Raw genomic sequence first — 41684 nt, 5'->3', positions numbered from 1 at the left:
GGGGATGTCCAACTTTTGGGGTGCAGTTCAAACCTGATTCGGTTTCAGACGACCTTTTTTCAGACGAGCTTAAGCGTAATGCCGCTCTTCGCCTTTGCCGTCCACATTCTCGGCGCAGCGTTTGCAGATGGTTTCATGACCTGCAACTGTGCCGATGTCGTGGGTGTAGTGCCAACAGCGTTCGCATTTTTCGCCGTCGCTGGCTTTGGCGGTGACGGCAAGTTCGCTGCCGGTTTTGACTTCGACTTTGGACACCAAGAGGGCAAAGCGCAATTCTTCACCCAAGGCATTCAGGTAGTCGGCGGTGGCTTCCGGCGCGGTGATTTCGGCTTCTGCCTGCAATGACGAACCGACGGTTTTGTCGGTGCGCAAAGGCTCGATGGCGGCGGTTACGGCTTCGCGGGCTTCGCGGACTGCCGTCCATTTTTTCACCAGTTCGGCTTCGGCTTTTTCGTTAATGGGCGGGAACTCGTGCCAAGTGTGGAAGAGGACGCTGTCTTCTTCGCCGCCGCCGATGATGTCCCACGCTTCTTCGCCGGTGAAGCACAAAATCGGTGCAATCAAGAGAACCAGGCTGCGCGTGATGTGATACAGGGCGGTTTGCGCGCTGCGGCGGGCGTGGCTGTCGGCTTTGGTGGTGTAGAGGCGGTCTTTCAGGATGTCGAGGTAGAACGCGCCCAAGTCTTCCGAACAGAAGGCGACGATGTCTTTCACGGCGAAGTGGAAGGCGTAGCGCGGATAGTAGTCGCCCGCCAGACGCTCTTGCAGTTGGCGCGCCAATACTAAGGCGTAGCGGTCGATTTCGACCATATCTGCCTGCGGTACGGTGTGTTCGAACGGGTCGAAATCGCTGAGGTTGGCAAACAGGAAGCTCAAGGTGTTGCGGATGCGGCGGTAGCTTTCGGTGACGCGTTTGAGGATTTCTTTGGAAATCGCCAATTCGCCGCTGTAATCGGTGGATGCCGCCCACAGGCGCAGGATGTCCGCGCCGAACTCGTTATAGACTTCTTGCGGCGCGACGACGTTGCCGATGGATTTCGACATTTTGCGGCCGTTTTGGTCCACCACGAAACCGTGGGTCAGAAGCTGTTTGTACGGGGCGCGTCCCATGGATGAGGCGCAGCCGGTCAGCATGGAGGATTGGAACCAGCCGCGGTGTTGGTCGCTGCCTTCGAGGTAGAGGTCGGCGGGCCAATCCAATTCTTCGCGCTGTTTCAAGACGGAATAATGGGTCGAACCAGAGTCGAACCATACGTCCATCGTGTCGGAAAGTTTGTCGTAGTTTTCGCAATCTTCCGCGCCCAACAATTCGCTTTTATCGAGGGAGAACCATGCCTCGATGCCTTTTTCTTCGATTTTCAGGGCGATTTTTTCCAAAAGCTCGGCGGAGTTCGGATGCAGCTCGCCCGTTTCTTTGTGGACGAAGAAGGTCATCGGCGTGCCCCAGTAGCGTTGGCGCGAAACGACCCAGTCGGGGCGGCCTTCGATCATGGCTTCGAGGCGCGCGCGACCCCATGACGGGAAGAATTCGGTGTCGTCCACGGCTTTGATGGCTTTGTCGCGCAGGGTTTTGCCGTCGCTGCCGGCTTTGTCCATGCCGACAAACCATTGACCTGTCGCACGGTAAATCAGCGGGGTTTTGTGGCGCCAGCAGTGGGCGTAGCTGTGTTCGATTTTGCTGCTTGCCAAGAGGTTGCCGGTTTCTTCCAGCCATTGCAGGATGACGGGATTCGCCTCCCAAACGCTCATGCCTGCGACGCGCGGCGTTTCGCTGATGTATTTGCCTTCGGCGTTGACGGGGTTGTAAAGCTCGATGCCGTATTTGTTGCAGACGGCGTAGTCTTCCAAACCGTGCGCGGGGGCGGTGTGTACCAAGCCCGTACCGGCGTCGGTGGTAACGTGTTCGCCGTTGAGCATGGGAATATCGCGTTCGAGGAACGGATGGTTCATGTGCAGGTTTTCCAGCTTGTCGCCGGTGGTTTCCGCGAGGACGTTGAGGTCGTCTGAAGCAAAACCGTAGCGTTTGAGCGCGTCTTCCGCCAAATCTTTCGCCAGCACCAATTTGCCTTTGGGCGTATCGATTAATTGATACACCACGTCCGCACCCGCAGACACGGCTTGGCTCGCGGGCAGCGTCCAAGGCGTGGTCGTCCAGATGACGGCAAACGCCTTGTCTTCGATACCTGCCAAACCGAATGCGGCGGCAAGCGCGGCGGTGTCTTTAAACGGATAGGCAACGTCAATCGCAGGCGATACTTTGTCTTTATATTCCACTTCCGCTTCCGCCAGCGAAGAGCCGCAGTCCAAGCAGAACTGAACCGGTTTCGCGCCACGGTAGAGATAGCCCGATTTGTAGATTTCGCCGAGCATACGCACGGTATCGGCTTCAGTTTTGAAATCCATGGTCAAGTAAGGATTGTCCCAGTCGCCCAACACGCCCAGACGGATGAAGTCTTTTTTCTGACGGGCAACCTGCTCGGCGGCGTATTCGCGGCACAATTCGCGGAAGCGCGCTTTGGGCATATCTTTACCGTGCAGCTTTTCCACCATCACTTCGATGGGCAGACCGTGGCAGTCCCAGCCCGGCACATAAGGCGCGTCGAAGCCGGCTTGGGTTTTGCTGCGGATAATGATGTCTTTGAGGATTTTGTTGACGGCATGACCGATGTGGATGTCGCCGTTGGCATACGGCGGGCCGTCGTGCAGGATGAATTTCGGACGGCCTTTGGCGATTTCGCGCAGTTTTTGATAGCGTTTGTGCTCGTACCAGCTTTTCAGCCACGCAGGCTCGCGCTTGGCGAGGTTGCCGCGCATTGGAAACGGGCTTTCGAGCAGGTTTACGGTTTTGCTGTAATCGGTCATGTTGTGATTCTCTATGGTTTCGGTATTTCGGTTTCAGACGACGTTTCGCTAAGGTCGTCTGAAAAAATGCAAAGGGCTATTGTAGCCGAATTGTATTGTTTTTATAAGGGGTTTGGACGAAAGGCTGATGCTTGGCGCAAGGGTAGGGGAGTCGGTTTTGCCGTAAATTTTGCGGTTTGACGGATTCACATTAAACCGAGGCGGCATTGTCTCGATTTGCTTTGATTTTTCGTTACTTTTTTAATGAAGATTGACCCGATGTCAAAATTAAATGATAATTTATATCGTTATTATTATAAATAGATGAATTTAGTTTTATTACTTTGCAAAACACTCAGCTCTTCACTTGCGTTTTGCGTCTGCTCGTCCCTTAAACCTCAAAATAGGCGACATATTCAAGCAATGCTTTTCAAATCAAAATTTACCCTTCTTTTTCTAGCCGTTTCCGCTATTCCCGCTTCTGCCTTTGCCGAATCTTCCAATAATCAAATTTCCGCCGACGAATACCGTGCCGCTGCCGTAGGCGTACTGCCGACGGTTGAAGTGCGTGGAAAGCGTGCGGACAAGCCGTTTCGAACGCCTTCTGCGGTCAGCCACCGCGACGCGGACGAATTGGGGCAGGACGCGAATACGCTGATCCGCACCATGCCCGGCACGTTTACGCAGCACGATTTGGGGCAGGGCGGTTTTGCCGTCAATATCCGCGGACTGGAAGGCTTCGGGCGTGTGAATACGACGGTGGACGGCGTGACGCAGACCTTTTTCCAAGCCAATCCGGCGCACGGTTGGAACGGCAATACCACTTACGTCGATGAAAACTTTATTGCGGGTATCGATGTATCGCGCGGTTCGGTTGCCGGCGCGGGCGGTGTGAACGCCTTGGCGGGCAATGCCGAATTGCGGACGCTGGATGTGGATGATTTGGTCGCCAAAGACCGCAAATTCGGTTTTCAGACGACCTATCGTCAAGGTACGAACGGCTACGGCAAAAACGGCATGATGGGCGCGGCGGTCCGCCACGAATTTGAAAACGGCGGCAGCATCGGCTTTCTTAGCGCGATCAGCGGCAAGCGCAAGAGCGGCTATAAAAACGGTGCGGGCGAAGTGATTACCGGCGATGAATTTGACGCGGATACGGCGGCGGAAAGCGGCATCCGTTCGTGGGGTACGCTCAATAAGCTGCACATCCGCCCCAGCCGTTACCACAGCATCATCCTCGGCCATATGATGAACCGCGCGCGTTTCACCAACAACCACAGTCCTTTGCAGGTCAATACGCAGACGGGGTTGCTGAAATACCGCTACAACCCTTTGTCCGACTGGGTGGACCTCCAGCTTGACGCATCTTTCAGCAATGCGCGACAGAAGTTTTTACAGGGCGAAAGCGCGCGCGAGGATTACGTCGGACGTACCACACGCAGCCCGACCACTTCGCTGACTTTGCAAAACCGCTCGAACACCGACATTGGCAACAGCGAATTGTCGTTGAACTACGGCGCGAAATTCATGCGTACGCGCTACAACAGCAATTACGAAAACAACACCATGCTGCTTGCCGAAGGCAAACAAAACCTCGACAGCGCATTTTTCGATGCCGAGTGGAAACCCGGAAAATGGACAGTTCATGCCGGTTTGGGCTATGAACGCTACGGCTTGCGCGGCTATCTGCCGCCGACCGACGACGACGGCGCGATTATCCTGCCGCGCGGCGGCGACATCCGTTTCAACCGCAAAGAAGACCATCTGAATCCGCGTTTCGGCGTTGCGTACAAACCGTGGGACTGGTTGCAGGTTTACGCCAATATCGGCAAAAGCAGCCGCAGTCCGACCGTGCAGGAATTCATGTACGTCAACAACGTCCAAGGTAGCCCGTATTCGGTCAATCCGTATTTGAAGGGCGAATCATCGTTCAACCGCGACATCGGCTTCAACATCCACAAACAAGGCATCTGGAAAGCGGACGACACTCTCAACCTGAAAGTCGGTTATTTCAACAACCGCGTGAAGAACTATATCGTCCAAGACCAGTTTTATATCTGTCGGGACAACGGCGTACAGCGTTGCACCATCGACGAGGCGGTCGGTAGCGACAGCAATGCGATAGGCGTGTTCCGCAATATACCCGACACCACCAAGATGCGCGGTTGGGAAATCGAAGGCGGTTACGACTTCGGACGCGGCTACATCAATCTCGCGTGGAGCAAAACGCGCACCACCTTCCCGCATGATTTCCTTGCCGATTTGGGCTTCTCCCATATCCGTGCCATGCCTTCCAGCGTTTGGATGGTGGATGCGGGAACGCGCTGGCTGGACAACCGCCTGACAGTCGGCACGCGCATCAGCTATACGGGCAAAGACACCGTGGCTGAAGGCGTGGATGTCGATACTCAGGTTCAGACGACCCGCCAAGTCGCCGGCAATCCCAAAATCATCGACCTTTACGCCACTTGGCAGGCGCGTAAAAACCTGCGTTTCTTCTTCAATATCGACAACCTGACCAACCGCGTTTACAACTATCCGCTCAGCGGCGGCACGCTCGCCACGGGTAATTTGGGCGAAGGCAACAACGTCAACCAAGGCACGGGACGCGGACGGACGATATACGGCGGATTGACCTTGAAATTCTAAAAGGTCGTCTGAAAAGCGCAAACGCCGTTTCAGACGACCCCAAACCGACAGGACAAACATGATGTTCAAACCGATTTTATACAGGCTCGCCGCTGCCGCTTGGCTGTTTGCGGCAGCCGCCGTCCACGCCGCCGCGCCGCAAGGGCGGATTTACGATACGCAGGCGGGGCGGGAAATTGCGCCCGAAGCTTTGGTGCAGCAGTTGAAGCAGGCGGATGTCGTCTTAATCGGCGAGAAACACGACGAGGCGGCGCACCACAACGCGGAAGCATGGCTGTTGGCTCAGACTGCCGACGCAAGGCAGTCAGGCTCGGTGCTTTTGGAAATGCTGGACGCTTCGCAGCAGCGGCAGGTCGGCGAAGTGCAGGCATGGATGCAGTCGGGCGGCAAAACCACGCCGCACCGCCTGAATGAAAAAATGGGCTGGAACAACGCATGGCAATGGCAGGATTACAGCACCCTCGTCCATTTTCTGATGGGACAAAAAGCCAAAGTTTTGGCAGCAAACCCCGAACGCGCCGCCGTACGCCAAGCGGCTTCGTTTGTGCCGCAGGGGAAAGCGGGCGGCGATGCGCGCGTACGCGAGGCGCTGGGCGAAATCATGGGCGGCAACCACGGCAGCACCGACGGGCTGGTGTCCATGCAGCAGTTTAAAGACCACACGATGGCGCAAAACCTGATTGCCGCGCCCAAACCCGCATGGATGCTGGCGGGTGCGATACATACGTCCAAGCAGCTCGGCGTGCCGCTGTTTCTGCGCGATGCGGGGTATGGCGGCAAGGTGAAGGTCGTGATACTCGCCGACCCTGCCAACAGCCCCGAAAACGAACATGGCGACTATATCTGGTATGTGAAATAGACGTGCAGTCAAGATACAGGTCGTCTGAAAACGTAGGTCGGATACTTGTATCCGACATTCATGCTTCTAAAACATAAGAAACAGGCTGTCGGATTCGAGAATCCGACCTACGTTTTTCAGACGACCTCCCAACCCACCACAAGGAAAGATGGAAAAATGCCCGAACCAACCCTTTACGAACGTTATCTCGAACTCAAAAAACAAGGCGTGCACCAGCGCGATGCCGTTGCCCGTCTGGGCGTCAGTGAAGGCGAACTCGTTGCCGCCTTCCCTGAGACACAATATCTGGGCGGCAACTGCGCCGACTTCCTGCCCGAACTCGAAGCCTTGGGCGAAGTGAAAAGCGCGGTACGCAATGTTGCCGCGTTATCCGAAAAAACAGGTATTTACCGCAACCTCGAACTCTCGCCCATGATGGGGACAGCCATTAATTTGGGCGGACTGGATTTGCGCCTTTTTATGCGCCATTGGAAACACATCTTCGCCGTCCGCAACGGCGAGGCGCGCGCGTTTCATTTTTACGACACGGCGGGTAAAGCCATTCAAAAAGTCCATCTGACCGAAGCTGCCGCCATACCCGTATGGGAACGCCTGTGCGCCGCCTACCGCACGGATGCCGCGCCCGTTTTTGAAACGCCGCCCGAAGCTGCGCCCTACGAAAACGTCGAGCTGACGGACGACGCGCTTGCCGCCTACCGCGAAGAGTGGAAAGGGCTGAAAAACGTCCACCATTTCCGCATCGTCCTCTCCCAATTCGGCATAGACCGCCTGCAAGGTTTGGAATACGCGCCTGAAGGCGACGCGCAAAAACTGAAGCGCGAAGCCGTCGAGTTCATTTTCCGTCAATGCGCCGCAAGAGGCATGACCCTGCTCGTGTTCGTCAACAACAGCGGCATCGTCCAAATCCAAACCGGACAGGTTCACCATGTCGATCGTGCCGACGGCTGGCTGACCGTCAGCGATTTTGCCGAAGAAAAATTCAATTTCTTCCTCGACGACGCCAAGCTCGCCGAACTTTGGTTCGTTCGCCGTCCGGGCAGTAACGGCATTGTCCACAGCATCGAAGCCTATGACGATCGCCGCAATTTGGTGCTGCAACTGTTCGGCAGACCTGCCGATGCGGAAGCGGAATCCGAAGCGTGGCGCGCGCTGATTGCCGAAGTGCGCCAACAATACGGGCTGTAATCTTTTTTGAACCCATACCTCGTCTGAAACCCCGTTTTGGGTTTTCAGACGACCTCCAAACCCCGCAAACCATACGGAAACATCATGAAAAAACACATCTTCGCCGCCGTCCTGACCCTGCTTGCCGCTCATGCCGCCGCGCAGCGCGTCGTGATCCTGACGCCCGACGTTGCCGACATCGCCGCCAAACTCGGTGCGGACAAAGAAGTTGTCGGCATCCACGAGTTCAATCGCAACCCCGCCTATAAAAACACGCCGTCCATCGGCTTTTACCGCAATTTCTCCGCCGAACCCATCATCGCTAAAAAGCCCGATTTGGTGATCGGAAGCTGGATGGCGAAACCCGACGGCATTTACGCCCAACTCAGCCGCGCCGGTGTCAAAGCGGAAAACGTCAATTCAAACGAAACGCTGGAGCAATACCAGCAAAGTTTCGCCCGCATCGGCAAATTGTTGGGCAAGGAAAAGCAGGCGCAGGCTTTGGCGCAGCAGTTTAAAAACAGCATCAAGGCGCAGCCTGCCAACGGCAAACGCTACATCCTCAGCTACGACGGCCGTTATGTTGCGGGTAAAAACACTGTCGGCGACGTGCTGATCCGTCTGGCGGGCGGGACGAACGCGGCGGCTTCGGTGGACGGACTCAAACCGTTCTCACGCGAAGGCTGGCTAAACGCGAAACCTGACGTCATCATCATCGCCAAACACAATGAAAAAGCCCTCGGCGGCCTCGATAAAATCATGACGCGCCCCGAAATCGCCTCCAGCCCCGCCGGGAAAAACAAACGCATCCTGTTCTGGCAGGCGGACGACTATATGCGCTACGGCCTCTACACGCCCGACATCGTCCGCAAGCTGCACGATTTAGGGAAATAAGGGGAGGTCGTCTGAAAGTTGCGTGATGGCATGAAGTCGGATAGGACAATCCGGCTTCTTGTCGGTTTCAGACGACCTTCTTTTGCCGTCGTTGTTTCGGAACAGGTGAACATGACGGCAACGGCGTTTCATGTGCGTTTATCGTGAACAGGTCGTCTGAAAACGGGCAGCGGCTAATCCGTCGGCGTTTCGCAGCCGCTGCCGAAATAATCTTCAAAGAATCACAACATGAAAAAATGGCTTCCGGCGTTGCCGGTTTTATCTTTGTTTCTGATCTGGTTTTGCGCCGGAGTGGGCGAGGGCGGGTGGAGCAATCCGCTTGCCGCCGATCCCGTGTTGATGGAAATCCGCCTGCCGCGTATTTTTGTCGCTTTGCTGGTCGGCGCGGCACTTTCCGCCAGCGGCGCGGCGTTGCAGGCATTGTTTGAAAACCCGCTTGCCGACCCGAGCCTGATTGGTACGTCGGGCGGCGCGGCGATGGGCGTGGTGCTGGCGATTGCGATGGGCTGGAACATCGCCGTACCGCTGGCGGCATTTGCGGGCGCGTTTGCCGTCTGCATCCTGATTCTGTTCGGACACCGTCTGGTCGGCGGCGGCAAGCTGGGGCTGTTGGTCATGGGTTTTGTGGTCAGCGCTTTGTGCGGCGCGTTGGTCAGCCTGATTCTCTTCCTTTCAGACGACATGGCATTGCGCAGCGCCATGACTTGGCTCTCGGGCAGCTTCTCCGAAGCAGGTTTTGTTTCGCCCGCTTACGCAGGCGGCGTGATGCTGGCGGGTTTGGTCGTGTTGACCGCCGTCGGCCGCCGTCTCGACTATCTGCTCTTGGGCGACGAAACCGCGCACACTATGGGCATCAGCGTCGCCGCCACCCGCGTGGCAACTATCATCGGCGCGGCTTTGATGACAGGAGCAGCCGTCTCGCTCGGCGGCATCATCGGTTTCGTCGGCATGATGATACCCAACGTATTGGCGCAGGCAGTCGGCGGCTCGCGTACCCGCCTGATTATCCTGTCCGCCGTCGTCGGCTCGATTTTCATGTTGCTCGCCGATACGTTTGCCCGCTGGGTGGTGTACCCCATCGACCTGCCCGTCGGCATCGTCATCGCCATTTTGGGCGGGCCGTTTTTCCTGTGGCTGATTGTCAAAGACCAAAGGAGCTGACATGGCATTGCTGATCGAAAACTGCACCGTCAAAGCCGGAAAACGCACCATCCTGTCTTTGGAACGCGCCGAATTCCCCAAATGCGCCGTCAGCGCGGTCATCGGCCCCAACGGCGCGGGCAAGTCCACCCTGCTCAAACAGTTCCTCTACCATCCGCAAGCAAGCTGGTGTGGCACGCCCATGAAGGACGCGCTCAAACAACATAAAATCGCCTGGGTCGGTCAACACGAACATTTCAACCTCCCCATGACACTGTCCGAATACGTCCTCATCGGGCGATACCCCAAACTCGCCTGGTATCGGCGACCCAAACAGGCAGACACCCGACGCGCCCAAGCCCTGCTCGAGCATTTCGACCTCGCCGACCTGCAACACAAACGCATCCAAACCCTCTCCGGCGGCGAACAGCAACGCGCCGCCGTCATCCGCGCGCTGTTGCAGGATGCCGAAGTCCTCTTTCTCGACGAACCGACCAACCATCTTGATGTCCGCTATCAACACAGCCTGATGCAGCACCTCACCACCTTGCCCGAACAAGGCATGACCGTCGTCATGGTGTTGCACGACCTCAACCTCGCCGCCCACTACGCCAGCCATATCACCTTGATGAAAAACGGCAATATCACCGCCGCAGGCACGACCGCCGACATCATGGACGCCGAACGCCTCAGCCAAACCTACGACTGGCGCATCCTCGAATGCACCGCCAACGGCAAAACGTGGTTTCAAGCGGAGACTTTGTGAGGGGTCGTCTGAAAAGCGCATGCATTGCGGGTATTTTGTAAAATGAATCTCCGCAAAAAGGTCGTCTGAAAAAGAAATATTCAGACGACCTTTATCGTCAATATAAATAAAAGATACCCATGACGTCATTTCCTGACCTGCGTAGGTCGGATTCTCAAATCCGACAGCTTTAGACGTTTGAAATCTTCGTAAAAAAGGTCGTCTGAAACTTTCAGGCGACCTTCCTTATACCTATTTACACACTTTCTTCACAACAAATCTTCCGCTTTAACCCAAGCCAGAATATCGGCTTCTACGGCTTCGGGTGAACCGGGGTTGTCGATTTTGACGCCGTATTCGTCCGCGCCGAGTTCTTCCAGAATTTCCAGTTGCGAATCCAGCATGCCCGCTTTCATGTAATGCCCTTGGCGCGCCATCATGCGTTCGAGGTTGATGGCTTGCGGCGGTGTCAGGTGGATGAAGGCGGTTTTGCCTTGCGCGCCGCGCAGGATGTCGCGGTATTGGCGTTTCAACGCGGAGCAGGTAACGATGGTATACGCCGCGCCGCTTTGCGCCTGTTCCGTCATCCAGTCGCGCAGGTTTCGCAGCCACGGATAGCGGTCTTCGTCGGTCAGCGGGATGCCCGCGCCCATTTTGTCGCGGTTGGCTTGGGTGTGGAAATCGTCGCCTTCGGCGTAGGGGCATTGGTCGAGGTGTTTTTGCAGGGACAGGGCGGCGGTGGTTTTGCCGCAGCCGCAAACACCCATCATCACAAAATGCGTCGTCATGTTCTCTTCCTTTGTTTGGGTTGAAAGATATAGTGGATTAACTTTAAACCGGTACGGCGTTGCCTCGCCTTAAGCTCAAAGAGAACGATTCTCTAAGGTGCTGAAGCACCCAAGTGAATGGTTCCGTACTATCTGGATTTTGGGGAATTTTGCAAAGGTCTCTATCTGTACTATCTGCGGCTTCGTCGGCCTTGTCCTGATTTTTGTTAATCCACTATATAAGTTCGGGTGGACGGTTTAGAGCGTCTCAAAACCGTTTTCAGACGACCTCAAACTACGGCAAACAGCAGCGCCGACACTGAAAAGCCGATGGCGGCAATCAGCGTTTGGTTGACCGTCCATGTTTTCAGCGTGGTCGGTACGTCCATATCCAAAAGGCGGCCGACCAGCCAGAAGCCTGAGTCGTTGAAGTGGCTGCAACCGACCGAGCCTGCCGCGGTTGCCAAAACGACGCAGGCGAGTTGCCAGTCGTTGAACCCTGCGGCGGCAACGGCGGGTGCCATCAATGCGGCGGCGGTTGTCAATGCGACGGTTGCCGAACCTTGTGCGATACGCAACGCCAAAGCCACTAAGAAACAGCCCAGCAATACGGGTATGCCCAAATTCGCCATGCTGTCCGCCAACGCCTGACCGATGCCCGACGCGCGCAGCACGCCGCCGAACATCCCGCCCGCGCCGGTAATCAAGATGACCGAACAAACGGGGGCGAGTGCGCCGTCCACCGTTTTCTCCAGCGCGCTTGCCTTTTCGCCGCGTTTGCTGCCCAAAACATAAAGTGCCACCAAAACCGAAATCAGCAGCGCAACCGGAGTCGAGCCGATCATGCGCGCCACCTGCACCCAATGTTCGTCTGCACTGACGACTTTTTCACTGATTAAGGTGGACAGCCCCGTGTTCATAAAAATCAACAGCATAGGAATCAGCATAATGCCGACCACGGTCGAAGCCTTAGCAGGCGTTTGCGGCCGATCGTTGTCCACCGCGCCGCCGCTGAGCAAATCGGGAACGGGAACGCGGATGGTGCGTCCCAAAACCTGCCCCAGCAGATAACCGCTGACATACCAAGTGAACATGGCAACGGGCAATCCCAAAATCAGCACCTGACCGATGTTCGCCGAATAAAATTCCGAAGCCGCAATCGGGCCGGGGTGGGGCGGCAGGAAAACGTGCATCACCGAAAACGCGCCGATGGATGCCAGAGCATAAGGCAGTACGTCCTGCTTCATGCGCCGCGCCGTTGCGAAGACAATCGGCAGCATGACCACCAGCCCCGCGTCAAAGAAAATCGGGAAGCCGAAAATCAGCGACGCCACGCCCAAAGCAAACGGCGCACGTTTTTCGCCGAACATCCGAATCAGCGCATCCGCCAGCGACTGCGCCCCGCCCGAAGTTTCCACCAGCCGCCCGAGCATTGCGCCCAAGCCGACCAGCAAAGCCACGCTGCCGAGCGTGCCGCCGAAGTTTTTCAGCAGAACGTCGTTCACAATCTTATCCATCGGCAACCCCGTCGCCACCGCCGTCAGCAGGCTCACCGACACCAAGGTCAACAGCGCATGGACACGCAGTTTCACAATCAACAGCAAAATCAGCACAATCGCCATCGCCGCAATACCCAGCAGCCCGCCCGCGCTCAAAGTCTGCGTCCAACCGTCCATTTTGAAGCCTTTCTTTGTAATCAGAATACAAGGTAGTTAAGGTTTTTCAAACGTATCAAATAAACCATAGCACGATTTGCAACGGGGCGGTATGGCAGTTTTTTGATGCTATAAGCGATTAATTTTTAGATGAATTTTAATGATGAATGGGAGACAAAATAGAGAGCAGGAAAGATCAGGTCGGATGAGGTATTAAATAAGGCGGAGAGGTCGTCTGAAAGTTTCTTTATCGGGTGTCGGACATGAAATATCATGCAAAAAGGTCGTCTGAAAACTTTTCAGACGACCTTTTTTCATTACATCAACCTTACCATCAAGCCGCGTTGTCGAAGCCGCTGTGGCGCAGCAGTGCGTCTATGCTCGGTTCGCGTCCGCGGAAGGCTTTGAAGGACTCCGCCGCGCTGCGGGAGCCGCCGACGGCGAGGATTTCCTGCCAGAAGCGTTTGCCTGTGGCGGCGACGTCGTCGCTTTCTTCAAAGGCGGCGTAGGCGTCGGCGCTGAGGACTTCGGCCCATGCGTAGCTGTAATAGCCTGCGGAATAGCCGCCGGCGAAGATGTGGCCGAAGCTGTTGGCGAAGCGGTTGTATTCGGGCGGTTGGATGACGGCGACTTCTTTGCGCACGCTGTCTAAAACCTGCGGCCAGTTTTTCAGACGACCTTCGTCGTCTTCGCTGTAAATGGTCATGTCGAAGAGGGCGAACTCCATCTGGCGGACGAGGAACATGCCGCGTTGGAAGTTTTTGGCGGCGAGCATTTTGTCGAAGAGTTCTTTCGGCAGGGGTTCGCCGGTTTCTTCGTGGGCGGACATTTGTGCCAAGACGTCGTATTCCCAGACGAAGTTTTCCATAAACTGGCTGGGCAGCTCGACGGCGTCCCATTCGACGCCGTTGATGCCGGATACGCCCAGTTCGTCCACTTGGGTGAGCAGGTGGTGCAGACCGTGGCCGGTTTCGTGGAAGAGGGTGAGGATTTCGTCATGGCTCAAGTGGGCTTCTTTGCCGCCGACGGGCGGGGTGAAGTTGCAGACGAGGTAGGCGGTGGGTAGTTGCAGCGTGCCGTCGGCAAAGCGGCGGCGGCCTTTGTAGTCGTTCATCCACGCGCCGCCGCGTTTGCCTTCGCGGGCGTAGAGGTCCATATAGACGCCGCCTATGGTTTTGCCGTTTTGCTCCAGCTCGAAGTAGCGCACGTCTTTGTGCCAGACGGGAACGGTTTTTTCGGCGAATCCGATGCCGTAGAGTTTTTTGATTTGGGCGAACAGGCCTGCCAGAACTTTGCTGACGGGGAAGTATTTTTTGACTTCGGTTTCGCTGAATGCGTATTTGGCTTCGCGCAGTTTTTCGCTGGCGTAGCTCAAGTCCCACGGCTGCGGGTCGGCGAGGTTCAGGCGTTCGCGGGCGAAGGCTTTGACTTCGGTGAGGTCTTTTTCGGCGTAGGGTTTGGCGCGGCGGGCGAGGTCGTGCAGGAAGGTGAGGACTTGTTCGGGGCTGTCGGCCATTTTGGTGAAGAGCGACAGTTCGGCGTAGTTTTTGAAGCCGAGCAGTTTGGCGGTTTGCAGGGCGTTTTCGAGGGTGCGGTCGATGTTGGCGGTGTTGTCGAATTTGCCGTCGTTTGAAAGTTCGCTGGCACGGGTAACGTAGGCGCGGTAGATTTGTTCGCGCAGTTCGCGGTTGTCGGCGTATTGGATGACGGCGAGGTAGTGCGGAATCTGCAAGCCGATTTTGTAGCCTGTTTTGCCTTCGCTTTGTGCGGCGGCGGCAAACATGGCGAGCGAGTCTTCGGGGATGCCGGCAAGCGGTGCGGCGTTGTCGAAATAGAGGGCAAAGGCGTCGGTTGCGTCTAAGACGTTTTGCGAGAATTTGGCGGAGAGTTGCGCGCCTTCGGTTTGTAGTTTTGCCAGCTCTGCCTGCTGTTCAGGCGGCAGTTCCGCGCCGCTGAGGACGAAATCGCGCAGGTCGTGGTTGAGCTTGGTTTTTTGTGCGGGGGAGAGGGTCTCGAATTCGGGGGAATTTTTGATGGTTTTGAAGCGGTTGTACAGCTCGATGTCTTGTCCGATTTCGGTGAAGAAGACGGTGATTTCGGGCATCAGTTCGTTATAGACGGCGCGCAGTTCGGGCGTATCGACGACGGAGTTGAGGTGCGACACGACGCCCCAAATCCTGCCGACGCGTTCGGTGATGTCGGTCAGACGCTCGACGGTGTTTGCCCAGTCGGTGTGCGTTTGGGCTTTGACTTCGGCAATCTGCGCGCGCGCTTCGGCGATGGCGGTTTGCAGGGCGGGTTTGATGTCGGCAGTTTGGATGGCGTCGAAACGGGGTTCTTCGCCCAAATGGAGCAGTACGTTGTCGGTCATAGATGGGATTCCTTTGTGTGGGTGGCGGGGTCGGACGGAGGTCGTCTGAAAAATGGCTGCCGCCTGAGTCAATGGGAAAATGGGGATAATGTGTGTCTGGGTTTTAGGTTTGCCGTTCGGGCGAACCGATTGTGTTTTCAGACGACCTGTTTGGATTCGGGGTCGTCTGAAAACGATGGGGCAAACGATAGGGGAGATATAGTGCCATCGCGTCAGGCTTAAAGCGTCTTTCCCTGTTTTTACGCTATTCTGCGCCGCGCGGGTTGGATTGGAGCGGGGCGGCGAGGTCGAGGCTCATCGGTGTGCCGGCGGGGGCGAATACGGCTTGTGCGATATTGGTTTGCAACGAATCGGCAAACGCGCCGCGGTAGATTTTCGCGCCTTGGTGGGTCAGGTTGGATTGGACATCGACATAAACTTCGCCGCCGATTTGCTGCCACAGGCGGCAGAACGTGTAGTCTTCGGAAAGGTAGCGTTTGCTTTCGGGATCGACCATGCAGTCGAAGAAGCGGTAGTGTAGCCCTTTGTCTTCGCGCTTGTAGTCGCTGTCGGAGATGTAGTTCAGCTCGGGGTAGGCGGCCATCATTTTTTCGAACACGCTGCGTTTGATGACCATGAATCCGGTCGGCGCGTCATCGACTTTCATAAAGCCTTCTTCATCGACGCGCAACACGATTTCGCCGTTTTCGTTTTTATCGCCGGTGTTGACGGTGTAGGCGGTGTACATCCGCTCGAAATCCGCTTGGGTCGTACCGGCGGGAACGCCCTCGTCAGGCCAGTTTTCGCGTTTCAGCGGATAAATGCCAGCAACGACGTCTTTATCTGCCAAAAGCAGGCGGTAGAACGCTTCGGCGGAAAAACCGATGTCGGAGTCGATCCAGAAGAGGTGCGTCCATTCTTTGTTTTCCAAAAAGGTCGCCACGCAATTATTGCGCGCGCGGGTAATCAGGCTCTCGCCGCGCTGCATCATCACTTGCAGCGGCCAGCCGTTTTGTGCGCTGGTGTTGACGATGTTGAGCAGCGAAAGGACGTAATTGTGGAAATATTTCCCGTCGTGGCTGGGGGTCATGATGACGGGGTACATTTGCGTAAGGGCGGATTCGGGCAACATAGTATTTTCCTGATTATTAATAGATTATGGGCTTAAGCTTGAGGGTTTAGCAGGCGGTATTGTACGCGCAAAAATTCGTCTATAACTGCCTGCTGGATTTCTAAACGCTTCGCCACGGGCGAGGCATAGCGCACGATGATAAGGTACACCTTGTCGTCATGCGGCACGCGGGTTACGCGCGGCTGGGCGGCGGGTGTGATAAATAATTTCTCCGCCTGAACATTATCCAAATGCTGTTGGATGGCAGGCACATAAGGTCGGCACAAAGGCTCGAGTACGGCTTTCAGACGACCTACAATCTCATCTGAATCCAAATGAATCGGTACGGGAATTTCCACAGTATGAATCACATAGTCGCCCAAAATATTGTCGCGGCGGACGGAATGGTTCAAAAGCAGGCTGTTGGGGAACGACAGCGTTTTGCCCGAAAGCTGACCGACCAGCGGGTTCGGACCGATCTGCATCATCAGCGTGTTCAAAAGATTAATATCGACCACCCGCCCGCGCAGGCCGTCAACTTCGATGTAGTCGCCGACCGAATATTGTTTCGTTACCGAGCGCAGGATGCTGCCCGACAAACACATAATCAGCTCTTTAGTCGCCACCACAATCGCCGCTGCCACCGCAAACATCGACAGCGCCAGCGTCTGAATTTGTGTCGCCCAAATCACTGCCAGCCCGAAAATGGTCAAAATCAGCGTCAGATTGCGGCTGAGTACCAAAGAGCGGCGTTTTTCCTCGATGCTGTAATGCGGATGGCGGCGCAGATACAGGTTCAACAAAACACCCCGCAAAACCAGCAGCGCCATGACCATCAGCACCGATTCCACCACCTCCTCGCGTACCGGCAGAGTATGCAGCCATTGCCGTACTGTGTCCCACATAGTGAAAAATCCTATATTTATCTTGATATTGTTTTCAGACGACCTGCAAACTATCGGCACAAGCTGCCAAGCCGTCTAGGAAATGACATTATAAATGATAACGAATGGAGAGGTCGTCTGAAACAGTCGCAACAGTCATATCATCGAAATTACGCGTTCAGACGACCTTTAAAAGCTATAATGATATACTGTAACACTATGTTAATAAAGAAGAAATTGTTTACTGAGCTGCCAAAAAAGGATATTATAGGGAAGTAACCTAAAGGGTTTGAATTAACCACCGATAACGAGGAATCAAAATGACTTGCAAAATCCACGATCATCACGATCATACCCACGGCGCCGGTTGCGGCCATACCGCCATCAAACACGACGACCATACCGACTATCTGCACGACGGTCATCTGCATCACGAACACAACGGTCATTACGACGAGCACAGCTTAAGCGTCAATGAAACCAATCCCGACGGCTGCCACCCTGTCGATACCTGCAAAGGTCACGTTCACGGCGAAGGCTGCGGCCATGAAGCCGTACCGCACGGCGATCACACCGACTACATCGTCAACGGCCGCCTGCACCACCAACACGGCGACCACTGCGACGATCACGGTCCGGTTGAGATTGTGAAGTAAGCGCAATAGAAGCAGTTTCTTCTGAATAAGCGTTAAAAACAAAAGGTCGTCTGAAAATGCTGCTTCCGTAAAAAAACGGAATGGCGTTTTCAGACGACCTTTTTGTGTTTTCCATCTCATTGAGAAGGAGAGGGGAGGGGTAAATGGCTTTAGCTTTTGTTTGTTAATTCAGTTCTATTAGATAGTTATGCTCTATCGTTTATGATTTTAATAAGTCCGATAAGCTGTCATCTTCTTCCGTTGCGACCGTATATTTCTCTTGCGCCCATTCGCCTAAGTCAATCAATCGGCAACGCTGACTGCAAAACGGTCGGTATTTACTCCCATCATTCCATATCACCGGCTTTTGACAGGTCGGACATTTCACAGTCGTTACTTCAGTCATTATTTATCCTTTTAAATTATTCATGCTTAGTCTGTTGATTGGGCTATTTTAGGCAAGGATGTACGGCATTTCGGGCTGCCTGCATATCCCAGATAAAACCTATGCAGCCCCTGAACTTTCTTGGTCAATTCAGATAAAGTCCCTTCATTTTCTAAGACATCATCTGCATAGAGCAGCCGCCTTGTGCGGTTGGCCTGAGTATTCATAATGCGCTTGATCTCTTCTGTGTCCAAACCGCTTCTTTGCTGAACGCGAAGAATTTGGGTTGCTTCAGAAACGTCGATAACCAATACTCTATCAACAACCGCTAAAAATTCCGGATTTTCAATCAGCAAAGGCACATCGATAATGCCGTATGCTGCATCGGGATAACAGGTCTTTGTTGATTTGATTTCATTTAAAATCAAAGGCAGTAATACCTCTTCCAATTCTTTTTTGGCTTGAGGTCGTCTGAAAACAATATCTCTCAAAGCGGCGCGGTTCAGACTGTTTTGAGTATGAAAAACCTTGTCGCCAAAAAGACGGCGGATAGCCGGTAATGCTATACCGTTATCCGCCGTCAGGTTTCGACTCAGAGCGTCGGCATCAATATGCGGGGCATCCAAATCAGAAAAGATTTTTGCTGCTTGAGATTTCCCGCTGCCAATACCGCCCGTCAAACCTATCCATAAAGTCATATTAAAACCCTGATTTGGTCAGCCACCAAGTTACGGCACGATGTACCGGTTCATTAGCTACCAAAATAATCCATCCGGCAATGGCCAAACTCGGACCGAAAGCAAAATATTGTCCTTTGGCAACCCGTCCGATAATCGCGCCAATCAGACCAATGAACGCCGCCATAAAAACCAATACAGGTAAAATGCCGGCCCCAAGCCATGCACCTAGGGCAGCCAGCAATTTAAAATCGCCGTTACCCATGCCGATTTTTCCAGTCAAAAGCTTATAGATGAAACACAACAACCACAAGCTCATGTAACCGAAAACTGCACCTAAAACGGCAGATTTCAATGGCACGAATGTACCGTTAAAATTAAACAGCAAACCTAGCCATATTAAAGGCAGGGTCAGGCTGTCTGGTAAATATTGAGTATCCGCATCGATAAAGGTCAATGCAATCAATATTGCAGTCAATATCAACCCACCGAATGCCGCCATCGTCCAGCCATATTGCCACGCTACTACGCCGAACAATATACCGGTCAATAATTCGATTAAGGGATAACGAATGCTGATGGGCGTTTTACACGAACCGCATTTACCGCCAAGCATCAGATAACTGACAATCGGAATATTTTGCCAAGCCTTTACCGGAGCATGACACTGAGGACAGCGGGAATCCGGTTTCATCAAATTGAATGGTTGCTGCTCTTCTTCCGTTAATTCAAGTTGCAAATGCTCTTTCGCAAACTGAGTCCAGCCGCGTTCCATCATGACAGGAACGCGGTAAATGACGACATTCAGAAAACTTCCGATTAATAAACCGACTACGACAGATAATGGGATCGCAAATGGCGTTAATGTATCCAAAGATTCCAACATATTAACCTACTACGTTGCCGAGGTTAAACAGCGGCAGATACATTGCTACCAACAGTGTGCCGATGATAGAGCCTAAGACTACCATAATAATGGGCTCCATCAGTGAGGATAATTGTGCTACAGAGTTATCAACTTCATCCTCGTAAAATTCAGCAGCCTTATTCAGCATATCATCGAGGGAGCCGGATTCTTCACCAATAGCAGCCATTTGAATAACCATATTGGGGAACATATCCGTACTTTGCATACTTGAAGTTAAAGAAAGACCCTGAGTAACTTTTGCACGAATGTCCTGTGTCGCTTCTTCGTAAAGGATATTACCAGCTGCACCTGCTACTGAATCTAAAACTTCTACCAAAGGTACACCTGCTGCGAACAGGGTGGAAGTGGTACGAGCCCAGCGAGCAATAGTTGCTTTACGGACAATTTGACCAAAAATTGGTAAACGTAAAACCATTGCATCTATACGTTTCTGGAAATTTGGTGATTTTTCATGTAGTTTATAAACACCAAAACAAATGGTAATCACCATAACAATCATCAGCCACCCATATTCCACGAATATTTTAGAAATATCCATAACAATTTTGGTTAAACCAGGCAATTCAGCACCCATCCCAGCATAAACTTTACCAAATTCGGGCAGTACCCAACGCATCATCACGAAGATCAATGCTATTGCAACAACTACAATGGAAATCGGATATGTCAGTGCGGTTTTTACTTTTTTCTTAATGGCTTGTGTTTTTTCTTTATATACAGCAAGTTTATCCAATAGGCTTTCTAAAACACCGCCAGCTTCACCGGCTGCAATCAGATTGCAATAAAAACGGTCGAAATATTTTGGGTATTTGGCAAATGATTTACCTAATGCACTACCTTGTTCCACATCTGCACGGACTTGCATCAACATTTCAGTCATAGATGGGTTAGAGTGTCCGCGTGCGACAATTTCAAAAGCCTGCATTAAAGGCAGACCTGCTTTCATCATGGTGGCGAGTTGACGGGTAAAGACAGTGATGTCTTCCTGAGTAATACGACGCTTTTTAGTTGCCTTTACTTTACTGATACGTAAAGGACGTATCCCGCGGCGTTGGAGCTTTTTACGCGCTTCTTCTTCGTCTTTGGCGACTACTTCACCTCGGACTAATTGATCTGTATTGGTATTTTTACCTTCAAACGTAAAACGTTTACCTTTGTTTTTTTGAGCGAATAAGCCTTTTTTTTGCTCTGCTTGAGCCATTTTGTTACCCCTTGGTTTAATGTTTAAGAATGAAGAAAACAAAAGTCCCCGTATTTCTTCGATTCAATGGTTTAATCGTTAGTGTGAGCAATGACTTCTTCTAATGAAGTCAAACCCTGCATAGCTTTTAACAAACCTGCACGGCGCAAATCGACCATACCTTCTTTATAGGCCATGTTCATAATATCAACTTCCGTACCATTATTCATAATGATACGTTGCATTTCCTCAGTAATCGGCATGACTTCGTAGACGCCGACACGACCTTTAAAGCCTTTGCCACGACAACTGTCGCAACCAACAGGACGGTAGAGTTTCCAATCTTTTGCCAAGTCTTCATCTGTAAAGCCTGCTTTTTTCAATGCAGGAACTGGAGGACGTTCAATCTCACGTTTACAGCTTGGACAAAGACGACGTAATAATCGTTGTGCCATAATCAAGCTGACGGAACTGGCTATATTGAACGGAGCAACACCCATGTTCAACATACGGGACAGTGTTGCAGGTGCGTTATTAGTGTGCAAAGTTGAAAACACCATATGTCCGGTTTGTGCCGCTTTGATGGCAATATCCGCAGTTTCCAAATCACGAATCTCACCGACCATGATGATATCAGGGTCTTGACGCAAGAAAGATTTCAATGCTGCAGCAAAAGTCAAACCTTGTTTATCATTGACGTTGACTTGGTTGATACCAGGCAAATTAATCTCCGCAGGGTCTTCTGCAGTGGAAATATTGACGTCTTCTGTATTTAAAATATTCAGACAAGTATAAAGCGATACGGTTTTACCTGAACCTGTCGGACCTGTTACCAATACCATGCCATAAGGGCGATGAATGGCCTCAAGCAGCATTTCTTTTTGGAAAGGCTCGAATCCCAACTGGTCAATATTTAAAGTTGCCGCATCAGAATTCAGAATACGCATTACTACTTTTTCACCAAAAAGGGTGGGTAGCGTACTCACGCGGAAATCAATGGGGCGACCATGTTTATGGAAAGCAATCTGAATGCGACCATCTTGTGGTACACGTTTTTCAGAAATATCCAAACGCGCCATTACTTTGATGCGTGAAGCCAGCTGTCCGCGTACTGCAACAGGCGGTTGAACCACTTCTCTTAGCTGTCCGTCTACGCGAAAACGGACACGAGCCATTTGTTCGTAAAATTCAAAATGTATATCAGATGCGCCTGCATTTAGTGCATCCGATAAAGTTTTGTGAATAAAACGAGGGATAGGACCATCTTCAGCTTCTTCATTGTCAATGTAGAGAGCTTGTGAGGGTTGCGTAGCTTCTTGTTCTTCACTGATCTCTTTTAAAATGGTGGTGGAACGTTGTCCCAACCACTCCAAGAGAGAGCTTAATTGGTCGTCGGGTACAACAACCAAATCTATCGTAACACCCGAAGAAAAAGTGATTTTTTGAAAGTTTTGGATTTGCGTCGGATCGGATACGGCCAGATAAACTTTACGACCGCGACGAAATATGGGGATGCAGCGATTTTGAACCATTTGTTCTTCGCTCAAAACATCAGTAATGATGTTGCTGCGAGGGTAATGATGCAAATCCAATAATGGGTAGCTGAATACACGCGCAACTAATTCACCTAAACTTTTAGGGGAGATGATGCCATCCGCAAAAAGCATGGGTAATATTTCTTTACCTGTTTTTAAGGCGCTGCCGTAATGTTCAGCTTGTGCATTTGTAATGGTTTGGCTTTGAAGCAGTACGCGTAATAGTCCGATACTCATTATTCAATTGTCCGTTTCTTGTATAACCTTTTACACAGCCAGATATTCTCAGATAGTCTGCTGAGAAATTATTTCACAAAGGAGTAGTTCCTGTTGTTTACTCAAGATTTTTGTATTTAGCTGTATTAAAAGGGAATTTTATTCTAAGTGTTTTTATTTTATTACTAAAAGATAATATGATATTCCGCTATTATGTGCAATCCCCTTATTTATGCGGAATATTATAGGAGGGAAATATTGGAAACTTCTAAAGAGCCGTTATTATAAGGCAAACAATGCAGTTGCAACACTTCTCGGCGAAACTTTGTATGAGGCTAATCCTTGAATGATTGCTTTGGGTGCTGTTTTTAGCGAGATAATTTGGTGGTATTTAAGAGACAGTATGATCGGAATATGCACATATAGGTCGTCTGAAACTAAAAATGCTAAAAGCCGGGTCATGTTTGAATACATGATTCGGCTTTAATTAGATTTGAGCGACTATTTCAATAAATTAAAGTAGGAACTCAGTTCATTAGTTGATGAACTTATTGGCGAATGCGAGTCTGTACAGGAGCAGGTGCAACTTCGCGGATAATGACTTCGCGAACAACTTGAGGTTCTGCTTTTTTCGGACCGCAGCCTTCAGGCATCCAATAGAATGATTGTGCATCCTTGTTTTTATCAAACAGAATTTTGAATTGGCAGGTTTTGTGTTCACCATTTTCACGGTAGTTGAACAAGTAGTCCCACTCACGTACACCATATAGACCTTCTTGGAAATGAGGACGTCCAATCAATTCATAGATTTGGTCTTTGTTCATGCCAGCTTCAATTTGGCGGACATTATCCCAGTTAGGCCAAGAACCATGTTGGGTACCATCGTGACGGAAGGTGGTTTTTGCTGCATCAGGCCATACCGGATTGTCAGTAGTACCTTCTTTGCTAACTTTGCTCAGATTACCACATGCTGCCAAGGCGAGTGCTGCAATTGCAGGCAATACAAATTTCGATAATTTCATGTTTTTTCCTTTTATATCAAATCTTTGATAGATAGAGATGCTTTTAAGTCATCCCCTCTAGGTCTTACCATTGGTAGCCGACGCTTCCGCCCCAGTTAACATCTTTGCGGGTGTTTACGCTTACGCCAGTTTTAATAGACCATTTGTTGTTATCGGAATTGTGTGCATAGCCAACAGCGATTGCTTGTTGACCACGATAGCCGCCTACAGCTGCAGAAACGATGCTTTTACCTGCTTCGTTCGGACGTTGCAGGAAGCCAATTGCCGTAGCACCAGCGATACCTGCACGCAGGTCTTTGTTCATGTCGTTGATACGGTCTTGGAGATTATTGATAACGACGCTGTTACCGTTTGTTTGTGCGGCTACTTGGTACAGTTGGCTGCCGTTGATGGCGTCTGTGCTAGTAGGAGTGATGCGACCTGCTGCAACGTTAGTAACTGTACGTTCGTTGCCTGCTGAACCTACACTCACTGTGGATGTAGGAGTGGTGCCGGCAAAGCCGCTGTAAGTTACACCGTTTACAGTAGCGGTATTTGTACCTACTGCAGTAGAAGTAGTAGAACCTGCGCCTAAAGCAACAGAGTATTCATCACTTGCAATCGCTCCGCGCCCGATAGCTACAGAAGAACCGCCTTTAGCTTGAGCCTGCAGACCAGAAGCTACGCTGGCGTTTCCGGTAGCTTGGGAGGCGGCACCTGTAGCAATCGAATAGTTACCTTCGGCAACAGAAGCAGAGCCTACAGCAGCTGAAGAAATACCCTTGGCTTGAGCTTTTTGACCTACTGCAACAGTGTAAGCGCCAGTTGCTTGAGTGCCTTGTCCGACCGCAGTAGAAGCGGGAGCTGTAGCGTTTGAGCCAGAACCAAATGCAGTAGAAGACAAGCCATCAGCTACAGAAGCAGAGCCTACTGCGGTGCTGCTGTTGCCTTTGGCAGCAGCTTGGCGACCGATTGCAGTAGCTGCATTAGCAGTTGCATTGGCACCTTGACCGAAAGCAGCAGCAGCAGTGCCTTCAGCCTTGGAGAGTGTGCCAACTGCAGTGGCAGATTCATCTTTAGCAGTAGTTTCAGAACCAATTGCAACGGTGCTGAGGCTTTGTGCGCTGGCGTTAACGCCGACAGCTACACCGTAACGGCCGGTTGCGCCCTTGCTGTCGTAGTTGCCACGAACAGGTTCGTTGTTATCGTTAATGCTTACATAAGAAGCATTTGTCAGCGCTGCTGCAAACGCAGGCGAAGCAGAGACAAGACCTGCGGCTGCCAATGACAAAGCCACTGTTTTGTTGAGCGCGGTAAAACGATTCATGTGTGTTTTGTGTTTCATAATTATCTCCCTGATAAAAACACATAAATAATAATATGGATGAATCTATATATTTTGCATATTTTGATTGACAAATATATGCCGTTTATCTAATATGTATACCACTGGTCGTTGGGCAGTAGTGAAATACATAAAATTTTATTTCTAAAAAATAAAATTGATTCAGAAAATAAATGGTTCGAAGCACGATTTACTACTCCGTACATGATGACCATTATATGAAGTTCCTTATTTTGTATTTATTATTTTTTTTTATCAAATATTAACTTCATTATAAAAAAACAATCGGTTCCCTCATTATCTATATGTAATATATAACAAAAAAAATAATAACATGTATTATGTATTTATGTTTTTTGGGTTGTTTTGATTTTAAATTGCGCTTTTTTATTTTTAAGTAATTTAAAATGTCTTAATTTTTTAGATGAGACATTGGTAAAATCAAGTGTGGCATTTAATATATTTAATATGGTAGAAAATTTTATATGAAGATAAATTTTTTCTACTGGAAACGATATTTTTCTTTTTTATATCTCTGTTAATTATTCCATAGATTTGTGTTGTATTTTCGATACTTGTGCCATGATGTAGATAAGAGGTGTTTTTGTTTGGATGGTATATATTGGAATAAGCTGAGATTTGTAAAGACAATTCCGAGTTTTCAGACGACCTTTTAGTCACAAATAAAGCCCGATTATTGCGATCGGGCTTTATTTGTTTATCGTTGCATCATTCAATTACGATTTTGGGGAAACGGCTGCTGAAATCTTTGCCTTTGTCTGCAATGGTCAGTGCGATTTGGAAGGCTGCGTCGGTGTAGATTTTGGCAATGGCGGGATGGTCGTCAAACAACTGTTTCGCCGCGCCGTCATCCATTGCTTCGCGTACGGGCAGGCTTAACGGGAGCTGTCCGAGCAGCGGGACATTCAGACGACCTGCCAAGTTTTTGCCGCCTTCAGAACCGAAAATAGCTTCGGCGTGACCGCAGTTGGAGCAGATATGTACCGACATGTTTTCCAGTACACCAAAAATCGGAATATTGACTTTGTGGAACATATCGACTGCCTTGCGTGCGTCAATCAGGGCGATGTCTTGTGGCGTGGTAACGACGACCGAGCCGGTTACGGGGATTTTTTGCGATAGGGTGAGTTGGATGTCGCCAGTACCTGGTGGTAGGTCGATGAAAAGGTAGTCCACTTCATCCCACTCGCTTTGGAACATCAACTGCTGCAAGGCTTGGCTGACCATCGGGCCGCGCCAAACGACGGCTTGGTCGGTATCGACCAGAAAGCCGATGGACATCACTTGGATGCCGCTGTCGGCTTCGACGGGAATCAGTTTTTTGTTTTGTTGGTCAGGTTTGCGGTCTTGCACGCCCAACATGGTTGGCTGGCTCGGACCGTAGAGGTCGGCATCCAACACGCCTACGCGCGCGCCCATGCGTGCCATGGCGGTGGCGAGATTGGCTGTGGTGGTGGATTTGCCGACACCGCCTTTGCCGGATGCAACGGCGATAATGTTTTTGACGCCTTTGATGGTGGCAACGCCGGGCTGTACTTTGTGCGTTGTGATTTCAGTATCGATGCTGAGGTGGATGTGTGCATCGCCTGTGATGCCGATGACGGCTTCTTGCAGGCTGTTGGCGATGTCGGCGGCGATATGGCCGACAGGGAATCCGAATTTGAGTCCGATATGGAGACCGTCTGCGCGTTCTTCTAGTAGTTTGATGGCTTTTTCACTGCCGAGCGTGCGTGTGGTGTTGAGAATTTGTACTGCTTCCAGTGCAGTTTGAATGGCTGCAATATTCATGGCGTATCTCTGGTTAATGGGGGGATAATTGAATCAAGGATGATTCATATTTGGTGTGTGGATGCAAGAAATACAATAGGTGTGGAATAAAAATACGATCCATATTTCAGGATGAATGCGCGGATGCTGTAATAAATTTTCTTGCAAAAGAAACTGTATCCAAAGTCATCATAATCGATATCAAAATATTATTTGAAATATAGAGTTTTTATGTAATAAATTATCGATAGGAATATAGTACTTTATGTAATTATATTTCCAGACTTTATATTATGTCTCAATGGATGCAAGCGAGCAGAATGGTGAATGTTAATCCCAGTTTGCAGCAAGTTCATTTGCTGTTTTCAGTCGTTCCGTTGTGCCGACATCCAGCCATAATCCATTGTGTTGTTCGCCGGTAACGCGGTGTTGGTTCATGGCTTCCCGCAATAGAGGTGCGAGTTTGGCGATTTGATTGGCGGGTGTGTTTTGGAAGAGGTCGGGATGGTATATGCCTACGCCGCTGAAGGTTAGCACGATTCCCTCGGTTTTATTAGAGTGCACCTGTCCATCAGGGGAGATGGAAAAATCACCCTTCGGGTTGTGTGGTGGGTTGGGGACTAACCAAATATGGGCCAGTAGGTTGGAGGTTTGTAGGGATGCAGCAGCTTGTCGGGCGGAGTTGAAATCGATATCGGTCAGAACATCTCCGTTAATAACAAGGAAAGGGGCATCGCCCAGTAAGGGTAAGGCGGTAGCGATTCCACCGGCAGTCTCCAATCCGCCTGCTGATTCGGGGGAGTAGGCTATGTTGACTCCGTATTGCGCGCCGGTACCAAGTGTGGCTTCGATTTGTTCGCCTAGCCATGCGTGATTGATGACAATTTCGGTAAAACCTGCGTTTTTCAGACGACGTATATGCCAGCCGATGAGTGGTTCGCTGCCGACTTTGAGAAGTGGTTTGGGTGTGTGGTCGGTCAGGGGGCGCATCCTTTCTCCGCGTCCTGCTGCCAGTATCATTGCTTTCATGGCTGTCCTTGTTTGGGATGGGATTATAGTCATTTGATGTGAAAGTATACAGTGTTGTGCCGTCAGGGTTCAAAGAGAATGATGCTTTGGTTATTGGTGTATTAATTGGTCGTTGATGAGGGAATACGAAATCAAGAGGTCGCCTGAAAACAAAGATGGGTTTTCAGACGACCTTGTGTTTAGGCTAATGATTTGAATTGTCGGCGGAAATACAGCAGTGCCGGGTTGTCGGTGTGGGTCGTGGTGATTTCATCGATGCGGACATAAAAGATGAAATGTGTGCCGATTTCGTGTTGCTCGATAATGTGACCGTGTAAATGAGCCAGTGCGCCTTCAACTTCGAGTTGACCGGTTTGCCCTCTATGCCAAATGTGGTATTCGAAGCGTTCTTCGGGGGAAAGGTTGGTAAGCCCTGCGAAGTGTTCGGCGACGTCTTGTTGATTTTCTGACAGGGTGTTGATACAGAGGTTTCGGTTTGCCTGCAATATGGGAATGATGCCTGCCTGCCGGTTGATGCATAACATGACGGTAGGCGGCTCGTCGGTAATTGGCGCTACGGCTGTCATGGTGATACCGTAACGTCCGGACTGTCCGTCTGTTGTGATGACGTGGACGCCTGCGGCGCAGGATGCCATAGCATCTCGAAATGGACTCTTGAGTGTGTGTGCGGAATCTGTCATTCAGTTTCTTTTATTTTAGTGCCTGCTCAATTTGCGCGAGTTGGAGCAGCAGCTCTTTCAGTTCGAGCATTTTTTCTTTGGATAAGATTTTTTCGATGGCGTCGTAGCGTTCGTCTACTTGCGCGCCTATGGTTTCGTACAGTTTTTCGCCTTCTTGAGTCAGTTTCAGGTAAACGCGGCGTTGGTCGTTGGAAGGTTTCAGTCGTACCGCCAAACCTGCTTTTTCGAGTCGGGTCAGGATGCCGGTCAGGCTGGGGCGCAGGATACAGGCTTGGTTGGCGAGGTCTTGAAAGTCTAATGTGCCGTTTTCTGCCAGAAGACGGATGATACGCCATTGTTGGTCGGTAATATTGGCTTGGTTCAGAATAGGGCGGAATTGGGTCATCAACGCTTCTCGGGCTTGAATCAGTCCAATATTGATAGATGCATGTTTAGATTGGTTAGGCATTATAAGTCTCCATTGTTATCAAAAATCAAACCGTTGAAGCGCGAGGCAGGTATGTAAAAGGCGTTTTTTGATTATAAGCCGTCATTGGGGCGGCAAGGATATATAGGAACAAAAGCATCATTGTTTGGGTATCTTGGGAATACGCTAAACAGTTTGTTTTGATAATAATGTTCCCAAGTTTTCTTATAATCCTATCTTAGTCTATTTTCTGTGCAATCTCAACAAAATCATCAAGTACGGATTTTTTGAGTAATTCGTTTCTTTAAAAAACGAATATATTTTGAAGCGATGGATATGCCGTATGGTATTTGGGTTCTTTATATTTTAAGGATTTTAATAGGGGCTTGGTCAGTAGAAGAGGGCCATCAGCCAGATTCGGCTGCGTAAGCCCCAGTAACTGCTCAATCCTGAGGTGTGATGTATCATTTTGCCGTTTTTAATCAAGATGATGGTCGGGGTAACGGCGATCTTCCAGTTGGTTGCTAATTGGTCGTCTGAATCGTTGGCTGTCGGGAATTGCAGTTGGTGTTCCTTCATGTAGGACTGAATCTCTGTATCGGAGCCGGAATGTACGGCGACACCGAGCGCAGGAATGCCGTTTTGATGTAGGCGGTCGATTGTCGGGGATGTGTATGAGCAGATATGGCACCATGTTCCCCAGAAATAGACGACAGCAATGCGCTCTTTGCTGAGTGTTTCAAGGGAAGTGCTGTTTCCATTGATAACATGGAGGGGTTCCGATGAGGCTTGCATCGGCTGATTGGGTTTGCGCCACCAGTCAACGGCTACGGAAATCAGAATAAAGAGAAGGAGGGCTTGGGTAAGGGATTTTAGATAAGGTAAGAGTCGTTTCATGTGGTGTCTGCATAAAGCAGGCTGAATATAAGGGAATCTGTATGTACTGCTACAAGGTTGGCTTGCGGTAATCATCTGCGGCTTGCCCGCCTTGCATCGGTATATTGGGTGTTCCTTTATAAACAGCCTGTTTGTATTTGAATCGTTGAAGAACGATATCAAAGTTCACAACGTGTTATGGTTATAGGTTTTAGCGTTTTTTAAACTTGCGTGTATAAATTGCCAAGATAATGACGGCAAATACGGTGGAAGCAATCCAGCCCGCCGGTTCTCCGACGTTATACCAACCTGCTTTTTGTCCGACAAAACCGGCCAGTGCGGAACCACCGATGCCTAACAGGGTAGTCATGATGAAGCCTAAGTTGTCTCTACCCGGATGCAGGAATTTTGCCAATACGCCAATTACAAAGCCAATGATGATGGTAGTAAGCCAACCCATATTGCTTATCTCCTTATGTGTGTTGTGAGGAAGGTGTGTGTGAAAATGCAGTATACAGTGTTGTTTTATCCCGCTGTGTCGTCTTTACATTTTATAGCACTGCTTCATATGGGGAGGGCGAGTAGCGGTATTGTTAGTCAGTATTGGATAATATTAAAAGGTTGTCTGAAATCTGTTTCAGACAACCTTTTGACTTGCTGGGGCAAATTCTGATTATTGGGCAGCTTCAGCGTTTTCAGGAACTTCTTCAGGAACTTCTGAGGCAGCTTCGCTTTCTTGTTCCAACATATTATCAGCAGATGAGTCTTGCTCAGGGAGGCTGTTGGCATCAAATTTTTCAGAAGGCATGTTGTTCATTGGTGCTTCATATGCAGGCTGTCCCAAATTGTGTTGCTGCATTACTGCGGCAGGAAAGCGTGTCATTATAAAAAATACTAGTGGGATCATGATAATGAGGCAAACCAGAGCAATCCACAAATAAGCTTGCATGAGGTGTTTGCGGTTTTTATTGCCGTCCCCAAATGCCCAGACAAATATCATGATAGGGTTTACTATAGGAATAGCGAGTATCAGGAGTGTGATGATCCAATCCTTGACGGTCATGACTGCAGTGTCATTGGGTACATTAGGGTGTGGAGTGTTATTTTGATCCATGAATAAACTACCTAGATGAAAGTGAATGAATAGGTCGGCAGCGGGCGGTTTTATAGTGGATTAACTTTAAACCAGTACGGCGCTGCCTCGCCTTTCCGTACTATCTGGATTTTGGGGAATTTTGCAAAGGTCTCTATCTGTACTATCTGCGGCTTCGTCGGCTTGTCCTGATTTAAATTTAATCCACTATATTTTATCCCAGCTGCAAGGACGGGAATGTTATCTTTCATTCCGTTTTCATGCAAGTGGACGGGTTGTGGGATAAGGTATCGAGGTGGGATGTATTGGATTTTGGGTAATATGTGAATAAATTTTAACAGGACGGCGTTGCTTTACCATGTTCTATTAAATTCAATGCACTATGGGTGAGAAACTCAGGAATGAGTTGATGAGATTGGGTGAGATGTGGGTTGGTACTACAAAAGGAAATTTAATGTAAAGGTCATCTGAAAATAGGTTTTCAGACGACCTTTAGAGTGGTGAACTATTCGGCGGCGGGTTTTACCGTGCTGCGGACATCGCCGCTTTTTTCTTTATGTTTCAGCACCGCGCGGTCGAGCTTGTCCATCAGAACATCAATGGCGGCGTACATATCTTGTTCAACGGCCTCGACGTGGAGATCTTTGCCCGCCAAATGGATGTCTGCTTCAGCCTGTTGATTGAGTTTTTCCACGGAAAGGGTAATGGTAACGGAAATGGCGTTGGCTGCGTGGCGGTTGATGCGTTCCAATTTTTCGGAAACGTAGTTTTTGATGGCCTCGGTAACGTCGAAATTCAGACCGGTGATTTTCAGATTCATAATACAGCTCCTTCGGTGGGGTTCAGTCCGTCAGAAACGGAACGGGAAAACTGCGGTTTAAAACTGTCATTCGGTAAGTTTGCGTTTGTGTGCCGGCGGGATGTCGAGCGATTCCCTGTATTTGGTGACGGTGCGGCGGGCGATGTCTATGCCCTGTTGTTTGAGGAGGCGGACAAGGGTTTCGTCGGAATGGGGCTTGCTGCTGTCTTCGTTTTCGATAATCTGCCCCAAAACGGCTTTGATCGCGCCTTGGCTTAAGCCTTCTTTGTCGCCTTCGGAATTGACTGCCTGTGTGAAGAAATAGCGTAACGCAAATAGTCCGCGCGGGCAAGACAAATATTTCTGGTTGGCGGCGCGCGAAATGGTACTTTCGGCAAGCCCCAATTCGGCGGCTGCGTCTTTCATGAGCATGGGTGCGAGTCCGATTTCGCCGAAGATGAAGAAGTCTTCCTGATTTTTGACGATGTGTTCGGCAAGGCGGATGACGGTGCTTTTGCGCAGTTCGAGAGAGTCGATGCGCTGCTTGGCTTCGTTGATTTTTTCTTTCCACTCGGGTGCGCCGTCTTCTGCGGATTTCATGAGTTCGCAGTATTCGCGGTTGAGTTGCAGCTTGGGCCAGGCGGCTTCGTTGCCGATGACTTTCCAGCCGTCTTTGCCTTCTTTGACCCAAACGTCTGGCTGGATGTAGGCTGTCGGTTCGGAGGAGGCGAAACCGTAGGCGGGGTAGGGGTTGAGCGTGGCGATGATGTCGAGCGCGGCTTCTATGGTTTCGCTGTCGATTTCGGGAAAGAGTTTGCGGAAGCGGATGATGTTTTGTTTGCGGTTTTTGCCTAAGTCGTGCAGCGAGCTTTGGATAAGGTGGGCGGCAGCTTGACGCGCGGGGCTGGCGGGCAGGCGCATGAGTTGGAGCATCAGGGATTCGGTCAGGTCGGCAGCGGCAACGCCCGGCGGGTCGAAGGTCTGCAAAAGGTCGAGGGCGTTTTGCAGCTCATCTTCGTCCAGCATCCATTCCAAGGGTGTGTTGTCGATAACGTCTTGAATGCTGTCGGTGAAATAGCCCTGGTCGTCAAGGAAGTCGATAAGGATGTGGACGTAGGCGGCTTCTTTGTCGGAAAGGGGGTGTTCGCACACTTGGGCGTGCAGGTATTGGTTGAAATCTTCTTCTTTGGCGATGTTGAGCCACGCATCTTCGGCATCGTCGCCGCCGAGGTGGTTGCTGCGCGGCATGGTTGTACCGTGATTGAACTCTGCGTCGGCAAATTCGTCGGCTTCGGGACGTTCGAGCAGGGGATTGTCCTGCAACCAGTCTTCGACCTCGCGTTCAAGTTCGATACCGGACATTTGCAGGATGCGCAGGGATTGTTGCAGACGTTGGTTGAGTTGTTGGGTCTGCCTGAGTTTGAGGCCGAGTAAGGTCATGGTGCAATGTATGTTAATTAGTTTTATGGTGGATTGGGCTTGAAGCGGTGCGGCTTGGCATACATTACGCTGTCAACTGCTTCTTGTTCATCCACTATGTGATTTCAGACGACGTTTGGTTTGGTAAGGAGGCGAAGAAGGGTCGTCTGAACGGATTTTGTGGTGTGTTTATAGGCGTTTGGTCAACGCTTTTTATTTTTTATCCTAGATATGTATTTCAACATTTTGCCTTGCTGCCGTCAACCGACTAAGGGTATTTGAGAGATGGTATTCGGGGAGTGATTTTTTGAACTGAAAATCCGGATGCTGGAGAATTTTAAAAAATTTTAAATAAATCAGATCGTTGGGGTTGTTTTGAAATGAAGTTGTTTGAGTAGTATGTGTTTCATTACACAGAGTGCCGCGTCTTGTCCGGCGTGTCATTTGCGGTAAAAGGGATGCAGACTTTGAATGATGTCAGGTCATGAAACGGCATAAAGGTCGTCTGAAATCCTGTTCTCTAAAGCTTTGGGCTTTGTTGAACCTGAATTTTCAGACGACCTTCATTCATTTACTGCTTATTTATTGTTCGGATGGGATTCCATCGGAGCAGACAAAGGCAGTTCGGGTACGGTGCGGGCAGATTCGGAAACGCTGCCGGACAGTGTTTTCAGGAAGGCAACGATGTTTTCGGTTTCTTCCGGAGTCAGGTCTTTACCCAGCTGCGCTTTACCCATGATGGTAACGGCTTTGTCCAATTCCCAAACGCTGCCGTTGTGGAAATATGGATAAGTTTTGGCGACGTTACGCAAGCCTGGGACGCGGAAGAAGAATTCGTCTTCGGCTTTTTTAGTTACGTCGGCACGACCTTTGTCTTGTTTCGGATCTTCAATGAATTTCCAGTACGGACCTTGAACCAAACCGAATTTTTGGAAAGTTGTGCCGCCGAGGTTGACACCGCTGTGGCAGGCGATACAGCCGCTGTCCATAAAGGCGCGCACGCCTTTGCGCTCTTGTTCGTTCAGAGCGTTGACGTTGCCTTTGAGGTAGTCATCCCATTTGGTCGGCGTCAGCAGGGTGCGTTCGAATGCGCCCAGGGCGGTGGTGATGTTTTTGAAGGAAACTGCGCCGTCTTCAGGGAAGGCGGTTTTAAACAGTTCTTGATATTCGGGGATTTTGGCAATTTTGGCAGCGGCTGCTTCTTGCGAGTCGTTTGCCATTTCCACAGGGTTGACCAACGGTCCGCCGGCTTGTTCTTCAACGTCGGCCGCGCGGCCGTCCCAGAACTGCATGCCGAGCAAGGCGGCGTTTAAAGCGGTCGGGGAGTTGCGTCCGCCAAACTGTCCTTTATGGCCTTGGCTGGTCGGCAAGTTGTCCACGCCTGCGGTGGCGAGGTTGTGGCAGGAGTTGCAGCTTACGGTGCTGCCTTTAGAGAGGCGCGGTTCATACCATAATTGATGGCCGAGTTTGACCTGTTCTTCAGTAAACGGGCGCAGTTTCTGCATTTCTTCGGCGCTTGGTAGTGGTTTGAAGATGCCTTGCGCACGTTTTAGCAACTCTTGGTCTTCAGGAGAAGCATTGCTTGTCAACGGCGGCTTGGGACGACGCTGCTGAGGCAGCCGAAGCAGCGTCAGGGGGCGTCTGAACGGCAGAGGCTTCGGTCGGTGCGGAAGCAGGTTTTTGTTCCTTGCTTTCCTGTCCGCCACAGGCGGCTAATGCGGATAAAACGGCAAGCGACAGGAGTAGTCGGGTGTTGCGGTAGTTCATGGCGTGTTCCTTTTTTGTAGTGGATATTATTATGAATAAGTACCGTTTCCGTTAATTGCCGTGATGGATGGCGGACGAAAATAGGGAGTGGTATTTCGCTTTATTTGCGTCCGTTTAATATGTCCGGCTTTTTTATTCGTGAAGTATAGACGGTAAGTACGGTTCGACCTTTGCGGTAAATCAACATCAATTTTTCAATAGCGATAGGCAATATATGCGATAGCCGCCTGCGCCTTCATGCGTTTTTCATGTTGAATAGGTCTCTATCGCTTGCGCTGCCAAGCCGATTGGTTTAAATTAAACGACAATTTACCGTTGGAAGACATACAATGAAAATCACCGTCATCGGCGCAGGTTCTTGGGGTACAGCCCTTGCCCTGCACTTTGCCAGCCACGGCAACGAACTCGCCCTTTGGACACGCAATCCCGAACAAGTCCGTACATTGCAGGCAGAACGTGAAAACAAACACGGCCTGCCCGGTTTCCCTTTTCCTGAATCTTTAAACATTTACGCTGATTTGGGTGATGCACTCAAAGACAGCGAACTCGTCCTTGTCGTAACTTCTGTCGCGGGTTTGAGAAGCAGCGCAGAACTCCTCAAACAACACAATGCCGACCACGTTCCCGTCCTCGCTGCCTGCAAAGGCTTTGAACAAGATACAGGGCTGTTGACCTTCCAAGTATTGAAAGAAGTATTGCCTGAGAACAAAAAAATCGGTGTACTGTCAGGTCCGAGCTTTGCTCAAGAACTCGCCAAACAACTGCCTTGCGCTGTGGTTGTCGCCTCAGAAAATCAGGAGTGGATCGAGGAATTGGTGCCGCAACTCAACACCAACGTAATGCGTCTCTACGGTAGTACGGACGTGATCGGCGTGGCAGTCGGCGGGGCTGTCAAAAATGTGATGGCAATTGCTACCGGCCTTTCCGACGGTCTCGAATACGGACTCAATGCGCGTGCGGCACTGGTGACGCGCGGTCTCGCCGAGATTACCCGTCTTGCCATGGCTATGGGCGCGCAGCCTAAGACCATGATGGGGCTTGCCGGCATCGGCGACCTTATCCTGACCTGTACCGGCGCGCTTTCGCGCAACCGCCGTGTCGGTTTGGGTTTGGCAGAAGGAAAAGAACTGCATCAAGTGTTGGTGGAAATCGGCCATGTTTCCGAAGGTGTCAGCACCATCGAAGAAGTGTTTAACACTGCTGTGAAATACCAAATCGACATGCCCATCACCCAAACCCTGCTGCAACTCATCCGCAAGGAAATGACTCCGCAGCAAGTTGCAGAAAGACTCATGGAGCGCAGCGCGCGCTTTGAGTAAGACCGAACGGCAAAGGTCGTCTGAAAACATCAAACCAAAAGATTTCAGACGACCTCAAGATTTGGCAGCGATTGACATCCCTGCATCATCATCCTAATATCCTGACCGCCTGCCACCTCGCGGCAATACGGAAGCCTATACATGAATCAATCACTCGACACCTTGGAAGTCAGCGTTTACCAGCTGGCCCAAAAATTTGAAACCCTTGTTGGTGAAAACCGCCGCCTTAACGAAGAAATCGACCGCCTCAAGCTCGAGCATGAACAACAAAAGCGCGAACACGAAGCCGCCGTTGACGAATTGAGCGAAGCGCTGCTTGTACAAGTCGGCAAACTCAAAGAAGACCTTCAAGGCAAAATCGACAATCTTAATGCCGAAAAAGAACAATACCGCAGCGCGTTGGAACAGACTGCAGAAAAAATCCGCCAGCTCATTTCCCGTCTGCCGCAAGAAACACAATCATAAGGACACGCCATGAGTATCGAACAAGTCAGCCTCGACATCATGAATGTCAATTTCACCATCAACACGCCGAGCGAAGAAAAAGATACCCTGCTCCAAGCCGTTGATATGCTCAACAAAAAAAGTGCCGCCATCAAAGAGAGCGGACGCATTGTCGGCAGCGATAAAATCGCCATTATGACCGCGCTCAACGTCGTCCACGACCTCCTTAAAATCACACTCAAAGACGATTTGGCAATAGGCGAATTTGAGCGTAAAATAACTGACATGAACAACGCCTGCCAAAAAGCTTTGGCGCGGTTGGAGCAAAACTGATTTTTCTTTTTCCCTGCGGTGTCCGTGAAGGCATATATTCCTTTGAACCAATAAGTTCGCTTAAGGTTGCCGGGAGTTGCAGTGGGCGCGAGTGTCTATCCTTAGATGCACCCGAAGCTGCCCGAGGTGACCGCCTTGTCAACAAGGTTCAAGCGGATTCAGCCAAAACGGCTCTCGCGGGGATTCCCCATATCAAGCCATGCCCGATTGCGGCATGGCTTTCATTTATCATCGGCTTCGAAGTCGTCTGAAAACCAAGCATAAAATTAAAAAACACATCCCAATATTTTGAATCATCAGTAATGTTTTCCAGCTTAAAAACAACATCTCCCTATGCATAAAACCGCCATCATAGAAAAAACACTTTCAGACGACCCCAATCCGATTGACAAAAGCCAATCCCATCTTTAAAATTCACAACTTTCTATATCTATCTGGATTTCCACTATGAAAACCTTTTCAGCGAAACCCCACGAGGTGAAGCGCGAATGGTTCGTTATCGACGCCCAAGACAAAGTTCTGGGTCGCGTTGCGGCCGAAGTCGCACACCGTCTGCGTGGCAAGCACAAACCTGAATACACTCCCCACGTTGACACCGGCGACTACATCATCGTCATCAACGCGGACAAACTGCGTGTAACCGGTGCCAAATTCGAAGACAAAAAATACTTCCGTCACTCCGGTTTCCCCGGCGGTATCTACGAGCGTACTTTCCGCGAAATGCAAGAGCAATTCCCGGGTCGCGCTTTGGAACAAGCCGTAAAAGGCATGTTGCCTAAAGGTCCATTGGGTTACGCCATGATCAAAAAACTGAAAGTGTACGCTGGTGCAGAACACGCCCATGCCGCACAACAACCCAAAGTTTTGGAATTGAAATAAGGACACGACATGAACGGTAAATACTACTACGGCACAGGCCGCCGCAAAAGTTCAGTGGCTCGTGTATTCCTGACTAAAGGTACCGGCCAAATCATCGTAAACGGTCGTCCCGTTGACGAATTCTTCGCTCGCGAAACCAGCCGCATGGTTGTTCGCCAACCTTTGGTTTTGACTGAAAACGCTGAAGCGTTCGACATCAAAGTCAACGTTATCGGCGGCGGTGAAACCGGTCAATCCGGTGCTATCCGTCACGGCATTACCCGCGCCCTGATCGACTTCGACGCTGCGTTGAAACCTGCCTTGTCTCAAGCCGGTTTCGTGACTCGCGATGCCCGTGAAGTTGAACGTAAAAAACCAGGTCTGCGCAAAGCACGTCGCGCAAAACAATTCTCCAAACGTTAATTCGTTTTTGGAATCTCAAAAAGCCCTGCAATGCAGGGCTTTTTTTATTTGTTGCATCTCTTGAATTGCCTATGCATTTTTGAGACTGGTTGAAAGAGGGCGAACGGCTGAGAGATAGTAAGTTGAGACGGCAGGATTCGCGTTAAGTTTTTCTATTTCTTTAAATGTCGAAAATATGAAATTTCTTTTCGCATTCCCCATTGATACAATAAAGTTTTTTGCGGGGTCGTCTGAAAATGACGGATTTCTCAAAGGGGCTTGTGGCGGCGGTAGCTTCCAATTTATTGTTTTCCATGCTGTTTCTGTACGGAACTTGGATGCATCCGATGACCGGGACGGAAGTTTTCGCTTGGCGCATGGTTGCAATGTTGGCGGCCATATGCGTATTGATGGGCATGAGCGATGGCTGGAAGGCGGCAGGGCAGTTTGTTCGTGAAACGGGCAGGAATTGGAAACGTTGGTTTTTGATTATGTTGCCCACGCCTGTTTTCGCAAGTCAGCTTTGGCTGTTTGTATGGTCGCCGGTCAATGGCGAAGGCGTGAATGTGGCAATGGGCTATTTCCTGTTCCCATTGGCGATGCTGGCGTGCGGCAGGATTTGGTTTAAGGAAACGCTTAACCGTCTGCAAACGGTAGCGGTCGTATCGGCATGTTTGGGCGTGGTATGGGAGTTGGTACGATCCGGCGCATTTTCATGGGCGACGGTATGGGTATTCGGGACGTACCCCATCTATTATTTGGTGCGCCGCAAACTGGGCGTGCCGGCATTGATAGGGCTGACGTTTGATTTGCTCGTGATTGCGCCTTGTGCCTTGTTTTATATTCTGACGCAAACCGATACCATTAATTTGATTGCGTCGACCCCAAAACTTATCGGCTTTATCGTTCTGCTGGGTATCAATAGCGCGGTCGCCATGCATTTGAATTTAAAAGCAAGCCAATTATTACCCATTGCCGTATTCGGTATGTTGAGCTATTTGGAACCGGTCTTGCTGTTTATCATTTCGATTGCGTGGCTGGGCGAACCTTTGGAGAGCGGGGCATTAATCAGCTATGGATTTATCTGGTTGGGGTTGAGTCTGATGATGGTAAACGGATGGCTGGCAATGAAGAGAAAGGTCGTCTGAAACATCTTTTCAGACGACCTTTGCCGTTTCCATTAAAATACCGTATTCCCATTTTTCAGACGGCCTCTTCCCATGTTTCCCGACCAATCCGCCCCCAATCTGCTGCAAGGCTTGAACCCCGAACAACTTTCCGCCGTAACCTGGCCGCCGCAATCCGCCCTTGTGCTGGCGGGCGCGGGTAGCGGCAAAACGCGAGTGCTGACCACGCGCATCGCATGGCTGCTGCAAACCGGTCAGGCAAGCGTACACAGCATTATGGCGGTAACGTTTACCAACAAAGCCGCCAAAGAAATGCAAACCCGACTCGGCGCGATGATTCCCATCAACGTCCGCGCCATGTGGCTCGGCACGTTCCACGGTCTCTGCCACCGCTTTTTACGCCTGCACCACCGCGACGCTGGTTTGCCCTCTTCCTTTCAAATCCTCGACAGCGGCGACCAGCTTTCCCTCATCAAACGCCTGCTCAAAAGCCTCAACATCGCCGAAGAAATCATCGCCCCTCGTTCGCTGCAAGGCTTTATCAACGCGCAAAAAGAAGCCGGTTTGCGCGCTTCCGTGTTGAGCGCGCCCGACCCGCATACAAGCCGCATGATTGAGTGCTACGCCGAATACGACAAAATCTGCCAACGCGAAGGCGTGGTCGATTTCGCCGAACTCATGCTCCGCAGCTACGAAATGCTGCAAAGCAACGAAATCCTGCGCCAGCACTACCAAAACCGCTTCAACCACATTCTGGTCGACGAATTCCAAGACACCAACAAACTGCAATACGCGTGGCTCAAACTCATGGCGGGCGGCAACGCGGCAGTCTTTGCCGTCGGCGACGACGACCAAAGCATCTACCGGTTCCGCGGCGCACACGTCGGCAACATGACCGCGCTGATGGAAGAATTCCACATCGACGCCCCCGTCAAACTCGAACAAAACTACCGCTCCGTCGGCAATATCCTTGCCGCCGCCAATGCCGTGATTGAAAACAACGACGAACGCCTCGGCAAAAACCTGCGCACCGACGCCGAAGCAGGCGACAAAATCCGTTACTACTCCGCCTTTACCGACCTCGAAGAAGCCCAATTCATCGTGGACGAAACCAAAGCCCTCGAACGCGAAGGCTGGGATTTGGACGAAATCGCCGTCCTCTACCGCAGCAACGCCCAATCCCGCGTTATCGAACAAAGCCTGTTCCGCAGCGGCATCCCCTACAAAATCTACGGCGGCCTGCGCTTTTACGAACGCCAAGAAATCAAACACGCGCTCGCCTACCTGCGCCTTGCCGTCAATCCCGACGACGACAACGCCCTCTTGCGAGTCATCAACTTCCCGCCGCGCGGCATCGGCGCGCGCACCATCGAAAACCTTCAGACGGCCTCAAACGAACAAGGCATCACCCTCTGGCAGGCAGCCTGCAATGCCGGCGCAAAAGCCGCCAAAATCGCCGCCTTCGTCCGCCTGATTGAAGCCCTGCGCAACCAAGTCGGACAACTGCCCCTGCCCGAAATCATCGTCGGCATCCTCAAAGACAGCGGCCTGACCGAACACTACCGAACCCAAAAAGGCGACAACCAAGACCGCCTCGACAACCTCGACGAACTCGTCAACGCCGCCATCGAGTTCAAACCCGAAGACAGCAACTTCGAAATCCTGCCCGACAACATTTCAGACGACCCCGCCTTCCCCATCCTCGCCTTCCTAAGCAACGCCGCCCTCGAATCCGGCGAAAACCAAGCAGGCGCGGGCGAAAAAGCCGTCCAACTCATGACCGTCCACGCCGCCAAAGGCTTGGAATTTAACGCCGTCTTCCTCACCGGCATGGAAGAAGGCCGCTTCCCCAGCGAAATGAGCCTTGCCGAACGCGGCGGCCTCGAAGAAGAACGCCGCCTCATGTACGTCGCCATCACCCGCGCCCGCAAACGCCTCTACATCACCATGGCGCAGCAAAGAATGCTGCACGGACAAACCCAATTCGGCATCGTCTCCCGCTTCGTCGAAGAAATCCCGCCCGAAGTGCTGCACTACCTGACCGTCAAAAAGGCCGCCTACGACAGCTACGGCAGCCCGCGTCCAACCGCCGCGCCCAAAGACAAAATCATCGACGACTACAAACAGCCCCAAACCTACGCAGGCTTCCGCATCGGACAAAACGTCCGCCACGCCAAATTCGGCACCGGCGTCGTCATCGATGCCGTGGACAAAGGCGAATCCGCCCGCCTGACCATCAATTTCGGCAAACAAGGCGTGAAAGAGCTGGACACCAAGTTTGCGAAACTGGAAGAGATGTAAAAGGGAGATGGCAGGGGTCGTCTGAAACCCGTAGCGTGAGCTTTGCCCAGGAATCAAACTCAAAATTTCAGACGACCTCTTT

The 41684-nt window shown here is 50.9% G+C and carries 37 protein-coding genes, 1 other RNA gene and 1 pseudogene; 15 read left to right on the top strand and 24 right to left on the bottom strand.

What is annotated here, in order from left to right:
- Window positions 1–69 precede the first annotated feature (69 nt).
- On the bottom strand, window positions 70–2862 hold the full coding sequence (ileS, locus tag HMPREF2572_RS02360; protein WP_070496058.1) for an isoleucine--tRNA ligase: 2793 nt from the start codon (window positions 2860–2862) through the stop codon (window positions 70–72).
- Window positions 2863–3264: 402 nt separating this feature from the next.
- Between ileS and HMPREF2572_RS02355 the strand changes: the two genes are divergently transcribed.
- The 4 genes from HMPREF2572_RS02355 (at window position 3265) to HMPREF2572_RS02340 (ending at window position 8407) form a co-directional block, all read left to right on the top strand.
- On the top strand, window positions 3265–5490 hold the full coding sequence (locus tag HMPREF2572_RS02355; protein WP_070496056.1) for a TonB-dependent receptor domain-containing protein: 2226 nt from the start codon (window positions 3265–3267) through the stop codon (window positions 5488–5490).
- Window positions 5491–5548: 58 nt separating this feature from the next.
- Entirely contained in the window at window positions 5549–6349 is an 801-nt protein-coding gene (locus HMPREF2572_RS02350) for a ChaN family lipoprotein (RefSeq protein ID WP_083294130.1), read from the top strand.
- A 156-nt stretch (window positions 6350–6505) separates the two neighbouring features.
- Window positions 6506–7534: a ChuX/HutX family heme-like substrate-binding protein gene (locus HMPREF2572_RS02345; protein ID WP_070496052.1), complete on the top strand. Its 1029-nt coding sequence runs from the start codon at window positions 6506–6508 to the stop codon at window positions 7532–7534.
- 84 nt (window positions 7535–7618) lie between these two features.
- Entirely contained in the window at window positions 7619–8407 is a 789-nt protein-coding gene (locus HMPREF2572_RS02340; protein WP_070496050.1) for a heme/hemin ABC transporter substrate-binding protein, read from the top strand.
- Here HMPREF2572_RS02340 and HMPREF2572_RS14535 read toward each other — a convergent pair.
- The gene (locus HMPREF2572_RS14535; RefSeq protein WP_168161771.1) at window positions 8396–8539 is read right to left on the bottom strand and encodes a hypothetical protein; all 144 of its coding nucleotides are present in this window, start codon (window positions 8537–8539) and stop codon (window positions 8396–8398) included. The two genes, HMPREF2572_RS02340 and HMPREF2572_RS14535, sit on opposite strands and share 12 nt — an antisense overlap.
- A 96-nt stretch (window positions 8540–8635) precedes the next feature.
- Between HMPREF2572_RS14535 and HMPREF2572_RS02335 the strand changes: the two genes are divergently transcribed.
- Together HMPREF2572_RS02335 and HMPREF2572_RS02330 are read left to right on the top strand one after the other, a co-directional pair.
- Window positions 8636–9568, top strand: coding sequence for a FecCD family ABC transporter permease (locus HMPREF2572_RS02335; protein ID WP_070496048.1), 933 nt, complete (start codon window positions 8636–8638; stop codon window positions 9566–9568).
- A 1-nt stretch (window position 9569) separates the two neighbouring features.
- Entirely contained in the window at window positions 9570–10313 is a 744-nt protein-coding gene (locus HMPREF2572_RS02330) for an ABC transporter ATP-binding protein (RefSeq protein ID WP_070496046.1), read from the top strand.
- 248 nt (window positions 10314–10561) lie between these two features.
- On the opposite strand, the gene HMPREF2572_RS02325 is transcribed toward HMPREF2572_RS02330, so the two are convergent.
- The 5 genes from HMPREF2572_RS02325 to HMPREF2572_RS02305 form a co-directional block, all read right to left on the bottom strand.
- On the bottom strand, window positions 10562–11080 hold the full coding sequence (locus HMPREF2572_RS02325) for a gluconokinase, GntK/IdnK-type (protein ID WP_070496044.1): 519 nt from the start codon (window positions 11078–11080) through the stop codon (window positions 10562–10564).
- A gap of 269 nt (window positions 11081–11349) precedes the next feature.
- Window positions 11350–12735 carry a GntP family permease gene (locus HMPREF2572_RS02320; protein ID WP_070496042.1) on the bottom strand — a complete coding sequence of 462 codons (1386 nt, stop codon included), beginning with the start codon at window positions 12733–12735 and terminating at the stop codon, window positions 11350–11352.
- A 313-nt stretch (window positions 12736–13048) separates the two neighbouring features.
- Window positions 13049–15085: a M3 family metallopeptidase gene (locus HMPREF2572_RS02315; RefSeq protein ID WP_070496040.1), complete on the bottom strand. Its 2037-nt coding sequence runs from the start codon at window positions 15083–15085 to the stop codon at window positions 13049–13051.
- A 244-nt stretch (window positions 15086–15329) separates the two neighbouring features.
- Window positions 15330–16196, bottom strand: a complete 867-nt coding sequence (locus HMPREF2572_RS02310; protein ID WP_070496038.1) for a hypothetical protein — start codon at window positions 16194–16196, stop codon at window positions 15330–15332.
- 32 nt (window positions 16197–16228) lie between these two features.
- The gene (locus tag HMPREF2572_RS02305) at window positions 16229–17080 is read right to left on the bottom strand and encodes a mechanosensitive ion channel family protein (protein ID WP_070496035.1); all 852 of its coding nucleotides are present in this window, start codon (window positions 17078–17080) and stop codon (window positions 16229–16231) included.
- A 299-nt stretch (window positions 17081–17379) separates the two neighbouring features.
- Between HMPREF2572_RS02305 and HMPREF2572_RS02300 the strand changes: the two genes are divergently transcribed.
- On the top strand, window positions 17380–17715 hold the full coding sequence (locus tag HMPREF2572_RS02300; RefSeq protein ID WP_070496033.1) for a hypothetical protein: 336 nt from the start codon (window positions 17380–17382) through the stop codon (window positions 17713–17715).
- Between the two features lie 199 nt (window positions 17716–17914).
- Here HMPREF2572_RS02300 and yacG read toward each other — a convergent pair whose 3' ends face one another.
- The 17 genes and pseudogenes from yacG to HMPREF2572_RS02210 all read right to left on the bottom strand — a co-directional run bounded on the left by yacG (window position 17915) and on the right by HMPREF2572_RS02210 (window position 34818).
- Entirely contained in the window at window positions 17915–18100 is a 186-nt protein-coding gene (gene yacG / locus HMPREF2572_RS02295) for a DNA gyrase inhibitor YacG (RefSeq protein ID WP_070496031.1), read from the bottom strand.
- 26 nt (window positions 18101–18126) lie between these two features.
- A complete protein-coding gene (gene coaE, locus HMPREF2572_RS02290) occupies window positions 18127–18777 on the bottom strand; it encodes a dephospho-CoA kinase (protein WP_070496029.1) in 651 nt (216 codons plus the stop codon).
- 1 nt (window position 18778) lies between these two features.
- The gene (locus HMPREF2572_RS02285; protein WP_070496027.1) at window positions 18779–19642 is read right to left on the bottom strand and encodes a prepilin peptidase; all 864 of its coding nucleotides are present in this window, start codon (window positions 19640–19642) and stop codon (window positions 18779–18781) included.
- Window position 19643: 1 nt separating this feature from the next.
- Window positions 19644–20885, bottom strand: coding sequence for a type II secretion system F family protein (locus HMPREF2572_RS02280; protein ID WP_070496025.1), 1242 nt, complete (start codon window positions 20883–20885; stop codon window positions 19644–19646).
- A 71-nt stretch (window positions 20886–20956) separates the two neighbouring features.
- Window positions 20957–22636: a type IV-A pilus assembly ATPase PilB gene (gene pilB / locus HMPREF2572_RS02275; RefSeq protein WP_070496023.1), complete on the bottom strand. Its 1680-nt coding sequence runs from the start codon at window positions 22634–22636 to the stop codon at window positions 20957–20959.
- A 527-nt stretch (window positions 22637–23163) separates the two neighbouring features.
- Window positions 23164–23637 carry an outer membrane protein assembly factor BamE gene (gene bamE / locus HMPREF2572_RS02270; protein ID WP_070496021.1) on the bottom strand — a complete coding sequence of 158 codons (474 nt, stop codon included), beginning with the start codon at window positions 23635–23637 and terminating at the stop codon, window positions 23164–23166.
- A 64-nt stretch (window positions 23638–23701) separates the two neighbouring features.
- Window positions 23702–24961, bottom strand: a complete 1260-nt coding sequence (locus HMPREF2572_RS02265) for a YadA family autotransporter adhesin (RefSeq protein WP_070496019.1) — start codon at window positions 24959–24961, stop codon at window positions 23702–23704.
- A gap of 729 nt (window positions 24962–25690) precedes the next feature.
- Window positions 25691–26770, bottom strand: a complete 1080-nt coding sequence (gene apbC / locus HMPREF2572_RS02260) for an iron-sulfur cluster carrier protein ApbC (RefSeq protein WP_070496017.1) — start codon at window positions 26768–26770, stop codon at window positions 25691–25693.
- Window positions 26771–27079: 309 nt separating this feature from the next.
- Entirely contained in the window at window positions 27080–27778 is a 699-nt protein-coding gene (gene murU, locus HMPREF2572_RS02255) for an N-acetylmuramate alpha-1-phosphate uridylyltransferase MurU (protein ID WP_070496014.1), read from the bottom strand.
- A 179-nt stretch (window positions 27779–27957) separates the two neighbouring features.
- Window positions 27958–28458: a 4-hydroxyphenylacetate 3-monooxygenase, reductase component gene (gene hpaC / locus HMPREF2572_RS02250; RefSeq protein WP_070496011.1), complete on the bottom strand. Its 501-nt coding sequence runs from the start codon at window positions 28456–28458 to the stop codon at window positions 27958–27960.
- Window positions 28459–28468: 10 nt separating this feature from the next.
- Window positions 28469–28906 carry a homoprotocatechuate degradation operon regulator HpaR gene (hpaR, locus tag HMPREF2572_RS02245; RefSeq protein WP_070496009.1) on the bottom strand — a complete coding sequence of 146 codons (438 nt, stop codon included), beginning with the start codon at window positions 28904–28906 and terminating at the stop codon, window positions 28469–28471.
- A gap of 348 nt (window positions 28907–29254) precedes the next feature.
- Window positions 29255–29761, bottom strand: a complete 507-nt coding sequence (locus HMPREF2572_RS02240) for a protein disulfide oxidoreductase (RefSeq protein ID WP_070496006.1) — start codon at window positions 29759–29761, stop codon at window positions 29255–29257.
- 190 nt (window positions 29762–29951) lie between these two features.
- Entirely contained in the window at window positions 29952–30200 is a 249-nt protein-coding gene (locus tag HMPREF2572_RS02235; protein WP_070496004.1) for a GlsB/YeaQ/YmgE family stress response membrane protein, read from the bottom strand.
- Window positions 30201–30413: 213 nt separating this feature from the next.
- A complete protein-coding gene (locus tag HMPREF2572_RS02230; protein ID WP_070496002.1) occupies window positions 30414–30854 on the bottom strand; it encodes a hypothetical protein in 441 nt (146 codons plus the stop codon).
- Window positions 30855–31338: 484 nt separating this feature from the next.
- A complete protein-coding gene (gene raiA / locus HMPREF2572_RS02220; protein WP_003743812.1) occupies window positions 31339–31653 on the bottom strand; it encodes a ribosome hibernation-promoting factor, HPF/YfiA family in 315 nt (104 codons plus the stop codon).
- A 66-nt stretch (window positions 31654–31719) separates the two neighbouring features.
- Window positions 31720–33072 (bottom strand): RNA polymerase factor sigma-54, encoded by a 1353-nt coding sequence (rpoN, locus tag HMPREF2572_RS02215; protein ID WP_070495998.1) that lies wholly within the window; start codon window positions 33070–33072, stop codon window positions 31720–31722.
- Between the two features lie 557 nt (window positions 33073–33629).
- A pseudogene (locus HMPREF2572_RS02210) lies at window positions 33630–34818 on the bottom strand (cytochrome-c peroxidase).
- Between the two features lie 329 nt (window positions 34819–35147).
- On the opposite strand from HMPREF2572_RS02210, the gene HMPREF2572_RS02205 reads away from it, so the two are divergent.
- The 8 genes from HMPREF2572_RS02205 (at window position 35148) to uvrD (ending at window position 41602) form a co-directional block, all read left to right on the top strand.
- Window positions 35148–36137 (top strand): NAD(P)H-dependent glycerol-3-phosphate dehydrogenase, encoded by a 990-nt coding sequence (locus HMPREF2572_RS02205; RefSeq protein ID WP_070495996.1) that lies wholly within the window; start codon window positions 35148–35150, stop codon window positions 36135–36137.
- A 141-nt stretch (window positions 36138–36278) separates the two neighbouring features.
- Complete coding sequence (locus HMPREF2572_RS02200) at window positions 36279–36602, top strand: hypothetical protein (RefSeq protein ID WP_019271148.1); 324 nt, start codon at window positions 36279–36281, stop codon at window positions 36600–36602.
- A gap of 9 nt (window positions 36603–36611) precedes the next feature.
- Window positions 36612–36914 carry a cell division protein ZapA gene (locus tag HMPREF2572_RS02195; protein ID WP_003744050.1) on the top strand — a complete coding sequence of 101 codons (303 nt, stop codon included), beginning with the start codon at window positions 36612–36614 and terminating at the stop codon, window positions 36912–36914.
- 7 nt (window positions 36915–36921) lie between these two features.
- Window positions 36922–37101: non-coding RNA, 6S RNA (gene ssrS, locus HMPREF2572_RS02190), on the top strand.
- 260 nt (window positions 37102–37361) lie between these two features.
- The gene (rplM, locus tag HMPREF2572_RS02185) at window positions 37362–37793 is read left to right on the top strand and encodes a 50S ribosomal protein L13 (RefSeq protein WP_003744049.1); all 432 of its coding nucleotides are present in this window, start codon (window positions 37362–37364) and stop codon (window positions 37791–37793) included.
- Window positions 37794–37802: 9 nt separating this feature from the next.
- Window positions 37803–38195, top strand: a complete 393-nt coding sequence (gene rpsI, locus HMPREF2572_RS02180; protein WP_003744048.1) for a 30S ribosomal protein S9 — start codon at window positions 37803–37805, stop codon at window positions 38193–38195.
- 236 nt (window positions 38196–38431) lie between these two features.
- A complete protein-coding gene (gene rarD, locus HMPREF2572_RS02175) occupies window positions 38432–39322 on the top strand; it encodes an EamA family transporter RarD (RefSeq protein WP_070495994.1) in 891 nt (296 codons plus the stop codon).
- 72 nt (window positions 39323–39394) lie between these two features.
- Window positions 39395–41602 carry a DNA helicase II gene (gene uvrD / locus HMPREF2572_RS02170; RefSeq protein WP_070495992.1) on the top strand — a complete coding sequence of 736 codons (2208 nt, stop codon included), beginning with the start codon at window positions 39395–39397 and terminating at the stop codon, window positions 41600–41602.
- Window positions 41603–41684 lie beyond the last annotated feature (82 nt).

Source organism: Neisseria sp. HMSC064E01 (assembly GCF_001808875.1).
GTDB lineage: Bacteria > Pseudomonadota > Gammaproteobacteria > Burkholderiales > Neisseriaceae > Neisseria > Neisseria sicca_A.
Note: the sequence above shows the minus strand (reverse complement) of the source record. Positions and strands in the feature narration are given on the sequence as shown.

Coding starts and splice junctions, on each gene's coding strand:
- hpaR (WP_070496009.1), bottom strand. CDS start 28,906: ATGCCTAACCAATCTAAACATGCATCTATCAATATTGGACTGATTCAA.
- pilB (WP_070496023.1), bottom strand. CDS start 22,636: ATGAGTATCGGACTATTACGCGTACTGCTTCAAAGCCAAACCATTACA.
- HMPREF2572_RS02200 (WP_019271148.1), top strand. CDS start 36,279: ATGAATCAATCACTCGACACCTTGGAAGTCAGCGTTTACCAGCTGGCC.
- ileS (WP_070496058.1), bottom strand. CDS start 2,862: ATGACCGATTACAGCAAAACCGTAAACCTGCTCGAAAGCCCGTTTCCA.
- HMPREF2572_RS02340 (WP_070496050.1), top strand. CDS start 7,619: ATGAAAAAACACATCTTCGCCGCCGTCCTGACCCTGCTTGCCGCTCAT.
- coaE (WP_070496029.1), bottom strand. CDS start 18,777: ATGACTTTATGGATAGGTTTGACGGGCGGTATTGGCAGCGGGAAATCT.
- murU (WP_070496014.1), bottom strand. CDS start 27,778: ATGAAAGCAATGATACTGGCAGCAGGACGCGGAGAAAGGATGCGCCCC.
- HMPREF2572_RS14535 (WP_168161771.1), bottom strand. CDS start 8,539: ATGAAACGCCGTTGCCGTCATGTTCACCTGTTCCGAAACAACGACGGC.
- hpaC (WP_070496011.1), bottom strand. CDS start 28,458: ATGACAGATTCCGCACACACACTCAAGAGTCCATTTCGAGATGCTATG.
- raiA (WP_003743812.1), bottom strand. CDS start 31,653: ATGAATCTGAAAATCACCGGTCTGAATTTCGACGTTACCGAGGCCATC.
- HMPREF2572_RS02320 (WP_070496042.1), bottom strand. CDS start 12,735: ATGGACGGTTGGACGCAGACTTTGAGCGCGGGCGGGCTGCTGGGTATT.
- HMPREF2572_RS02195 (WP_003744050.1), top strand. CDS start 36,612: ATGAGTATCGAACAAGTCAGCCTCGACATCATGAATGTCAATTTCACC.
- HMPREF2572_RS02300 (WP_070496033.1), top strand. CDS start 17,380: ATGACTTGCAAAATCCACGATCATCACGATCATACCCACGGCGCCGGT.
- uvrD (WP_070495992.1), top strand. CDS start 39,395: ATGTTTCCCGACCAATCCGCCCCCAATCTGCTGCAAGGCTTGAACCCC.
- bamE (WP_070496021.1), bottom strand. CDS start 23,637: ATGAAATTATCGAAATTTGTATTGCCTGCAATTGCAGCACTCGCCTTG.
- HMPREF2572_RS02315 (WP_070496040.1), bottom strand. CDS start 15,085: ATGACCGACAACGTACTGCTCCATTTGGGCGAAGAACCCCGTTTCGAC.
- HMPREF2572_RS02285 (WP_070496027.1), bottom strand. CDS start 19,642: ATGTTGGAATCTTTGGATACATTAACGCCATTTGCGATCCCATTATCT.
- yacG (WP_070496031.1), bottom strand. CDS start 18,100: ATGACTGAAGTAACGACTGTGAAATGTCCGACCTGTCAAAAGCCGGTG.
- HMPREF2572_RS02240 (WP_070496006.1), bottom strand. CDS start 29,761: ATGAAACGACTCTTACCTTATCTAAAATCCCTTACCCAAGCCCTCCTT.
- apbC (WP_070496017.1), bottom strand. CDS start 26,770: ATGAATATTGCAGCCATTCAAACTGCACTGGAAGCAGTACAAATTCTC.
- HMPREF2572_RS02330 (WP_070496046.1), top strand. CDS start 9,570: ATGGCATTGCTGATCGAAAACTGCACCGTCAAAGCCGGAAAACGCACC.
- HMPREF2572_RS02235 (WP_070496004.1), bottom strand. CDS start 30,200: ATGGGTTGGCTTACTACCATCATCATTGGCTTTGTAATTGGCGTATTG.
- rarD (WP_070495994.1), top strand. CDS start 38,432: ATGACGGATTTCTCAAAGGGGCTTGTGGCGGCGGTAGCTTCCAATTTA.
- rpsI (WP_003744048.1), top strand. CDS start 37,803: ATGAACGGTAAATACTACTACGGCACAGGCCGCCGCAAAAGTTCAGTG.
- HMPREF2572_RS02325 (WP_070496044.1), bottom strand. CDS start 11,080: ATGACGACGCATTTTGTGATGATGGGTGTTTGCGGCTGCGGCAAAACC.
- HMPREF2572_RS02280 (WP_070496025.1), bottom strand. CDS start 20,885: ATGGCTCAAGCAGAGCAAAAAAAAGGCTTATTCGCTCAAAAAAACAAA.
- HMPREF2572_RS02230 (WP_070496002.1), bottom strand. CDS start 30,854: ATGGATCAAAATAACACTCCACACCCTAATGTACCCAATGACACTGCA.
- rpoN (WP_070495998.1), bottom strand. CDS start 33,072: ATGACCTTACTCGGCCTCAAACTCAGGCAGACCCAACAACTCAACCAA.
- HMPREF2572_RS02335 (WP_070496048.1), top strand. CDS start 8,636: ATGAAAAAATGGCTTCCGGCGTTGCCGGTTTTATCTTTGTTTCTGATC.
- HMPREF2572_RS02345 (WP_070496052.1), top strand. CDS start 6,506: ATGCCCGAACCAACCCTTTACGAACGTTATCTCGAACTCAAAAAACAA.
- HMPREF2572_RS02205 (WP_070495996.1), top strand. CDS start 35,148: ATGAAAATCACCGTCATCGGCGCAGGTTCTTGGGGTACAGCCCTTGCC.
- HMPREF2572_RS02310 (WP_070496038.1), bottom strand. CDS start 16,196: ATGTTGCCCGAATCCGCCCTTACGCAAATGTACCCCGTCATCATGACC.
- rplM (WP_003744049.1), top strand. CDS start 37,362: ATGAAAACCTTTTCAGCGAAACCCCACGAGGTGAAGCGCGAATGGTTC.
- HMPREF2572_RS02265 (WP_070496019.1), bottom strand. CDS start 24,961: ATGAAACACAAAACACACATGAATCGTTTTACCGCGCTCAACAAAACA.
- HMPREF2572_RS02350 (WP_083294130.1), top strand. CDS start 5,549: ATGATGTTCAAACCGATTTTATACAGGCTCGCCGCTGCCGCTTGGCTG.
- HMPREF2572_RS02355 (WP_070496056.1), top strand. CDS start 3,265: ATGCTTTTCAAATCAAAATTTACCCTTCTTTTTCTAGCCGTTTCCGCT.
- HMPREF2572_RS02305 (WP_070496035.1), bottom strand. CDS start 17,080: ATGTGGGACACAGTACGGCAATGGCTGCATACTCTGCCGGTACGCGAG.